The organism is Ohtaekwangia sp. (genome assembly GCF_036568665.1).
Classification (GTDB): Bacteria; Bacteroidota; Bacteroidia; order Cytophagales; family Cyclobacteriaceae; genus Ohtaekwangia.
Window position 1 is genome coordinate 1 of record NZ_DATCSD010000389.1, and the last position, 57671, is coordinate 57671.

A 57671-nucleotide genomic window follows, 5' to 3' on the forward strand; every position below is an offset into this window, starting at 1 on the left:
TAAATCTGAAGGCAAATATAGCGCGGGGCTATCGCGCTCCGAATATAACCGAGATCGCTTCCAATGGTCTTGATCCGGGAGCGCACATTATATACCTCGGCAACCGGAATTTTGTTCCGGAATTCTCACTGCAGGAAGACATCGGTATAACGGCACATTATAGCAATGTATCCGGCTCATTGAGTCTCTTCAATAACAATGTTGAAAACTACATTTACCTCTCATTATTGGTTGATGCCAACAACAACCCTGTAAAAGATGCGCAGGGAAATAAAACATACCAGTACGAGCAGGCATCGGCACAGCTATATGGAACAGAAGCAACGTTCACTCTTCATCCGGAAAAACTCAAGGGCTTTCGGTTCGATAACAGCTTTGCATTGATCTATGGTTTTAATCGTAAGTCGCAATTCAAAAATGAAAAACTGAATGGAGAATATCTTCCCTTGATACCTCCGATAAAATTTGTGAGCAGTGTATCGCAGAAGGTAGCGTTGCGATCTAAAGTAATAACGAGTGTTACAGCAAAAGCCGAAGCAGAATTTAACGCGGCACAAAACCGATACCTCGCTATTAACAACACGGAGACACAAACACCGGGCTATACTTTACTCAATGTTGGCATCTCGGCCGACATTGCGTATGCCGAAAGTAAAGTTGCACAGGTACAAGTGCAGGTCAACAACCTGCTGGACGAAGTATATCAATCTAATTTAAGCAGGCTCAAGTACTTTGAGTATTATAGTCAATCGTCCAACGGTCGCTCCGGCATCTATAACATGGGGCGGAATATTTGCATCAAGCTTGTGCTGCCGCTTTAAGAAATATAGGAAAGGATTATAATGGGGGGATGAGTCGATAAGTGGTGAAATGTTTCATCACGGGGTCTTCCTTTCTGTTTTCTCCTTCGAAAAGCAGCCATACCGATGTGTATCCTTGTCGGTTGTGCTCATGGAAAGAGTCTTTTCGTGATAAAGTTTCTCAAAACATTACTAATTCGATTGAAACCATACAATCCTTTTTCTTTTTGTCAGTCATATTACTAACTTTTCACCCCAAGCTTTACTGCTAACTTTTTTTGACTGCATGAAAAATCGCGCCTTGAAATACACGATCGCCTTTGGAGCTGTCGGACTGATCATTGCCATTCTTATCTCGTATGTTGAGCGTAGCACAGTCAGCACATATCAAAACAATCTTCCCTATATATCCCTGGGCGATAATATCAAGAACCGGGTAACACAGGCACACTTGTGGTTTGAAGAGCTGATGGCGGGTGATGCTACCCTTAATTATGAGCGTGATATTCAGCCGCTCTTTGTTACATCCAAAGAGATTCTGCAAACAGCGTACGAAGGCAAGGATAATGAGCTGGGTAAATTTAAACGTGATATTGACGAAGAGACGCGTGCCATTCTGAAAGAGTCTGTGATCAGCCTGGATAAACTGGTGGAAACTGCCCAGGAGCGCTGGAAGCTGAAACAACAGGAAAGAACCATCGAACCGGTGCGCGATAGTACCGGTGCTATCATTTCTTCTGTAGCCAGTGTGGGTGAAGAAGCAGGTGGCGCACTCGACCAGAAGTTTGATGCTAACTATGATGAATTTCAGAAGAAGATGGATCAGCTGATCAGTCATGTTGATGTGATTGTAAAAGCAGACTCTTCTTATATAAACTTTCTTTCATGGCTTTCCATACTCTTGTTGATTGCCGCTTTTGCTCTTTTATGTATACTGCTCTATCGCCTGCAAAGCAGCAGCGACAGCATGGTGCAGGAAAACAATGTGAGGCTGGAAGCACAGAACAAAGATGTGAGTTCGCTCACTGGCTTTGTGGAAGCTATATCTGCGGGGAACTATGACGTGGAGTTACAGGCTTTGGCTGATGCTGACCTGGGCACAACGCTCATGACTATGCGCAACAAGCTGCGTAACAATGCCGAAGACGACCGCAGACGCAACTGGTCTACTACCGGTTTGGCGCAGATAGGAGAGATACTCCGTACATCTACCTCTTCTACAGAAGAGCTCTTTGATAATATTATCAAGTTTGTGGTAAAATATACCAGAAGCAACCAGGGAGGTTTATTTGTATTGAATGAAGAGAACGAAGGCGAAAAGGATAAACAACTGGAACTGGTAGCATGCTATGCTTTTGAGCGCAAAAAATTTCTGAAAAAGAAAGTAGCAGCAGGCGAAGGATTGGTGGGCCAATGCTATATGGAAGGTGAGCGCATTTACCTGCTCGAAGTACCACAAGAATATGTATCGATCACATCCGGTTTAGGAGGTTCTAATCCCAACGCATTGTTGCTGGTGCCGCTCAAGGTAAATGAGCAGATATATGGTGTTATAGAATTGGCAACGTTCGGTAAATACCAGGAGTATGAAGTAGACCTGGTGGAGAAACTGGCGGAAAGTATAGCGTCTACTATATCTACGGTACGCGCCAATGAAAGTACCCGCATATTGCTGGAGCGCACACAACAGCAGGCCGAAGAGATGCGCGCGCAGGAAGAAGAGATGCGCCAGAACATGGAAGAACTGGAGGCTACACAGGAAGAGATGCGCAGAAAAGAAAAGCATATACAGAATATGCTCGATGGTGAGAAGCATCGTAACGATATCAGCCAGCGCAACCGTAAAGTATTAATGGAGCTTACCAAGAACCGCGATGTACAGTCCGGTAACTGGAATGCTGCACTGGAGAAAATTACTTCCACTATCTGTAATCAGCTTCACGTATCGCGATGCAGCGTGTGGTCGATCAACAGCCTGCGTAATAAACTTACCAACGAGAAACTATATAAGCAGCGCGATAAGGTTTTTGAATCGGGTATGGAACTGGTAGCGAAAGATTACCCGGGATATTTCGAAGCACTTACCGGTGAAGATATAATTGTAGCGAACGATGCTCTGACACATGCAGCAACACGCGAATTTACCGATACCTATTTCAACGCACTGGATATACGCTCACTGCTGGATGTACCCTTCTTTAATGAAGGCCGCATTGCCGGGGTGATATGCTGCGAACATCAGCATGAACAAAAGGCGTGGACGGAAGAAGATATAGAGTTCCTGAAGTCGTGTGCCGACCTCGTAACGGTGGCATACAATACCATGAAGATCAATACGATGATCGATAACCTGAACGATGCTCAGGAAACCCTGCAGACGATCATTGATAATATACCGCGCGCTGTATTCTGGAAAGATAAAGATCTGCGCTTCCAGGGATGTAATCGTATATTTGCTAATGTGGCCGGCCTCAAGTCGCACAAAGACCTGGTAGGTCATACCGACTTCGATATGCCATGGAAAGAACATGCCGAAGCATACCGTGCCGATGACCTGGCTGTAATGAATAGCCGCAAGGCGCGCCTCGACCTGGAAGAGAAGAATGTAAACAGCAATGGTGATGTATCGTGGGTGCTCACGAGTAAGGTGCCGGTAATGAACCAGCACGGAGAAGTAGTAGCTGTGTTGGGTATGTTTGAGGATATTACCGAGCGAAAACTGAAAGAAGCCGATATAGAAAGCAAGCTGAAGGAGCTCGAGCAGCTTAGAAAGATGCTCGAAAGCCGTACAAATTGATCATTTTTTATAGAAAGTATTACATCTGGCGGCACTGGAGTATTCAGGTAAAACAATTTTTAGCCTGACTTTTACTATTTTTACTGATTATTACTCAACTACCCGTATTATGAACCATCGCTTTCTCATGATTATGGCTGCGTGCATGACGCTTAGCGTCTCGCTTTTTGCGCAGGGCGAACGTAAGGATAAAACGGCCGTTACGTATGAAGAAATATATGACGAGCCGTATTCTGTCAACAAGTTATTTGTTGGACTCATGCCTTTGTATGGCGAATTATTTGCCACCAACGTAAACGCGGGGTTTGGTGCCGAAGCCGTTTATTACCACAAAGATAAAATGGACTTCCGGGTACATTTCCGGAAAACCTATAGCCAGCAGTTCTTTGATTTTGCCCGCGATCTTTCTACCAAGCAAAGCAGTGTAGATAACCGTGCAGAAGTATATAATTACTACGAATTTGGAGCAACCTACCACATCAAGGATTTTGAAGAGAGCTCCAAAACGAAAATGTTCCTCTATAAGAAAAGCTATAAAGGCGATAAGTGGGCAGCCCGTGTGCCGCTCAGTGCCGATGTACCCTGCAAGGTGCGCAAGATATATGGCATCCGTCTCGGAGGTATCATTTGGGATAGCTCTACCGACCTGGCCCGCGCACTCAGCGCTCAAAAACTGAATAACAACGTACTGGTTACTGCGGAAGGTAAACCTCTGCCATTGCAAGAGTATAACACCGCTGGTAAACAGGTAAACGTGCACCCATTTACCAATATATCATCCAAAGGGTTATATCTCGGGGGTTCTATGAGCTGGATTAAGAATGTAGCTGTTAACTTCGATAAGTTTGAAGAAGGCGTAGATGATCTGATGTTCACTGCGTATGCCGATATACTCTTTGCTCCTTCGCTTACACTCGATGATATAGTATATACTGATAAGTACGATGCTTCAACTCCTCAATATATAGGTACTCCTATAGCCGGTTCAACCGCTACCTATTCGGCAGATCCGTTAAAGACCAAGAAGATCGGTTTCCGTTTGGGTATTGACGGGCATTTTAACCGTCAGTTTGGTTGGTCGTATGGGGCAGAGGTTGGGTATCGCCCAAGCTTGCAGTCGAGAACATTCTATGCGCTGCTCAAGATCAGCTTCCCGGTATTCGGCACGAACCTGGATTACAAGGTAGAATCGTTCGGAAAATAATTAACGTGTTTAGGTTTGCAGGTGTGCACGTGTTTATGTGCGCCTGTCTTTTCTTTCAGACTAAATCTCATGTAGTCTTAGGGCTTTCTTTTGATTATTGTGGCGGGGTGCGTTACTTCGTCTCATGGCTGATTTGTTGATCCGGAATATAAAAGGATTAGTACAGGTACGTGAGGCAGGTATATATCGCGTGGCAGGCAAAGCTATGAGCGAACTGCCGGTGATAGAGCATGCCTATCTATATCTGAAGGATGGTTTGATACATGCCTACGGAAGCATGAACGAAGACCCCGGTATACATGCAGCCGAAGAGATTGACGCTACCGGCAGGTTTGTATTTCCTTCCTTTGTAGACTCTCATACGCATCTTGTTTTTGCAGCCAGTCGCGAAGAGGAATTTGTGATGAAGATCAAGGGCGCTTCGTATGCCGAGATCGCAGCAAAGGGCGGAGGTATAGTAAACTCTGCACGCAAACTTCAGCAAACTTCAGACGATGAATTATTCGAGCGGGCCATGCTTCGGGCGCACGAGATTATAGCAACCGGAACTGGAGCCGTAGAGATCAAGAGTGGCTACGGACTGACTACACGCGATGAGCTGCGCATGCTTCGTATAGCCAAACGCATTGGTCGCGAAACGCCACTTACGGTGAAAACTACATTTTTAGGTGCCCATGCTGTTCCGGCTGGTATAGCTCAACCCGATTATGTAAAGCTGGTGATCGATGAAATGATACCGGCCATAGCAGCCGAAAACCTGGCGGACTATATCGATGTATTTTGTGAGCAGGGATTCTTTACTGTGGATGAAACTGAAAGCATTGTAGAGGCCGGCAAGCGTTATGGTATGCGGCCGCGCATCCATGCGAATCAATTGCATCGCTCGGGTGGCGTGCAGGTAGGGGTGAAGACCGGAGCACTAAGTGTTGATCACCTTGAAAATATAGGAGACGAAGAAATTGAAGCGCTGAAGAAAAGCACCGTAATGCCAACGGCCCTGCCAGGCGCAGCGTTCTTTTTAGGTTTACCTTTTCCTCCCGCACGTCAGCTTGTGGAAGCTGGATTACCATTGGCTATAGCGTCTGACTATAATCCGGGTTCTGCCCCGAGTGGCAACATGCCTTTGATGGTGGCGCTCGCCTGTATAAAAATGAAAATGACTCCCGAGGAGGCTATCAATGCCGCTACGATCAATACCGCGGCAGCGCTTGAACTGGAGCATACACATGGCAGTATAACCCTAGGCAAAGTTGCCAATGTATATATCACGGCCCCCATGTCAAATATAGCCTATATGCCATACGCGTTTGGAAGCCGGGTGGTAGACCGCGTAATCCTCCACGGCAAAAGTATATAATACAGATCAGTGATGTATATCGGTCATGTCTATGGAATGCTCAAACCGGTAGTACAGGCGATTCCAGTTATATAGTCCCGCTGCTGCGAGCAATACTGCCAACACCCATAGTGGCACTGCAAACAGGATCAGCACAATCAGCGTCATCATTAGTATGAATATGCGTCTGTCCCATCGTTTCTGCATCCAGTTATGGATATAGAGGGTACTATATATAAACAGTATCATAGCAAAAAATAACAGTATACTTTGCAATAGTATAGGCAGCGAAAGATTTTTCGGGAAATAGGTAATGAGTAAACCAATTTCCAAAATTACCGATGGCAGCAGCGTTCCGGAAGTATAGAGCACCCGTTGTGAGAACCGCAGCGGTAATTGTCGCAGCACAGCAAAATGATAGTTTTCAAATTCGTGCAACGTTCCCAGCAAGGCCAGGTGTGCAGTGGCAATAATAACAACACCCATACCGAGCAGTCGGTGGTCATACGGCTCATCGGTATAGAGATAGCATACTGCCAGTAATATAGCAGTACTGAATACTTTTGTACCGATCAGTAGCCAGGCTTGCCTGCGAAGAATCCACTCGGTAAAGAAGATCGCATACGGCTTGTGAAATGTTTTGTCGAACCAGCGCTTTATACCACTTACCTTCTTTTCAAGATCGGGGTGATGAAGCGAATAATATAGTTGCCAGGCTGCGAACAGCATCAGCAGCAATAAAGTAACAATTACTATAGCGGCAGACTCTGGTCGGTTATTCTTCAATGCGATCAGTACCAGCAATACACCATACCCGGTAGCTGGCATCAACTGGTTGTTGAGCGTAGCGATCAGTGTGCTATACTGATCTTTTGCAGGCAAAAGTCTGAATACAAACAGAAATTCATTTTCGCCTCGCCTTAATACTTCCTTGTTAAAATTGATCACTTTAAAAGTATAGATTGCCCAGACTGTTGCCGGTATCAATATCATCAGCGGACTGCTAATGAAAGATTCGGCCAATGCTATATGATCTTGCCCACGCATAAAGCCGCCCGCTATTCCTACTACGAGTAAAAAGAAGCTCGCATTCTGTCGGTAAAATTCACGAACAAAAACAGCGGAGAAGATACGCGTTTCAGTTTTCATATCAGCTTCAGGCTTTTGTTTTCAATGCTATAGGTGGCCTTAACAGGAAGTATATCGGGCTCTAATAACTGATGAGAAGAGATCAGAAACGTTACCTGCTCTTCGGTGATGCGTTGCTGTATATAGGTGAGTAATATTTTTCGGGCCGCTTCATCGAGCGTGATAAGCGGTTCATCTAAAATGATAAGTTGTGGTTTGCCGAGGAACGCCAGTGCTACCGATACTTTCTTCAACATGCCGCTGGAGTGCGTCTCGAAAGGTTGCTCTGCATACGAAGCTATATCAAATGCATGGATGAGATGTTGCTGTTGATCAACTGAAGCGCCTTTTGCTTTACCTATAAATCGAAAGAGATCTTTGGGAGTAAGGAAGCCTGGGTAAAGCGGCTCTGCTTCGCTATAGCTCACGCGCTTACGGTATAGCACGGCATGTTGTGTAAGCTCTGTGCCATCATCAAAACGGATGGAACCTTCGCAGGGGTGAAGACCTGCCAATGCTTTGAAGAAAGTAGTTTTGCCCGAGCCATTTTGTCCTTTGATCCAGTATGCACCCGCTTCAAAGCGGGCTTCCGGAAGTGCCAGAATAAGCCTGTCACCGTATTTCTTGGAAAAGTTCTCGATGATCAACATTAAAATCCTGTTAGAGATAAAAATATTTTGGGTGTTGGTATAAACTTTTGGGGTGTTGGTAGCATCTAATCAATAACAATCTGGCTTTTACGCCAACTTTGGTTTAATATTTGTCGTACATATAGAAAATATAATTACACAACATGCGTTTTGCGAGATTAGTATTTGTGATGATGATCGCTGCGGCAGCCACCGGCACGGTGCTGGCCCAGGAACGCGAACAGTCGTCAGTTCAGGCCGAACACGTAGATATAGCTAAAACTGTTCAGATATTCCCCAATCCTGCTGTAGAGTTTGTGCATGTGCGCATCGAGCAGTTCAAAGCCCAGGATATCCGCCTTTCCCTGCATAACATTATCGGTAATGAAATGAGTATGGAAACCGAGATCGTGGATGAGCACGAACTGCGCGTACGCGTAAAGGACCTGGCTTCTGGATACTACCTCCTGGCTATGCGCGACAAGGACTCAAAGTTTAGCAGCACATTCAAGTTTGTAAAGAAATAACAGCCGTCTATCGACCGTATATACTTTCCTTTCTTCTTATTGACTTTTCTTCAGCAGTTCGCGTAGCTTGCTTCCAAAGTTTTTGATTTCCTCTTCGGTAGTATCAAACGAACACATCAGGCGAACTTCATACGTACGCTCATTCCAGATGTAAAAGTAATTTTGCTCCTGCAAAGCCGGAATGATAGCGGGCGGCAGAATAGCAAATATACCGTTGGCGTATACTGGCTGCGTTATTTCAATGCCGGAAGTTCTCAGCTCCTGCTCCAGTAATTTTGCCATGTTATTACAATGCCCGGCATTGCGCTTCCACAGATCGTTGGAGAGTAATGCCTCAAACTGGGCACTGATAAAGCGCATCTTCGAGTGAAGCTGCATACCTTGTTTACGTATATACTTGAAGTATTTGGCCGGTGCCGGGTTAAAGAAGATCACCGCCTCACCGAACATCATACCATTCTTGGTGCCACCAAAGGAGAGTACATCTACACCAGCATCGCGGGTAAACGAAGCGAAGTCTTTCCCCAGGCTTACGGCAGCATTGGCAATTCTGGAACCATCCATGTGAAAGTATAGATTGTTCTTTTTGGCAACCGCTGCAATCGCCTTTACTTCTTCAATAGTATATACCGTTCCGTATTCGGTAGATTGTGAGATCGAGATAACGCCCGCCTGTGGATGATGCTGATCATCTACCCGTTGTATCTTATTCTCAATTTCGTGCGGGTATATCTTGCCATCTTTCGTGGGGATTGTTACCAGCTTGCAGCCCAGAAATTTTTCAGGCGCTGTAGATTCATCTACATTGATGTGCGCCAGATCTGAACAGATAATGGAATTGAACGAACGCGTAAGCGAACTCAACCCCAATACATTAGCACCCGTGCCGTTGTAAGCGAAATATACTTCTATATCATTTCCAAAATACGTTTTGAATTTCGCGATGGCGCGTTCGGTATATTCATCTGCACCGTAAGAACCTGCATGACCCGTGTTTGCGCGTAATAATGCTTCCATTACTTCAGGGTGTACGCCCGAGTAATTATCGCTGGCAAAAGTCTTCTTCATTCGTGTTTGTCTTTCGATTTATGATTGAGCTTGTCGAGTATATCATCCATCAGGTCAACCTGCAGTTGTTGGATCTCCAGCAGTCGCTGATTTTGTTGTAGCAGCAAGTGATCGATCTTTTCGTGAAGCAACCTGATCTCGAGTTCTGCTTTCAGATTTACTTTATAGTCGTGCTCCGAGCGCATGCGGTCTTTCGCTTCCTGCCGGTTCTGACTCATCATAATGATAGGCGCTTGTATAGCGGCCAGGCAGGAGAGTATAAGATTGAGGAGGATAAACGGGTATGGATCGAATGGTCGTGTTACGAGTATAAATATATTGACGATCATCCAGAGAATCAGGAACGAGAAGAAGGCTATAATAAAAGTCCAGCTTCCGCCAAAAGTAGCGATCCGGTCGGCCAGGCGATCACCAAAACTGAGTTTACTATCAATAGTAGGCTCAATGTTGCTTACCAGCAGTTCATTCTCATTGACGCTGCGCAAAACATCTTTCTCGAGTTTGGATAATTCTTTACCCTCCGAACGGAGAAGATGCTCCATAAACTTCTTCCGGTACTTCATCAATTCCTCCAGCGATATATAGGAGTCGGTAGTAAAACTTCGGTGGTCAGACTGGATCATCCGTAATATACCGGGACGAATCTGGTGACCCTTTACAACCTGTGAGGGAGGAAGTTCTTTATTGGAGATATGACACTTTACCTTTTGCATAGCACTGCGAAATTTAGGAGTAATTTCTGAGGAAAGCCTGTAGGCCAGAGGTAAAGGAAGCGCCATTCATGGAATTTATACCGATGAATAGCGCAGTATATTTTAGAACTCTGCATTGCCCGGAAAGCGCGGGTATGCTATAACATCGCGTATGTTGGTCATGCCGGTAACAAACAGAATGAGGCGTTCAAAGCCCAGACCGAAACCAGCGTGAGGAGCCGAACCGAACTTGCGCAGATCGAGATACCACCACAAATCTTTTTCAGGCAGGTGTAATTCGTTTACACGTTTCAGCAGGCGCTCATAACGTTCTTCACGTTGTGAACCACCAATGATCTCGCCAATGCCCGGGAAGAGTACATCCATAGCGGCAACGGTTTTATCGTCATCGTTCTGGCGCATATAAAATGCCTTGATGTCTTTCGGATAGTTATACAGGATCACCGGCTTCTTGAAATGCTTCTCTACCAGGAAGCGCTCATGCTCGGATTGCAGATCCACCCCCCATTCCTCCACGAGGTATTGGAATTTCTTTTTCTTGTTCGGGTTGGAGTTCTTGAGTATATCAATCGCCTCCGTATAGGACAACCGTTGGAAGTCGTTATCAGCAACAAACTTCAGGCGATCGATAAGCCCCAACTCGCTGCGTTGCTCCTGTGGTTTGGTCTGCTCTTCTTCCTGCGCGCGCTTGTTGAGAAACTCCAGGTCTTCTGCACAGTTCTCCAACGCATAGCGCACCAGGTATTGCAGAAACTCCTGCGCCAGTTGCATGTTGTCGTTAATATCATAGAACGCCATCTCGGGTTCTATCATCCAGAACTCCGCCAGGTGCCGTGTAGTGTTAGAGTTCTCTGCGCGGAACGTAGGACCGAAAGTATAAATATCGCCCAGTGCCAACGCATAGGTTTCGCCTTCCAATTGCCCGGATACCGTAAGGTTCGTTTCACGTCCGAAGAAATCTTCCTTGAAATTTATAGTACCATCTTCATTGCGTGGCGGGTTGTTTGCATCCAGTGTAGTAACGCGAAACATAGCACCGGCACCTTCGGCATCCGAGCCGGTAATGATCGGTGTATGGATATAAAAGAAGCCGCGATCGTTAAAGAATTTATGTACAGCAAACGCCATGGCGTGACGCACGCGCATTACAGCACTAAATGTATTGGTGCGCGAACGCAGGTGAGCAATCTCGCGAAGAAATTCAAGTGAATGTTTCTTGGGCTGAAGTGGAAATTTTTCTGCATCGCTATCGCCTAATATCTCCAGTAGTTTTACTTTTACTTCTACCGCCTGACCTTTCGCGGGTGAAGGAATCAATTCGCCTGTAATAGATAAACATGCACCGGTAGTGATGCGCTTCAACGTTTCATCATCAATGGAATTTAACTCCACTACCGCCTGCAGATTATTGATCGTAGAACCATCGTTGATAGATATAAACTGATTGTTACGAAAGGTTCTTACCCAACCTTTTACAGTAACTGTTTGACCTTCAGGTTTTGTGAGGAGGAGTTCTTTGATCTTGATGCGTTTCATGGAAATGTTAATTTACCGTTATACGTTAATGGGTTATATGCTATTCGTCAGGAGTGTTTCGCTTCAGGCGAATCACGGTTAACGAGTAACAGATAACGATTAACGGTTAACAGGGGACGCAAAAAACGAAAAAACTTGGGAGTTTTGAAAGAAGTATATAAGCCGATACGGTGCCAATAAGACTATAAAATGAATATTAAGGCTGTGGATTGGCCGCGTTGGGAGGACAGGTAATATCTGTGGACTGGACTATTTTTTTAAATTTGCATAGTCTTTGATCTACCGATCTAAACAAGGATTTTTTAATGCAGAAACTCGGATTAAGTCAGTCGTTACAACAAAAGCTATCGCCTCAGCAGATACAGTTCATCAAGCTGCTGCAGGTACCTACAGCCGAGCTTGAGACCAGGATCGAGGAGGAACTGGAAATAAATCCTGCTTTGGAAGAAGGTGAAGGCGAGGCCGAGGGTGAAGAACCCGAGAAAGCCGAAGACAACTTTGAAGAGCAGGAGTACCAGGAAACTTCCGGAAGCGAGGATGAGGTAGACATCAAAGATTACCTGCGCGATGATGATTATAGCGGCTATAAAATGCAGGGCGATGGCGATGAAGATGATGACCGCGATATGCCGCTACCCATGTCCACCTCATTGCACGAGCAATTGATGGATCAACTGGATTTTCTCGGACTGGATGAAAAGAACTATACCATTGGTAAACAACTGGTGGGAAGTATAGAGGGTGACGGGTATATACGCAGAGACCTGGAAGCTATTGTAAACGACCTGGCGTTTTCCCAAGGTATAGAAGCAACGGTAGAAGAAGTTGAAGCCGTACTCAAGAAGATACAGACCTTCGATCCGCCCGGTATAGCCGCGCGAAATTTACAGGAGTGCTTATTGCTGCAGCTTGAACGCATGGACAATGGCCATGATATAGATGTAGCGGTTGCCAAGAAAATAATTACCGAGTGCTACGATGAGTTTACCAAGAAGCACTACCAGAAGATACAGAAGAAACTGGAAACGGAAGACGAAGAGTTTGTTCGTGATGCCGTAGATCTGATCGTGAAGCTGAACCCCAAACCCGGAGGCAGCAGCGCACCATCCATGGTAAAGAACCAGTATATCATTCCTGATTTTATACTTACCAACAATAACGGCAAGCTCGAACTTGCGCTTAACTCGCGCAATGCTCCCGAGTTGCGCATCAGTCGCTCGTATACCGAAATGTTCAAGGCATACGACAAGAGCGATAAGAAAGATAAAAAGCTGAAAGAAGCGGTATCGTTCGTGAAGCAGAAGCTCGATGCTGCAAAATGGTTTATCGATGCCATCAAGCAACGCCAGCAGACCTTGCTGAAAACGATGCGTGCCATTGTAGATTTTCAGTACGACTTTTTCCTGGAAGGTGATGAAACGAAACTGAAGCCGATGATATTGAAAGATATAGCCACCATGATTGGTATGGATATATCTACCGTATCGCGTGTGGCCAGCAGTAAGGCGGTGCAGACCGATTTCGGAATTTACCCGCTCAAGTATTTCTTCTCCGAAGGTATATCTACCGATTCAGGAGAAGAAGTGAGTAGCCGTGAAGTAAAACAGATCATCAAAGATATTATCGAGGCGGAAGACAAGAACAAGCCGCTCTCTGACGATAAGCTCGAAAAGATACTGAATGATAAAGGGTATAATATTGCCCGCAGAACGGTTGCCAAATACAGAGAGCAACTGAATATACCCGTTGCACGGCTTCGTAAAGAACTATAGCCGATGTTGGGATCATCTTTTCATTCAACCCTAAATCCTGTAGCCGCGTGAATTTTCTGGCGAAAGTAATCTCCTATGTGTTCCATCCCTTGCTGATGGTAACCTATATGTTCTCTTTGTTTGCCCTGTACTTTCCGCTTGGGCTTGACCCGCTCAAGATCGATGCCCAGTGGACGTTTATACTGATCATTTTTGGCTTCACGTTTTTGCTGCCTGCTGTTAATATAGGGTTGCTCAAATTGTTTGGCTCCATCAAAAGCGTTACACTTGTTAACCGCAGAGAGCGCATCATTCCGTTTATTTTTATTGCTATACTATATCTCGTTATCACCTACTTGTTCTATTCTAAAACAGGGGTGAGCTTTAACGATAATCTCTTCAAGTTTCTGCTTATTGCCGATGCTCTGGTGGTGATCTCTGCTATTGCTACCATGTTCTATAAAGTAAGTATACATAGCCTCGCAGCCTGGGGATTTATAGGCATCATTGTGCCACTGAACGGTCTCTCGGAAAATGGTGCGTTGTTCTATCCTTCGCTGGCAGCGATTGTTATCACCGGACTGGTTATGTCATCGCGATTGCAGTTGCAGGTACACTCCGCACGCGAAGTAATGATCGGGGGAATCCTCGGCCTTGCCACCAGCTTTGCGGGCATGGTGGTTTTGTTTTAAAGTGCTTATCTTCAGCTTTTCAAAAAAACAAAATTCAATACCTGAAAAGGTATACGTTATACTTTTTATCCGCAGCTTATGAGCTATACCTGTATCACCTATACAGTGAGTGATGGCGTTGCCACCATAACACTGAATCGCCCAGTAGTATATAATGCACTCAATGATGAGATCACCTACGAGCTACAGGATGCACTGAAAGCCGTAGCGAAAGATGATGCCGTTCGCGTAGTGGTGTTAACCGGAGCCGGTAAAGCTTTTTGTTCAGGACAGGATTTGAAAGCCGCTGCCGGCACAGAGAAGCGCTCCTTTATAGACTCGCTGCACAAGCGCTATAATCCGATTATCCGCGCGATGCGTAATTTACCCAAGCCCATTGTAGGCCGACTCAACGGAGTGGCTGCTGGCGCAGGATGTTCGCTGGCACTGGCGTGCGATATACTTGTAGCTTCGGAAGAAGCAACGCTTATAGAAGTGTTTGTAAATATAGGGTTGGTGCCCGACTCGGGCTCATCGTATTTTCTTCCGCGCCTGGTAGGCATGGCCAAAGCATTTGAACTTTGCAGCATGGGCAGCAAGGTAAAAGCGAGTGAAGCTCTTCAGCTCGGACTGGTAAATAAAGTAGCACCGGCTGACCAACTTGATGCTGCTGTAAAAATCTATACTGATTATTTTGCCATGGCACCCACTAAATCTATTGGACTGATAAAAAAGATGCTGCAGAAAGCATCAACGGCATCCCTGGACGAAATGTTGGAGTATGAAGCCTATTGCCAGGAGATTGCCGGCAATACAGAAGACTATCGCGAAGGTGTAAATGCCTTCCTGGAAAAAAGAAAGCCCTCTTTCAAGGGCAAATAACTTGAAATTTATTTTCTCCCACAGATCTCGCAGCGTTATGCAGATGTATAGATTTTGATTCTGTATATCTGTAAAATCTGTGGGAGCTATTGTATTTAGAAACTGGCCAGTGATATACCGATCGTCATCGTATTGAAGTCGGTAACTTTGCTGTCTTGCGTAGGACCTTTGCCGGTCTTGAACAGGTTGGTCATGTTATAATATCCGAACACACTAAAATTACCAACGCCAACTTTAACATAAGCACCGTAGCGGAACTTGGTTAAGTTGAAGTCTTGCTTGTCCTTCAGTTTTTTTACTTCACCGTTTTCAGAATATTTGATTTTTGTGAAAGAATCAAAAAGATAGCCTACGCGACCACCCACAGATGCTTTGAAACTGCGGGCCGGGTCTTCCGGATTACTGCGGAAACAAATTTCCACAGGCACTTCAAAGTAGTTGGTGATGAGCTGCGACTTCTTGGTTCCATCACGACCCGCCTGCGCTGGCGATACCATCAGCAGCGTGCTACCATTATAGTCGAGAGTATATTTGTTGGTGAATTTATAGCGCTCCAGGCTAAAGCCCACACCTGGCACAAAGCTGAAGTTTGATTTCAGAATGCGCATTTCATATTGATAGTATACGTTCAAGGTACGCGATCCCCAGAAACCAGTCTTAAAGTTGCTGGGAGCTCCTGAAGCACGATTCACACCCAGTTCCAGTACAAAAGTACCTGGTATATCGGGTCTGCCAGTTCTTTTGGTAGTGGTAGTAGTTGTTGCTTCCTGTCCGAAGGCAGGGATCATCAAAACTGATAAAAATAATAGAGCCGCGAATTTTCTCATGTTAGCCTGTCTGTCAGTAAAATAAAGGTTCAAAAATAGCTTTTTTGTTGGCAGAGCCAAACGTTGTGTTTTGTCAAGTGAATTAATTCTTTACATTTGCAGTCCCAAATTTAACCGCACTCGTAGCTCAATTGAATAGAGCATCTGACTACGGATCAGAAGGTTCGGGGTTTGAATCCCTGCGAGTGCACTTGTAAAGCCGAAGAGTAATCTTTGGCTTTTTTATTTTACAGTATTTCAACTCCTATAGCTCAATTTATAGAGCACCCCGACCGAGTCGGGGAGGTTCGGGGTTTGAATCCCTGCGAGTGCACTATCGAAAGCCGAAGATTAATCTTTGGCTTTTTTATTTTACACTACTTCAATTCCTATAGCTCAATTTTATAGAGCACCCCGACCGAGTCGGGGAGGTTCGGGTTTAGAATCCCTGCGAGTGCACTTTAAGGATCAATCCCAAGAAAATTGTGGTGTTGATCCTTTTATGTACAGATGTTTCAGGTACCTGTAAAAGTTTTATCGTGATCTGTTCATTTTTTCTTTTAATATCAAAACGCAATTCTTTGTTTGGGCTGCAGGATTTCAAAAACTCATTGTTCAGAATGCCTTAGCCCGATAGACTAACGCTCTGTGTGACGATTCAGTACATGGGCCGCGGAAAAGGTCTTTGCTAACCTCGCACCTGGCAAAGCCCCAGGGTCGTTGGTTTGTATCTTGTGTGTTATTGATTCATGCCAAAAGTGCACAGCGTAAGAGCAATACAAATCCATCTATAGTTTTCATAACACTACAAATTTCATCAGCATCCAGTAGCCAATGCGTTGAACATGCCACATCTTAATGTAGCACCCATGTTGATGTGGGGATGAATGAATATATGTCCGGGCCTTCGTAACTTTTTTCCAAAGTTACCCTGTGTGTATATAAACATCATTTAATCTTCAAACTTTACCTATGAAAAAGATCATCCTAAGCCTTTTCTTATTACTAATGGCCGCTGTTGCCTCAGCGCAGTTTTATGTGCGCGCCAATGTCGGCTATAATATACCTGTGAACAACGATCTCATCGGTCAGAACTATAGCTACGCAAACGCTGATGCCGGATACGTAGAAAAATTCAAAAGTGTCTACGGAAGTTACGGTGCAGGCACGTCCATCCGTGCAGCCGTAGGCGGATCATTATCCAACGGAATTTTTGGTTACGATGTAGAGGTTGGTTATCTCTTCGGTAAGCAATATACCTATACCAACAGTTATCAGTATTCTGAAAGCGAAGGCAGTGTAAAAACAACCAGGTCTGCCAAGTCTTTTCAGATCAGTCCGTCATTTACATTTACCACAGGCGATGGAAAGTTTCAACCATTCGCCCGCGTTGGCCCCGTACTAGCTGTCAGCTCCATACAGCAGAAACAGAATACAGATAGTGATTACGGAACACAGAAATACTCAGAAGTGCTTCAATACAAATATTCAGGAGGAATAAGTGTTGGGTTCAAAGGCGCGATTGGCGTGTCATACAGTATAGCACCCAAAATGCAGTTGTATGCCGAGGTTGATTTCGTGAGTTTGTCGTATTCGCCCAGTAAACGGAAGACAACGAAGTACGATGTTAACGGGCAGGACAGTTTGGGTAACATACCTGACGACCAAAAGGAGATCGACCTGAAAAAGGAATTTGAAACCGTGAGTGAAGAGGGTGAGCCTCCGATGCGCGAGTCGTATTCCATGGGATCGGCAGGTCTGCAGTTCGGTGTGAAGTTTACACTGAAGTAGATCGTGTCGTAAGCTTGCAGTGCAAGAGATATATACCTACATCTTCAAATCTGTCTGAAGATGTAGGCTATAATAATACGATGACCAGTATGCACTACATACTGGTCATTGCATTAAACAAAGTCTGAAGAGATTCAGCATTCTGAAAATCAACTTCATTCTGTAACAGATATTGATTAAGCGCTTCCTTCTTATCCGGATAAGCTTTCAATAAACTCTTCTTATCCGCTTTAACAAAAGAACCTTTTGCATTTCTGAAATAGTAATGCGTCTTCTTTCTATAGATGATATCAACCTTCTCTACCATTTTCAAGGCTAGTCCTGAGGCAGTTCCGGCTCCCGTTGTTATCTGGCTGTTATACGAACCGTTAGACGTTGTGCTGGAAGTACCCGAGTTAGGCTGGCGTCTTCTGTCGGCTACATCAATGCTCTCCATTTTGCCAAACATAACATTGGCATTCTCTGCCATACGCTGCACATAGCCGATATCTGCCTGGTAATAGAATACATCATTTCCAATAGCAACATTCTTTATAGTCTCGGTATCGCTTAAGGCAAGCGTATCTTTTCCTTGTATAAAATCTATTTCTCGGGTAAACCGGTTAAAGTTCATCATACCACTGCCAACGTGGTTATTTTTAAAATATACTTTCCCCGAAGTAAAAGTTGGGAATAAATAGATGTCAGCATAGGAGAAGGTGTCTTTCGGGCGAGTTCCTTCTTTCACCACATATTTTTGATCGTCCTGTGCTGTTGCTATACCACTGAAGAGAACAGCGCAAATAAAAAGGATGTAAAGTTTCATAACTCAATGTACACGAAAGCCCTTTTCAGGGCAACTACTATTTTGTGTAGGTTGAATTTGTTTACACGGTTGCGCAGGATGGGTTTTAAAAGACCTCGTTCAGCTGATATCATTGGTAAAGACTGGTTCGTATGTGTTTTGCCTGCATTTTTATACGAAGTACCATGTTGCGATGACTCTACCTTCTTTTTATCAGTATATATTATTATAGAGAGTGTGTCCGGATTGAACGAAAGGATGTGACACTACACGTTATTTTCGTGCGGTTAAACGTTTATTCTGCTTTATTGTGTTTCTGATACGCAATGGAAGTACGTTGGCGTATTTTGTATTAGTATTTTTAGAAGTAATGTGTATCTTGTACACATTGATGCACCCCAAACCATCACTACTTTAAAAAAATACAATCACGCATGAAAGTGTACAGCGCATTGACCAAAGCCCTTTACGGTCTTGTTACTACAGTACTTGTACTGGTGTTTACGTTTAGCCGGCCCGTTGTGGAGCCGCCCCGTATTTTGGTATTTACAAAAACCGATGGATTTCGCCATACCTCCATCGAAGCAGGTAAAGCTGCTTTTGAAAAGATGGCAACTGAAAAAGGATTTGCAGCAGACTTTACAGAAGATGCTGCTCTCTTTAAAACCGAAAATCTGAAGAAGTATAATGCCGTTGTTTTTCTGAATACAACAGGCGATGTTCTCAACCCGGAACAGCAATCTGAATTTGAAAGATATATACAGGCAGGTGGAGGATATCTCGGCATTCACGCAGCTACCGACTGCGAATACGACTGGCCCTGGTATGGTCAACTCGCGGGTGCCTATTTTCTTGATCACCCGAATCCCAACAATATACAGAAGGGTAAATTTTATGTAGTGGAGAAAGATCATTGGGCTACGAAAGGAATGCCCGATACGTTTGAGCGCACCGATGAGTTCTATAGCTTCAAACGCATCGATCCCAGCATTCATGTATTGGTAAAGATTGATGAGAAGTCATACCAGGGAGGAAAGAATGGAGCGGATCATCCCATGAGCTGGTATCATGACTTTGATGGAGGCCGTGCTTTCTATACTGCTATGGGGCATACGGATGAGACTTTTTCGGAACCACTCTTCCTCAACCATATATGGGCTGGCTTGCAGTACGCCATGGGCGGTGATGCACCGGCTCCGTTAGATTTCACCAAATCAAAACCCGAAGAGAATCGCTTTTCAAAAGTAATTCTGGAAGAAAAGCTGAATGAACCGATGGAGCTGAGTGTACTGAATGATGGACGTATACTCTTTATAGAGCGTCACGGTGCTGTGCGGCTCTATAATCTGAAAACAAAGAAGCTCAAGACGATTGCCACTATCCCTGTAAGCACCAAGTATAAAGATAAAGAAGGAAAAATATCAGAAGCGGAAGATGGTTTACTCGGGCTGAACAAAGATCCCAACTTTGCCACCAATCACTGGATATACCTTTTCTACTCGGAACCGACAAAATCACAAAATATACTTACACGCTATACCCTTGTAGGCGATGTACTGGATCAAGCGTCCAAGAAAGTATTGCTGGCGGTTCCTACACAACGCGAGCAATGCTGCCACACCGGTGGTTCTATAGCGTGGGATAAAGATGGAAATTTATACCTATCAACAGGCGATAATACGAGTCCGCGTGAAGTAGCGTATGCACCAATCGATGAGCGGCCTGGTAAAGCTCCATGGGATGCACAGAAGTCATCATCCAATACCAATGATCTTCGCGGGAAGATTATCCGCATCAAACCAAAAGCCGATGGCACCTATACTATACCGGAAGGAAATCTTTTTCCGAAGGGCACTGCCCTTACCCGTCCTGAAATATATACCATGGGGCATCGAAATCCTTTCCGTATTTCAGTAGATCAGCGAACCGGCTTTGTATACTGGGGCGAAGTGGGGCCGGATGCGAGCACACCGGATTCATTGCGTGGTCCGGAAGGACAAGATGAAGTAGGCCAGGCACGCAAGGCTGGTAATTTTGGCTGGCCCTATTTTGTGGGCGATAATAAAGCCTATAATAAATTTGATTTTGCTACCAATCAATCCGGAGAGAAATATGATGCGGCAAAGCCTGTCAATAATTCTCCCAACAATACAGGGCTTAAAGAACTTCCTCCTGCACAGAAAGCTTTCATCTGGTATCCGTATGGCGAGTCGAAAGAGTTTCCATTGGTAGGCTCGGGTGGAAGAAATGCCATGGCTGGTCCTGTGTTTTATAGCGATGATTTCAAAACAGCAGCACGGCCGTTCCCTAAATATTATAACGGTAAACTTTTTACATACGACTGGATGCGCGGCTGGATCATGGCTGTAACGCTGGATAAAGACGGGAACTATATTTCGATGGAACACTTTATGCCAAGCTATAGATTTAGCAACCCGATGGATATGGAGTTTGCTGCCAATGGCGATCTATATATGTTGGAGTATGGCTCAGGCTGGTTTACCGGTAATGATGATGCGCGACTTATTCGCATCGAGTATAATGGAGGTAATCGTAAGCCGGTGATAGAATTAGCAGCCGATAAATTGGGAGGCTCCGTTCCATTCACGGTTACACTGTCATCCAAAGGAACAAAAGATGTAGATGGCGATCCGCTGAAATATACCTGGAAAATCACTTCCAAAACCGGCTTCGCTAAAACAATTAACGAACCGGAAGCGCAGATCACATTGTCCAAACCGGATATATATAAAGCTACACTGGTAGTGGCAGATGATAAGGGAGGTATATCTTCGCGGTCACTGGAACTCACCGCAGGTAACGAACCTCCTGTACTCACATTCGATATCGGCAAGAATAACAAATCGTTCTACTTCCCGGGCAAAACGTATAGCTATGCCGTTGCAGTAACCGATAAGGAAGATGGTTCGCTTGCTAATGGAAAGATCAAACCGGAGCAGGTAGTGGTAAATATCGATTACCTCGCAGAAGGTTTTGATAAAGCCGAGATCGCACAAGGACATCGCACGGCAGAAGCTGCGGTAAACGTATCGAAGGGGTTGAAGCTGATTGAAGGCAGCGATTGTAAGGCCTGCCACGGTATCGATAAAAAATCCATTGGCCCGGCCTATCGTGAAGTGGCGCTGAAGTATAAAGGTAAAGCTGGTGCTGTAGAGAATCTTACCAAGAAAGTTATTTCCGGTGGCAGCGGAGTTTGGGGCGATGTGCCAATGGCAGCACACCCGCAGTTAACAGCAGCCGATGCTTCGGAAATGGTAAAGTATATTATGAGCCTGGGCGATGAAAAACCAAAAGTAAGGTCGCTGCCGGTAAAAGGAACCTATACCACCAAAACACCTGCTGGCGACAAAGGCACCGGAGTATATATATTCCGCGCCTCATACAGAGATCGCGGATCGAATGGTTTACCATCTATAGGTTCGGAAGAAACATTTACATTGCGCAATCCTGCTATCAACACAACCAAGTTCGATGTATTCGATAATGTAACCAAGATGTCGTATGGAGGCAACAGCTTTGTTATACCGAGCAAATCCGGAAGCTCCATAGGATTGAAACAGGTTGATGTTACCGGCATTGCGCAACTTGAGCTGATGGCCATGGCCCCAAAGGCACAACTCAATGCAGAAGGCGGTATTATAGAATTGCACATTGATTCACCTAAAGGTAAACTGATTGGCAAAACAGAATTTATAGGCGATACTCCCGGTGGAGGCTTTGCCGGTAAACCAGTGTCGCTGCCGGTAGAACCAACGGAGGGGGTACACGATCTATACCTCGTATTCCAGAACCCGCAAGCCAAGGCTGCGCAATCGCTTATGATTGTGATAAGTGCTACGTTCAAGGCATCATCCGATGGTGAGGGAACTGCCGCGCTCAATTACTCGGCCAGCGATCTCAATATATATACCGGTAAGTATAAAATGACGGGCTTACCTTTTCCATTCGTGGAGGTAAGTGTAAAGGAAGGTAAACTGATGATGGATGCCGGTGGCCAGGTAGGTGAGATCAAACCGACTGATACAGCCGACAAGTTCGATGCAGACGGGAGAGCTACAATACTGTTTATCCGCAATGGCGATAAGAAAGTCACTACGTTAAAAATGGATGCTATGGGCTTCAGCTTTGATGGCGTTAAAGAATAATTCAGGAACATTAATCGATCACAAAATATAGTATATGATAAACCGAAGAGATTTTTTACGCAACTCGGGCGCCATGGCGCTGGGTGCTATAGCACTGTCAGGAACCGCGAAAGCATTTTTACTGAAAGATAAATTGCCGCCTGCAGGCGTACAGCTTTTTACATTCTTCCCCAAGATGGATAGCGATGTAAAAGGTACGTTGCAAAAGATAGCATCCGTTGGCTATAAAGAAGTAGAGTCAGCATTCAGTATGAAAGGTGGCTACTATGGGATGAAGTCAACCGAGTTTGCATCGCTGGTAAAAGATATAGGGCTCGGGTGGAAATCACACCACGTGTTAGGAACACCCTATATAAATCCGGCTACCGGTAAACCAATGACCGACCAGCAGGGAAACGCCATGCGTACACTGCGCGATAATTACCAGGAGCTGATTGATGAAGTAGCAGCTGCCGGAGTGCCCTATATAGTTTGTGCTATGACTGCCTTTGGTAATACTGAAGAATTGAAGACATCCATTGATACACTGAATAAATCAGCGGAAGCTGCGAAGAAGGCCGGTATAACATTGGCCTATCACAACCACGATAAAGAATTTACGTCACTGGATGGTAAAGTTGTTTACGATACATTCCTCAGTGAAATTACTCCCGACATGAAAATGGAACTCGATCTGTGCTGGGTCACCAAAGCAGGTGTAGATCCGGTAGAGATGTTCAAGAAAAATCCGGGCCGTTATCCGCTGTGGCACGTAAAAGATATCGATAAAGATTTTACCGGCCCTCAACCGGTTGGTACAGGCGTGGTAAATTTCAAACGCATCTTCGAGAATGCAAAAACAGCCGGCTTGCAACATTACTTTGTAGAACACGACATGCCTGCCGATGCCGTGCAGAGCATTACCACAAGCTATAACAATTTGAAGAAGATCCTTGGTTGATAGAGTGGCTGCTGGCTACTGGACACTGGCCGCTGGAAGGTAGTATAGCGGCCAGTGTTTTTATACTTCCGTTCTGATAAATTATCTAATCAATAATTTCGGTAGTAGGCTTTATGTCTTGAGGATTACGCTCGTTAAATCTTCTTATATATTTTTCAAAGGTTTCGATTTTTGATGATTCATTCTCAAACTCTGCTAACAATGCAGTGTCTTTTGATAGTATTAGTCGCATCATCTTTTTATCCAATGTATACGATTTCCCATTGTTGACATTAACAACGAACTCGAAATTCCTTGGAATGTCAACATACCCACCTCCAGGTATTGATTTTACTAAAACGCTATGGTATTCATAAAAACAATATCGTCCTATAAATTTAAGCTTATAAAAATTGGGACTTTGTGCAATTTCATGATGATCTTGAAAGTAGTAAATTGTGTCATTAAGGCAAGCGCCCCAAACTGGTTCTTTGATAGATTCGTACGTACCAGATTGGTTGTCCAGTAAACTAATTTTTTTTCGCGTGATCTTGAATTTACCAGTAAGAGATGGACTGTTAGTTCTAAATTCCTGGTACGTTCTATAAATACCATTTGCTTTTTGAACTGCTGTCAAAATATCTTGCTCGTTGTTCTGTGCAGCAACACGAGAAGCAAACACAAATAATGCTATAAATGTCCTAAGCACTTGCTAATATTTTTATAAATTCTTCCTTGTTATCAAAATGAAGATTGTTCTTTTCTGAATAATCGATCATATTCGAAATCTCTGATTCGTTGAAGTATTTTCTCAGAATATCATCATCAAGGATTTTTTGTTTTGTCTTCTTCCGATCATATAAAGTCCGGTCTACTATTTTTCGCATCAGCTTCAGATAAGGTTCTATCTCACCTTTAGACCCTAGGAAATATATGGTTTCTGTCTGAGTAATTTTTGTAACGGTACCTCCAGTTCCTCCAACAACAGTGGTTATTCCATTCGATGAAAAAGATGCTGGGGAAGTCGTCCACTGTTCTATTTCCACAGGATCAATTTTCGAAATGACAGCGAATGTTTTAAAGTCACGAAGCACTTCGAAGAAGAAAGGTCTCTTTACATTGTCTTTGTCTTCAAATTCCAGAGAATAAAAGACACGTTGCCGCTTCAACTTCTCGTCATAAAATTCAAATGCAGCTACGCTTCTGGGAACATAGGAACGTGAAGTATTTCCGCTTTCAAAAGAAACAATCCCATTCTTGTCATTGAACCGAACAAGACCCTTGAGTTCCTGACCGTCATTTAATAGTATGCTTCCTTCCCCCCATTCAATAAGATCTGGATTTAGTTCTTCAAATTTTTTTTCCTGCCCAAAAAGTTGAATTGCATTTAGCAATATCAAAATGTACAAGCACCATGCTCGTTTCATAGTTTTAAAAATGACGTGATTCTGAAGATTTATTATTTCTTGATATCTATAGACTTGAGCATTATCTTTTTAGATGCTCCAGTACGCGCTAATTTAATCTTTTTGTCTGGAGAGAAATCAAAAAATGATTGAAACACTTTCCATCGATATTCAACCATGAATAGTTACACGTTAACTGTTAACGATTAACCTATAAAGGATAACAGTTAACGACTAACGATTCATATCCTCCATTGAAGGATGCTCGCCTTCGTTCAGGGCATCTGTGATTTTCTTGACGACATCATCCAGTTCATTTCCTGATCTGCGGAGCAGATCGATGATCTGTGCTTCCTTTACAGTCTTGTCGTGTTCAATCAGATTGATTAATCCCAGTATACGGGAGAGTGGTCCGCGGAGCAGGTGTGAATTTATAAATGCATACTCCGACAGGCGCTGGTTCTGCATTTTCAGTTGAGCTGTGCGTTCCTTTACCCGTTCTTCGAGTACATCATTCATCTGGGCAATCTTCCGGTTCTGATCCTTGATATGCTTTTCATATTCAAGACGCTGCGATGTGCGGAACGCGAGTGTAATAATATCCGCTACCGAGCTAGCAAAAATCTTGTCTTCAGCCGTCCATGTTCGGGTGGTGTGAAGTTGCTCGCAACAAAGCAGTCCTTTTAATTGTCCATCGAGCGAAAAGCTTACATCCAGCAGCGAGTATATATTTCCCGGTATAAAATAGGTGTCGGTAAATTCGCGTGTCATCGGGTGAATGCGTGCATCGTCAGCCACGATCATTCTTTCTTTTTTGATCGCCTCAAAATACACCGGAGCCTGCCCGAGCGATAGCTGCATGGTATCCCTATAGCAATCTTCATCCAGACTATAACATGCGAGTGATTCAATACAATGCTTATCTTCCTGGTATAACCAGATGCTCACCTGGCTCACCTGTAATTTTTTCGCAGTGATAGTGGCTATATCACGGGCTGCGTGAGCAAGATTGCCTACATGTATACTTCGGTTTTTCGAAAAATCTACCAATGTAGTCATGTGCTTTTCAAGTGTGGCGTTCTTCGATTGGAGCAATTCGTTTATCTTCTTTACATCATGATTACGTTCTTCCAGTAAGTGATTAACACGGAGTATCTTTAATCTATAACGCATCTGCATATATAGCATGATCGCAGCCACTATAAGAACACCGGCCAGTATAAAGATGATTACCGTTTTGCGCTGCTCCTTCATCCGCAGTAGTTCGTTCTCCTGTTCGATACGGGCAATTTCCATTTTAAATTTTAGCTGCTCTTCATGTTGTACACTTTCCAGCGATCGCACTGAATCCTTCATCAGCATATATTGGGTATAGCTGTCAAACTCCTCGGTGCCTCCATTGCCTTGCTGACGGAATGTTTGCCATAAGAAGAAGTACGCTTCCATTTTTGTATTGAGATCACTGCGAAGGGTGGAAGCTCCCAGTGTTGACCGGAAATATTCTTTCGCCTGCTCTATATTTCCCTTCTTCAATTGTATTTGCCCCATGGTGAGATAGGCACCGGGCAGTAAACGCAGATTTTGAGAGTGTGTAATTTGCTGAAGACCTTCACGCGCCAGTACTTCGGCTTTTTCAAGATCGCCTTCATTCAGCAAGCATTCTGCTGTAAGTGTTTTTATCTCGCCTATATGCAACGCATCCCCTATAGCACGACAGAGTGAATCTCCCTTTTGAAAATAGTATAGCGCCTTTTGGGTTTGCCGGCTGTCCATATATAGCTTTCCAAGCTGAACCATCGCAGAGGTGATCTCCCGTGCATCGCCCTTACGCAGCCGGATACGGTAGGCTTCCAGGTAATTTTGCTCTGCCTGTGGTATATCTTTCATGATCTTATGATAGCCCGCCAGACTTTGGTAGGAATAGGCAAGCCCGGAAAGATCGTGCAGCCGCTGAAATATATCTCTGGCTTGGGTAAGATAGGCATACGACCTGGGCATTACACCCTGTTCCATAAACAAACGCCCCAGGTTATTATAAGCATGCGCAAGCTGAAGGGAGTCCTGGTTGTTGCCGGCTATAGCTATAGCACGGGTATAATAATCGTAAGCATCCAGGTGATCGCCTCGGTGATAGTATGATAGCCCTATAAAGTTGAGTGGCTTCGCCAGGTCAGCGCGATCAAGAGCCTTTCCTAAAGTATAGGCCTTTTGTCCGAAGTATATTCCGCTGTCGGGATATACCGCGCGGTATTCCCACGCCAGGTTGGTGAGTAATACATATTGTTCTTCATCAGAAGCAGAGGCAAGTGCCTGCTTTAATTTTTTGGTGTTGCTATCCTGACCGTGACAAAACAGAAAGGAACATACAAAGAGAAACAGAAATGACAGGTTGGGTTTCACGGAGGGTATACGCAATAGGGGTTTTAAGGTACTAATTTTTTGGCAATATCAACGCGCAATTTATCGCATCATATCATATTGACCATCGAATGCTATAGTCAAGATATAAAGTATAATAATTTAATAATATACTCCCACGGGTAGGGTAGTTGCACGGTAATTATACACCTGTCGCAATCGGCATCCTAAAAAGTCCCGGTCAGCCACCCTGGCAAAGGCAAGACGCCTGTAGTTTTGAAATATAATACCAGTATATATAAACCCGATAAAATATGAGAAAGCTGATACTACAAATACAGATGTCGGTAGATGGATTTATAGCCGATGCGTTGGGAAAATCCGGATGGATGATATGGAACTGGGGAAGCGACTGGAAATGGGATGCTGCCCTGCAGCAATATCATCACGATATCTCGTCTTCAGTCGATTGTGTTTTACTAAGCCGGAAAATGGCCGAAGAAGGTTTTATACATCACTGGGCTTCGGTGGCGTTACAACAGAACAATCCGCAATCAGGATTTGCGGCCGCTATAGCCAAGACCCGCAAAGTTATCTTTACCCGAACGCTGGAACAATCTGTGTGGCCGAATGCTACCCTGGCCAAAGGCGATCTGGCAAAAGAAGTATACCAGCTAAAGACTGCGCCCGGAAAAAATATCATCGCCTATGGCGGAGCTTCGTTTGCTGCATCCTTGGTGCAGGCCGACCTGGTGGATGAATTTCATTTGATTATCAACCCGGCATTATTGGGCAGCGGGCTATCAGTATTCCATAGCATCCGGGATATTTATAGCCTTTCGTTGATCAATTCAGTCGCTTATCCCTGCGGAGTTGTTGTAACAACCTATAGTCGCAAGCGATAACGTTTATACGATACCAGCATATTTTTAGTGCCGACAGAAAATTATATTAAAATTATTTCGTTTATTTACTTAACAAAATAGAAGCAAATGGCAAAAGAATTTCTGGGCGAGTTTGAAGAGCTTGTGCTTACCATGGTGGCTGCCTTGCAGGAAGATGCCTATGGCGCTGCCATTACCGAAGAGATCGAGCAGCGTGTTGGTCGCGAAGTTACCCTGAGCGCAGTGCATGTAACGCTATACCGGCTGGAAGACAAAGGGTATATAAAATCAAAAGTTGGGGGAGCAACCAAGGAGCGGGGCGGAAGGCGCAAGCGCATATATACCATTACCAGCGCAGGGCTGGCGTTACTGAAAGCAATGAAGGAAGCGAGAATTGATCTGTGGAAGATGGTGCCACAATTAAAATTCTCCTGAGATGAAGAATGAAATGACATCTTTACCCCGGTGGGCCGAACGTTTCCTTCGGACCATCTGTCCGGAAGAGCTGTATGAAGTGATAGAAGGCGATATCATTCAAAAGTATAACCGTGATGTTAAGCGCGATGGCGAGCGAAAGGCTGCAGGAAAATTATACTTTAACGTGATCCGGTTTCTCCGGCCCGGTATAATTCTGCGAAGGAAATTTTCTGTGGAAGTAAATGCACTCTATATGATCCGGAATTATTTTACCATCGCGTATAGACATCTGTTGAGAAGCCGGGTGTTCTCACTGATCAATATAGCAGGACTTTCAGTAGGCATCATGGCGTTCTTTCTCATTATACAATATGTAAGCTTTGAGTTGAGCTATGATCGTTTTTATGCAAACACCGATGAAATATACCGGGTAGCCTATCAGCAATACGAGCATGGCGAACTGAAAAATACATCAGCCCGGAGTTACCCGGGCTTGAGAAGCTTGCTGAAAGATAATTTCCCGGAGATAAAAGCGTATACCAGCTTTGGAAAGATACCGGCCAATACGGGTTTCCTGTTCAAGAGCGAAGGCAAGATATTCAACGAGGCCGGTGGTTTTATCAATGCAGATACAGCATTCTTCCACGTATTCTCTTCTTTATTGATTCGCGGTAATCCGGATAAAGTTCTTCTTGATAAAAACAATATTATTTTATCGGAGTCCATGGCAACAAAGATCTTTGGCAGCAAAGATCCGATCGGGCAGCGCATCGAGCGCATTGATGATCACGATGAAGGCGATGACTATATAGTGGCCGGTATATTTAGCGATTTGCCTGCCAATGCCCACCTGCATGCTAACTTTGTTTCGTTCATCGAAAATGATTGGCCCGATCTTCCGTATTGGGAAAATCCGATGATATATACCTATATCACCGTAAAGCAACCTGCTGACCCTGTAGCTATTGCCACGCGTTTAAACCATGCTATACAGAAAATCGAAAAGGAAAATCCCCAAATAAAAGGATCGCATTTCTTTTTGCAGCCAGTAGCAGCTATACACCTTCAATCACAACTCAACGATGAGTTTGAATCGAACGGTAGTCAGACACGGGTATATATGTTGCTGGCTATTGGTATGGTGATATTGGTGATTGCCTGGATCAATTATATAAATATTGAGACTGCCCGGTTTACTACGCGTGCCCGCGAGATTGGTGTTCGCAGAGTGATTGGCTCCGGCAAGCGTGATCTGTTAATGCAATTCTTTGTTCAGTTTATGTGTGTAACGGTGCTGGCATTTGCTGTAGCAGTGGCGGGGCTCTGGCTCGTACTGCCGCATTTTCATTATCTCACCGGTATACCGATTGCCAGGTTTCAATTGTTTACACCCGCTATATGGTTTGGGGCAATCATAATCTTTTTTATAGGATCGTGCTTTACCAGTCTTTACCCATCGCTCTTCCTCATCCGGTTAAATCCTGTAAGCGCACTGAAGAGTAATATAGGGCGAGCAGGTAAAAGTAAAATGACGCGGCAATACCTGGTGATCGCGCAGTTTACAGTGTCGCTGGTGTTGATCGCGTTTCTGTTGGTGATTGATGACCAGTTAGAATATATGCGCATCAGCAACCGGAAAATAGATCTCGACCAGGTAATCACGGTACGCAACCCAATGGCTTATTCAGGACAAGAGATCGTTAATAAACATGGCGACTATAAAACACTTGAAAATATACTCCTGCAAAATCCGGCAATAACGATGATGTCAACTTCGTCTGCTGTGCCGGGAGCAGAGATCGGATTCACCTATGTAAACGAAATCAAGCGAAACATCGGTGATCCGTATGATCCGACCCGCTATAAAACATTGTTTGTAGGTACAAACTATATACCCTTATATGGCTTGAAGGTATTGGCCGGAAGAAATTTTGAGCCGCTTAACGTAAGCGAGCGATGGATTGCCCCGTGGGAAGATAAAAACTGGACAACTATTATGTTGAATGAAAGTGCCGTGAAATCGTTGGGCTTTGCCTCGCCACAGGAAGCCGTAGGGCAGGAGGTATATTTCAACCGGTTTGACGAAACGGAGAAGTTCCGGATCATTGGTGTAGTAGAAGATTATCATCACGAAGCCATCAAGAAAGAAGTATACCCTACCATATTCTCGTCAAACTACGATGCGTTCCAGCAAGTATACTATTCCATCCGGTTGAGACCCGGAACTGATTTGCAGGATGCTATAGCTTATATAGAAAAGAGTTGGAAAACTATTTTTCCGGACAGACCTTTCGAGTATTTCTTCCTGGAAGAATATTATGATCAGCAGTTCAAATCAGAATTATACTTCAGTCGCATCTTCAGTATATTTTCCGGGGTGGCCCTTTTTATTGCGTGTCTCGGTATACTGGGTATAAGTCTATTTGAGGCCCATATACGGAGCCGTGAGATCAGCATACGAAAAGTGTTTGGCGCTACTATGGTCAACCTGCTGTCGCTATTGTCGCGAGGATATGTATATATGGTGATCATAGCGTTCTTTGTGGCAATGCCTGTTACATATTTCCTGGCATCGCACTGGCTGGCAGAATACCCGGTACATATTGCGTTGCATGCTGGTATATTTATCATTCCGGCAGCGATACTGTTTGCTATGATGATCGCTGCAATCAGCTTTCAGATGATAAAATCTGTAAGAGCAAATCCGGCTGATACATTAAAGTATGAGTAAGTATATAGTTTCATGAAACACGATAAACATTCCCTGCCAAAGTGGGCCGAACGATTTCTCAGGGCTGTCTGTCCGGAAGAATTGTATGAGGAGATCGAAGGCGATCTGATTCAGCAACTCAGCCGGAATGCCGATCGTTTCGGACTGCCTCACGCCAGGAGAAAATTATGCTGGAGTGTAATTCGCTTTTTCCGGCCGGGAGTATTGCTGCGAAATAAAGTATCGTTGCACACGATGAATTTACAAGGTCTATGGATGGATCTTGTCTTTGCCTGCAGACGACTTCGCTATAATAAGCTATATGCTTTCCTGAATATACTCGGGCTATCGATGAGTATAGCGGTGGCCGTGTTTATATTTCAATACGCAGCGTTTCAGCTTCGCTACGATCGTTTCCATCCGCAAGCGGAAAATATATACCGCATCTATACCCGAACTCAATCGCGCGATCAAGCTGTTTTTGAGTCAGCCCTGACGAATGGAACGATTGGCCCTCAGTTAAAGCGCGACCTGGCAACTGTGCGCGAATCATGCCAGCTTCTTCCGGTGCGTCATTGGTTTGATTGTTCGTTGAAGTATACCGGCCCGCAGGGAACTGTTATCAATAACGAACGAAAGCTATATTATACCAGTCCGGATTTTTTTAACGTGTTTTCTTATCCGTTAATGGAAGGCGATACACGAACGGCTTTGCAACGGCCATTCTCCATTGTATTGAGTGAGCGGGCTGCCAGCCGATATTTTCATCATGAAAATCCTATGGGCAAGATATTGCACCTGAAAGGCAGCTGCGATGAACACGACTACGAAGTAACAGGCATCATGCCCAATCTCCCGGAAGAATCACATCTCGATGCGGAGATACTGGTGTCGCAAAACTCATTGGAGAATAACCCGTACTATAAGGCGTTCGACTGCTATACCTATCTATTGCTGGATGACCATACAAATATACCCGAGCTGAAATCAATGTTGCCGGTTAAGAAAGATGCTTTGCAAACATCCTATACCGATGTGCAGCCGATAACATCTATATACCTTCATGCTTCGCTTCATGATGAGATCAAGTCCTCAGGCGATGTAACCGGTATATATATCATGCTCACGGTGGCGTGTATTATACTGACAATTGCCTGGATCAATTATATCAATCTCTCCATGGCCATTGCGTTGGCACGGGCAAAGGAGGTCGGTATCCGTAAAGTAAACGGGGCTTCACGGTTTGCCGTTGCCCGGCAATTTTTTGTAGAAGCTTTTGTGGTAAATCTCATCAGTGCGGCCATTGCCGGTATAGTGGTGTTCACGGCATCTCCGGTATATCATGAAATTACCGGTTATACATTTTCGTTCTCAGAGTTATTTAGCCTGAGCCGGTATAGTGCTATGCCTTATCTACTGGCGATTTTTGCAACAGGTATAGTTCTATCGGCCCTCTATCCTGCACGACTTATTGCCTCCTTTAATGTTGTTCGCGTGCTGAAAGGGAAGTATACTACAACCCGGCGCGGGCTTACGTTGCGTAAGGTATTGATGCTTTTCCAGTTTAGCTGTTCGGTGGTTCTCATTATGGCAGCGTTTGTTATTCATGAACAGTTTGTTTACCTGAAAGATCAGAACCTCGGTATAGACATTCAGAAAACGTTGATTGTGAAAGCACCTGCTCATAATGATATCTCCTATAAATCGCAGCTCGCAGTATTCGGAAATTATTTGCGCGACCTCTCCGTTGTTGAATCGGTGACTACATCAACGGCTATACCCGGTGAAAAAGTTGAATGGATCAGCCCGGTACGAAAATCGAAGGAAGAAGTTGGACTAAATTTTTCGATTCATGTTGTTGATACGAGCTTTATCGATTCATACAAACTCCACCTGTTGGCAGGACGAAATTTTGTTATGAATGATTTTCCGGGAGAGAAATTCGGACAGAAAACAGAACCGGTTATACTCAACGAGCGGGCTGTTGCATCACTTGGTTTTACAACGCCCGGGCTGGCTGTTGGTAAAATAATTTACTGGGATGATAATGCCTGTGTGATCGTGGGCGTTATCGATGATTTTCACCAGCAATCATTCAAAAGCACAATACAGCCCGTATTGTTTACCGCGAACCTCGGTCCGATGATGTCGCTGAAGTTTGCAGCCGGTATAGATTCGAAAAGAATGATCGCTTCGGTTGAACAGATACGGAAAGCCTGGAAGAAATTCTTTCCGGAGAATCCATTTGACTATTTCTTCCTTGAAAATTTCTACGACCTGCAGTATAAAGATGATATACAGCTACGCTGGATATTAGATATGCTATGTATACTGGCTATTGTTACTTCGTGCCTTGGGCTTACCGGCCTCTCCGTTTATATAGGTCGCCAGCGATTAAAAGAAGTCGGTATTCGTAAAGTACTTGGTGCAAATATATATAGTATCGTGTTACTATTGTCGCGCCAGTTTCTGCAATTGATTATCGTGGCTATTATGGTCGCCTGTCCGATAGCCTATACACTCTCCAACGAGTGGCTGAATCGCTTTGCAAGCCGTATACCTTTGCATATTGGTGTCTTTGCTATCCCGGTTATTATTGTCTTGCTGATGACCTGGCTTGCCGTGGCTTCGCAGATGGTGTATGTTGCACGGTCAAACCCGGTCGATACATTGAAACAAGAGTAATGAACATTGCTCGCCTTCTTCGCTAATTATCTTTCAGAATAACAGAATAGGTGGTATGTTGCATCATTGATACTGGTATATGATGCGTGCAGTTGTTCTGATCATTTTTCTGATGGGGCAGGTTTGGATAAGCTCGGCACAAAGCTGGTTCTTTCGCGCAACCGACAAACATCGGAGTGATTCCTTGCCGCAGTATACATTTTTGCAGGTTCGTTATCAGGTCGAGCGCCTGAACGATACGCGAACTCCCGGTATAAAGTATATACAGGAAAACCCCGTGCAATCGGCCGATGTTCGTTATGGTTTCTTCGGGTATGGAAGAAAAAAGTGGCAACAGCTTCATCATTACCCAACGTATGGGCTAGGCATCAGCAAGTTCTGGTTTAGCCCGCGTAAAAATATACTGGGTAATCCGTTTACCACATACCTGTTCTTCAACGAGCCATTGATACAAGTAAAGCGCGCATCGCTTCATTACGATTTTACCATCGGCTTATCGTATAACTGGAATGGATACGACACGTATACTAACCCGGAGCAAAAAGCCATCGGGTCTTCAGTAAATGTTATGGTAGGCATCGCGTTACAATATGAGTTTCGCGTTTCCGACCGATTGGATATGATGATAGGTCCCTCGGTCAATCATTTCTCCAATGGACGTACGCGTTCGCCTAATCGCGGCCTTAACCTCTACGGCTTGCAGGCATCAGCCCGGTATAAATTCAAACCGCGTCACTTGAAAGAAGGTGCTATAGGTAAACCGTTCGGCAGAATCAACTATACATTCGAGCCTTATCAACCCATGTTCGAGTTTTACACGGTGGGTAGTGCCGGTATTGTAACAACGTTTAAAGATATAGACAACCCTGGTATATATTACTGGGCCGCTTCCTTAAGTATAGATGCTGCACGGCATTATGGATACACTGGTAAATATGGCCTCGGACTGGACTGGTTCTACGATGGCTCTTTAAAGGAACAATTTGAAGAGCAGTATATCAACAAAGTGCCGTCACGACTTCTCTTCTGGCCGGGTGTTCACCTCTCGCACGAGTATATGGTGCATCGCTGGACGTTTATCACACAAGCCGGTATAAATCTCAAGAAGACGGGTGATAAAGGTATATGGTATGGGCGTATCGCCCTGCGATACGATGTAAGCAAGAGTATATTTATAAGAACGGGCCTCCGGGTATATGATACCTTCATTTCTGATTTTATAGAGTGCGGACTTGGCTACTCTATATATGTTTGTAAGAAACAATCGTAGTTCAATCTAGGTCGTTTGCCGGGTATGGAGATTGTGCGGAATCGGTCATGTCCGTACACTATACGTACAGTGGTATAGATAAATTTCTTTAAAAACACCGTGTTTCCGGTTGGCAAGACATTTGTTCTACAAAAGTTGAACAATAGTATTATGGCGTCACGCATATACCTCGGAGAACTCGAGGAACTTGTTTTATTAATGGTAGCACTGCTCAATAAAGATGCTTACGGAGTATCAATCACTGAAGAGCTGAAGAAGCAGGCGAGTCGTGAGCTCAGCATCAGTGCCGTGCATGCTGTGTTGCATCGTTTGGAAGAGAAAGGCTTTGTGAAATCGCGCATGGGCGGATCATCAGAAGAGCGTGGTGGCAGACGAAAAAGACTGTTCAGCATTACGGCTTACGGACGCCAGTCATTGGAAGAACTGCGCGACACGCGAAACACAATCTGGGATATGATCACGAAAATCTCTCCTGCATGAGTACTATACCAAAACCTCCTGCCTGGATTGATTCGCTTATCGGGCGCCTGGCACCTACACATCTGGCTGAAGAAATACAAGGCGATCTGTACGAGCTATACCGGAATGATCTCGCGATGAAAAGTATAGCAATGGCACGCTTCCGGTATATATGGAACGGCCTCGGCTTTTTAATCAGACGCTTTTTCTGGAAACGAAATTCAATTTCACATAACAACCTGACTATGCTTTATAATTATTTCAAGATGGCTCAACGCAGCCTGCTGGCATATAAGAGCAATACATTTATCAATATCATTGGTCTTACAATAGGCATCGCTTCGGCACTTACTATCCTCACCTTTATTCGCTATGAGCTGAGCTTCGATAGTTTCCATACCAACCGCGATAATATATACCGTGTGGTACGCGTAAGTGGTAAAGATATGTCGGAGTTCCGCACCGGTATATCATACCCTGTACCGTGGGCTATGCGCGATGAGATAACGTCTTTCAAGAATATAACAGCGATGGAATATTTTGGCGAGGCTCTTGTGGAAGTGCCAGATGCCCATGGAAATATAGTGACACGCTATAAAGAAATGAATGGCCTTGCGTTGGTTGAGCCTTCATTCTTTCAGGTGTTTGATTTTGGCGATAAACCATTAAAGTGGCTTCAGGGAAATCCGGATAAAGCATTGATTGAACCTCTGTCTGTGGTGCTGACTGAATCACTGGCAAAAAAATATTTTGGCGAAGGAAATATAGTGGGACGCACACTGCGATTTGAAAAAGAAGCTGATTGTAAAGTTACCGGTGTGATCTCTGATCTTCCTCCCAATACAGATTTTCCGTTTACGATGCTCATTGCTTACTCAACCGTAAAGCTGATCCATAAACAAGCCATGGATGATTGGTCCAGTGTTGATGACAATCACTATACCTATGTTGAATTACCCGATAACATGTCGAAGGAAGAAGCCGAAGCAGAGATTGCAAAAGTACATGCGCGGCATACACCGAAAGAGTTACATGAATCACGTCACTACTTATTACAGCGTCTCGCAGATGTTCACTTCGAAGCGCAGTTTGGTAATTACAACGGCAGGACTATCAGTAAGCCTATGATCCTGGCTATGGCATTGGTAGCATTGTTCCTGTTGCTTACTTCGTGTATCAACTATGTAAATCTGGCTACAGCACAATCGGCAATGCGTGCAAAAGAAATCGGCTTGCGCAAAGTATTGGGCAGTAATCGCGGCAGCCTCGTATCACAACTGCTTACCGAAACATTTGTAGTGGTGCTTGTTGCCAGTATAGTAGCATTGGCTTTATCGGAAGTGTTGCTGTGGAATTTACAATCATTGCTGAACCTGCATTTGCAGCAGTATAATTTTATGGATCCCTTTATACTCGCAACATTAGGAATAATCATTATATCAGTAACACTCTTTGCCGGCTTATATCCTTCGGTAATTGTTTCGAGATTCAATGCAGTCAATTCCCTCAAGAGTAAATTTGCCACGGAGACGGTAGGTGGTTTCAGCTTTAGAAAAGTTTTGGTGGTGGTGCAGTTTACGGCTACACAGGTATTGGTGGTAAGTGCATTTATCATTGTAAGCCAGATGAATTTCTTCCAGAACCGCGATATGGGTTTTAACCAGGATGCCATTGTAACCTTTCCGATACCGGATCGTGATTCCGTTACACGTCAGACTATCGAAGATCGCCTTCGTGCACAGTCATTTGTATCAAATGTCTCTTTCAGCTATACTTTACCTTCAGGAGTAAATCGAAGAAATTCAGCTCGTGATATATGGCGCGAAGGTTCGAATAACGAGAATATCATCTACGAATACCAGGCCGCTGATTCCTCTTACCTGAATGTGTTTGGCATCAAGCTTCTTGCCGGAAGAAACCTGACTCCGCTGGATGCCAGCCGAAGTATACTGGTAACACAACGGCTGGCGCAGCACCTCGGGTTTGCAACTCCGGTGAAAGCTATAGGAGAAGAAGTAAAAATGTCGGGCGATAAAGTAACAATCGCAGGAGTGATTAATGATTTTTATAATCATTCGCTCAAAGAAGATAAAGGTGAGGTGGCGATCGTACAGAATCCACGTGCCTATGGAAACTATAGTGTAAAACTTCAAACCAGTCAGGATCGTGAATCATTGCAACAGGCAATGGCAAAGCTGGAACAGATATGGAAGGAAGCTTTTCCGGAGCATATATATGAGTATAGATTTTTCGATGAGAATGTGAAAGCTTTCTATGAACAGGAAGAAAAATATGCACAATTATTCCAGTTGTTTGCCATCACATTTCTGTTGATCGGCTGCCTCGGGCTGTACGGGCTTATTGCCTTCGTGGTAAATCGCAAGAGTAAAGAAGTTGCCATCCGAAAAGTATTGGGAGCTTCCATACAGAATATACTGGTTATGTTCTCGAAGGAATATGTACAGTTAATAGCACTGTCGTTTATACTGGCGGTGCCTGCGGCATACTATACTGTTAACAGTTGGCTGAATAATTTCAGAAACCATGTAGCCTTGTCGTGGTGGATGTTCCTGTTGCCGGGCATGTTAGTGCTGGTGATTGCCGTGATGGTGGTGATCCTGAAATCGATGAAAGTGGTAAATGCCAACCCGGTAGATAAACTTAAATACGAATAACGCTTTGGGTAGAGTGTAAGGTTCTTTATATCCAGTTGTGGATATAGAGAACCTTTTTTTATTGGACGGTATAGTGGTGTGTTGCTTGATCGAAGCAAAGACCAGTAAACTTTTTGTGATGATGTAACCATCTTGGGGATATATTCAATTTTTACATAAAAATTGTTTTCATACGTTTGAACTGCTGATAAATTGTAGAAAGCATAGTTTCGGTTTGTTCTGTATGAATTTTTTTGAGTTGAATGGAATTAAACATACCGTTGCTTTGGTTATCAATGATTGATAGACGTTTACTATGCAAACCACCTTAATGAAAATACATGATGAAGATTCTTTACCCTCTTCCATAACGGCTGCGTTAACCTTTAAACCATTTCTGCGCTATCTGAAGGAACGTCTGAAGACCGAGCGCACGGTTAAATCTGAATACTATCGTTTTGTTATAGAGCGTTTTGAAAAAGAATCTGCCTGGAATGCTCCCATCGCTCCTGAAGATATAGCGCGCTTTCGCGAGTTACTGGAGATTGTATACTTTGTACTGACACCGCTTGCTGCGGATGAAAAAGAATTTTTCTGGGGATTAAGCACGCCCATACCCGGTGCGTTGATCTTCAGTACCAGTCGTTTCTCACAATTTCTTGCTGATAAAAATACGCGACAACAACCGGGTGAAAAAACACAACCCGGTGCGTGTGGCCAACACGAAGTACAGTTCTTATATCGCCTGATACTGGAAAGGTTCTACGGTATATCTGCCAGCCAACGCAATGATATGATCTTTGAGCATAAAGATGCCGATGCCAACCTGGTGAAGTTTTACCAGGTGCATGTCGATGCTCAATTTATAGATATACGGGTAAAAGGAGAATTGCCCGAGTTGAAGTTTGACTCCATGTCGTCTTACCTGCACGATGGTGGCGGCACGGAAGCCATGGTATGTATGCTGAAAGAAGTACTCCCGCTGGAGAATTTCCATGTAGAAGGTTTCTCGATCATTACCCTACAAGACATTACCGGGCAATATGCGCTTGATAAAATTCGTGATGCTATTGCGAATGAAACGTATAGTGCCGAGAAATATAGCCTTATAGCCAGAACACTCCAGACAATGACGGGTAATGAACACGTTGAGTTCAGACTCGTGCCCATGATTGGTGTGAATGGTAGAGCCGTGTTTGCCAATAAGGAAGATCGTATTCAAAGTGTGCTGATGAAGGCGGCTCGCGAGTCGGGAATGAAAGAAGAGGTGTTTAGTTCGTTGGTGAGTAACTACGAGAAGAACCCGCGGGTGATCATCCTGAACAAGATAGCATCTGATGTAACATCGACTGAACGTATACTGCCTATTCTTAAAACTACCGATATAGAATCGTATGCCTTGTTGCCGGTATATTATCACAATGAGTTGACTGGTGTACTGGAAGTATTTTCACGGAGAGATGTATTGTTTGATGAGAAGCTATTCTCAAAACTCCAGGAAGCTATACCATTGGTAGCACAGCTTTTGAAATATAGTCGCGATGCGTTTAATACCACCATCGAAAATATTGTTCGCGATAAATTTACGCCTTTACAGCCGGCTGTGCAGTGGAAGTTCAACGAAGCTGCCTGGAGACATCTACAGCATCACTATAATGATTTGAAAACAGCCGAGATCGAAACGATCCGGTTCGACAATGTATACCCGCTATATGGTGCTGTGGATATTCGTAACTCTACGATTGAGCGAAACCGCGCTATACAGGAAGATATCAAATTTCAACTAGCGCTTCTCACAGAGACACTGCGTAAACTGAAAGAAAGTGGAGACCTTCATGCCACCAAATCGTTGATGTTTGGATGCAGTCGCTGGTCCGACCACATCAACGGGTATATGACTACCAAAGATGAAATTGCATTGAACAATTTTCTGGAGCAGGAAGTAAATCCATATCTCCGCCAGGTACATCGCGATGTGCCCTCAGCTCAACCGTTGATTGATGCATACTTTGATGCTTTGAAAGAGCACGATGGTGCGGCTTTTCGTAACAGACGCGAATTAGAGTCATCGTTACAGTATATCAATACCAGCCTCAACCAGTATTTTGAGAATGCACAGAAGGAGTTGCAGGAAATATACCCTTTCTATTTTGAGAAGTTCCGCACGGATGGAATCGAGTATGATATATATATCGGTCAATCGATCACGAATGATAAAGTTTTTGAGGATGCATACCTGAAGCACCTGCGCAAATGGCAGGTACAGTCAATGGCCGAAGTAGCACGTTTGTCACAACAACTTCTGCCAGCGATGGAGAGACCCTTGCACACTACGCAGCTGATATTTATGCATGCACACAAGATCGACATCAGCTTCCGCAATGATGAGAGACGTTTTGATGTAGAAGGTGCTTATAATATTCGGTACGAGGTGATCAAGAAACGCATCGATAAAGTGTTAATCAAAGACACACAAGAACGCCTCACACAACCCGGCAAGATCGCCCTGGTATATCTGAATGCTCTCGAAGCACAGGAGTATATTGAATATATAGGCGAGCTTCAACAACAAGGACTGCTGGACGACAACCTGGAATTTTTAGAACTGGAAGAGTTGCAGGGTGTAAGCCGGTTGAAGGCACTGCGAGTTGGTGTACGGTATAATTGAGGTATATCTTTGAAATAGCATCAATAACTTGTGGGATAAAGTTGTTCGTTAACCGTTATTCGTAAAAAGTTAGGGTAAGTATTTTCTTCGGCATTTGTTGATCGATGTTCTTTGTTCGTTAATCGTAAAAAGTGCAGGACAGATAATGATGTATTTCCTCTTCAACATTCGTTGATCAATATTCCTTGTTCGCTATTCAATTTTTTAAATAGTTATTCGTTAATGGTATTACAGATAACGATTAACAGATAACGGTTAACCGATCACGACCCCGCTTTGATAAGAGGTCTATATCTATTAACTTCAGCTATATGCTGCAGGGTAAACAAGTGCGTAAAGTTGCTGTAGTCGGGTATAACAGGATACCGTTTGCCCGCCAGAACACAGTATATGCAGAAGCCAGTAATAAAGACATGATGGTGGCTGCGCTTACCGGGCTGATTGAACGTTACAACCTGCAGGGACTGTTGCTTGGAGAAGTAGCGGGTGGTGCAGTGATCAAACATAGTGCTGAGATAAACCTGATGCGCGAATGTGTGATGAGTACATCGCTCGATCGTGCAACACCGGCATGCGATATTCAACAGGCCTGCGATACGGGTATAGAGAGTGCTATATATATAGCCAACAAAATTGCATTGGGGCAGATAGAAGCAGGTATAGCGGGCGGAGTTGATTCTGCCAGCAATGTTCCGTTGGTATTGGGCGAAAACCTCAGAAAAATCCTTTTACATGCCAGGCACGCCAAGCGCTTAGGGGAGAAGTTGCAGCACTTTGCCCATATACGTTTTAAAGATATATACCCCGTAGCACCGTTGAATATAGAACCCCGCACAGGTTTATCGATGGGCGGCCATACCGAGATCACGGCAAAATATTATAGTATATCGCGCGAAGAGCAAGATCAATTTGCTTTGGAGAGTCATCAAAAAATGACAAAGGCCTATACCGAAGGATTCTTTAATGATATGACCACGGCCTTTGCCGGTTTAACACATGATAACAACATGCGTGCTGATACAAGCCTGGAGAAGCTGGCTAAACTTAAACCGGCCTTTGATAAAGCACATGGTACTTTAACAGCCGGCAACTCATCAGCACTAACGGATGGGGCTTCATGTATACTATTAGCCAGCGAAGACTGGGCACGTTTATACGGTTTGCCGATTCTTGCCTATATAACATTTGCTGAACTCGCAGCAATTGAATATATTGATAACAAACAAAACCTGTTGTTGTCCCCCATATACGCCTCAACCCGAATGCTTCGAAGGGCCGGTTTGCGTTTACAGGATTTTGATTTTTATGAGATACACGAGGCCTTTGCTGCACAAGTGCTGGCCACGCTCAAAATTTGGGAGAGTAAAGAACTCACCCGTCAGTTCGGCTTTGATGAACCACTTGGAGCTATAGATCGTTCGAAGCTAAATGTGAATGGAAGCAGCCTGGCAGCAGGTCATCCATTTGCCGCCACCGGAGGACGAGTGATTGCTACAATGGCTAAATTATTGCATGAACGAGGGACTGGCAGAGGATTTATATCGGTATGCGCAGCCGGTGGGCAGGGTATAACGATGATAATAGAAAAACCGGCATAGGGGTAAAGCACACCTTATATGTCATAGCACGAAAGCTAAAGAGCCACTTATAAAATTATGTTTGAACGTCTAAAATATTGGGTTAATTTTTTGACGGGCACGGCAAGGTCGGGGATAACGATTATGCATACGTTGGAAATACATCCATTCGTACAATTTTACTTGTGTGAAATGGATACAGATGGCTTGTATTATACCGGTTTCACCACAGATTTCAGGGTTTTTGTTGAAGTGGAGTGGAACTTCCGGGCCATTCCAAGCGTTTGCATAAACATGTTAAAAAATTTTTACCCTTGCATTAAACCAACGTAAATAAACTTCTACTACTTTTAGACCCAAAAACGAAATCGTTCGAAAAATATTCTACAATAAATTTTCACGGAGGCACGACTACAAACGGAAGCGTTCGTAACAGATTCGTATAACATCGTCAAACCATGAGTAAACCACTACAGAAAAAAGTCGCTAACTACACCACAGCGAGAGAGGCAAGGGTAAAAGGTATATATCCCTACTTCAGACCAATCGAATCTGCACAAAGTACCGAGGTAATTATCGAAGGAAAACGCGTGCTGATGTTTGGTTCTAACTCTTACCTCGGTCTGACGAATCACCCCTATATTAAGGAAGCAGCCCAAAAAGCCATTGAAGAATACGGAACCGGATGTGCCGGCTCTCGCTTTCTGAATGGTACACTCGATATTCACATTGAACTGGAACGCAGAATTGCAGCCTTTACCGGTAAAGAAGATGCTCTTATTTTCAGCACTGGTTTTCAGGTTAACCTGGGCGTAATGTCGTCTCTTACAGGACGTAATGATTACCTCATACTTGATGAATACGATCACGCTTCCATCATTGACGGAACACGTCTTTCATTCTCACGCGTAGTAAAGTATGCGCACAACGATATGCAGGATCTCCAGAAGAAACTCAGTATTCTTCCGGAAGAATCCATCAAGATCATTGTCGTAGATGGTATCTTCAGCATGGAAGGTGATATTGCCAGACTTGCTGAGATCGTGGCACTTGCTGATCAGTTCGGAGCTACTGTTGTAGTAGACGATGCGCATAGCCTGGGCGTTATCGGCCAAAAAGGAGCCGGTACAGCTTCTCACTTCGACCTTACTGAAAAAGTAGATATTATCACGGGTACCTTCAGCAAATCGCTGGCTTCCCTCGGAGGCTTTGTGGCAGCTGATTCCGATACGATCGAATACCTGAAACATCATGCACGTTCGCTGATATTCAGCGCGAGTATGACCCCTTCTTCTGCCGCCAGCGTTATTGCTGCGCTTGACCTGATCGAAACAGAACCTCATCACATGGACAATCTCTGGAAGAATACAGATTATGCCATGCACCTGCTTCGCGAAGAAGGATTGGATATCGGTCCAACAGAAAGTCCTATCATCCCGATCTATGTGCGGGATAACAATAAAACATTCCTGGTAACAAGCATGCTTCAGCAGGAAGGAGTATTTGTAAATCCGGTAGTATCTCCGGCAGTGCCACCGGATTCATCCCTGCTTCGTTTTTCGCTTATGGCAACTCACACATTCGGTCAGATCGAAGAAGCTATTGAGAAAATCTCAAAAGTTTTCAAGCGTGTGGGTATTGTCAATATAAAAGAGCCGATTAAATGAAACGTGTTGTTGCCGCCAGCAGTAAAAAAGATATAAAGGCTTTTATTGATTTTCAGCACGACCTTTATGCGAGCGATCCGAATTACGTGCCTGAACTTTTCATTGCGCAGCGCGACCTGCTAACACCAGGCAAGCATCCGTTTCATGAGCATTCAGAAGTGCAATTGTTTCTGGCCTACGATGGTCCGAAAATAGTAGGACGAATCGCTGCCATTCTGAATAAAAATCATAACACGTTCAATAACGTTAATGATGGCTTCTTTGGATTCTTTGATTGCATTAATGATGGCGAAGTAGCTTCTCAATTATTCAAGGAAGCAACGGCATGGCTAAAGCAAAAAGGAGCAGTGTCTGTTATAGGGCCTGTTAATTTTTCTACCAACGAAACATGCGGTATGCTGGTATCGGGCTTCGATTCTCCGCCAGCAGCGATGATGACCTATAATAAAGAGTATTATAGCACACTGCTCGATCAACTTGACTTTCGCAAGAAGGTAGATATACTGGCCTATCTCTTTGGTAAATCCGGATATAATGATCGCGTGGTAGGATTGCAGCAGGCACTCACCGAGCGTTTGAAGAACCGCGGCATTACGATCAGACCGGTTAATAAAAAGAACTTTAACGAAGAGGCATCTAAAATTCGCGAGGTATATAATTCCGCATGGGATAAAAACCTTGGCTTTGTGCCGATGACGAAAAGTGAATTTGATTACCTGGCCAAAGACATGAAGATGATTCTCGATACCGACTTCTGTCTGGTAGCAGAGAAGGATGGGAAATTTATAGGTTTTGCGTTGGCCATTCCGGATATCAATCAGGTATTGATCAAGATCAAACGCGGAAGACTTTTGCCATTCGGCTTGTTCAAGTTGCTGTTTGGTTTGAAGAAGATCAACGGTATACGCATTATCACACTTGGTGTTATTGAAGAATACCGCAAGGCGGGTATAGAAGCCTGCTTCTATGCTTCAATTATCAATGCTTATCGCAAGAAGAATTTTGAGTACGCTGAAGCGTCATGGATATTGGAAGAGAATGATCTGATGAATAAAGCTCTTCAGCAGATCAATGGCGTACCTTATAAACGCTACAGGATTTTTGAAAAGGCTATATGAGCGGACGTGTACTGATAACAGGAGCCAGTGGCTTCGTAGGTTTCCACCTCATCGAAGCGGCTCTGCAGAAAGGCCTTGAGGTATTTGCTGCAGTTCGCTCCTCGAGTAAGATCGATCATCTGAAAACACTTCCAATACAGTTCACCACACTCGACTTCACGAATATACCCTTGCTGAAGGCTGAGTTACAGGAAAAGAAGTATGACTATATCATTCACGCGGCCGGTGCTATAAAAGCTCCGAATTTTGCAGAGTATGTAAAAGTAAATGCAGAATACGCGCGCAACCTGGCGCTCGCGGCTGGTGAAGCAGATATAGCACTGAAGAAATTTGTATTCATGAGCAGTCTGGCTGCCTGGGGCCCTTCGCGTACAGGCTTGCCGGTTACAGAGAAAGATGAAGCAACACCACTCACCAGTTATGGCAAGAGCAAACTGGTGGCAGAATCCTACCTCGCTGCATTGAAAGATCTTCCGCTGATAACGTTGCGGCCAACGGCTGTATACGGACCTCGTGAGCGGGATATATTCATCATGATCAATTCCATCAACAAAGGTTTCGAACCTTATATCGGGCGTATACCCCAGACGTTGAGCTTCATTTATGTGAAAGACCTCGCGGCTGTTACGGTACAGGCTTTGACAAGTTCAGTAAGCAATAGATCATACTTCGTAGCAGATGGCTACGGCTACGATCGCTATGCCTTGGCCACGATTGTAAAAAAGATACTTCACAAGAATACACTTCGTGTTCATTTGCCGCTGCCGGTAGTAAAGGCATTAGCGCTTGTGCAGGAAGGTATAGGAGCTGTGCGTGGTAACTCACCTATACTCAGTCGCGAGAAGTTGAGTGAGTTAACAGCAGCAGACTGGTCATGCAATATTGAGCAGCTCAAAAACGACATAGGATTTAGCCCCCGCTATACATTGGAAGATGGCATGGCGGAAACACTACAGTGGTATAAAGAAAATAAGTGGCTGTAGAGGCAGCCAAACAACTAAAGCGATAATAGAAAATTTATAGAAGACGATTATGAAAAAGCAAATTGAAGATGCCAATGGCAAATTAGGTGTGCTCATTCCAGGTCTTGGAGCAGTAGCCACTACGATGATAGCAGGTGTGGAAGCTGTGAAAAAAGGTCTCGCACAACCTGTAGGCTCGCTCACGCAAACCGGTAACATTCGTTTGGGAAAAAGAACGGAGAATCGTTATCCGAAGATCAAGGATTTCGTGCCGCTGGCAGAACTCAATGATATAGTTTTCGGAGGTTGGGATGTTTACGAAGACAACGTATACGAAGCTGCTGTAAATGCAAAAGTACTGGAGCTTGGTCTTCTGCAATCTATCAAGCCAGAGCTGGAGCGTATCAAGCCGATGAAAGCTGTCTTCGATAAAACCTATATCAGAAACCTCGATGGAACAAACATTAAAGAAGCTGCTACGAAATATGATCTGGCACTTGCTGTAATGAAAGACATCGATGATTTCAAAGCAAAAAATAACTGCGATCGTCTGGTAATGGTATGGTGCGGATCAACTGAGAAGTATATCGAAGAAGCTCCTGTACACCAATCTATATATTCATTTGAGGATGGATTGCGTAACAACGATCCGTTGATCTCGCCAAGTATGATCTATGCGTATGCTGCGATCAAGAAAGGTGTTCCTTATGCAAACGGTGCGCCTAATCTTACTTGCGATATACCTGCATTGGTTGAACTCGCGAAAGAAAACAATGTACCCGTAGGAGGTAAAGATTTCAAAACAGGTCAAACCCTGATGAAGACTATCCTTGCTCCTGGTTTGCATGCACGTTCACTGGGTATACGCGGATGGTTCTCTACCAATATACTGGGTAACCGCGATGGTCTTGTATTGGATGATCCGGATAACTTCAAAACAAAAGAAGTTTCTAAACTGGGTGTGCTGGAAGATATACTTCGCCCGGAGCAAAGCCCTGAGCTATACGGAGATATATACCACAAGATCCGTATCAACTACTACCCTCCGCACGGTGATAACAAAGAAAGCTGGGACAACATCGACATCTTCGGATGGTTGGGTTACCCGATGCAGATCAAGATCAACTTCCTGTGCCGCGACTCTATATTGGCTGCACCAATCGTACTTGACCTAGCATTGTTCATGGACCTCGCGAAACGTGCAGATATGAGTGGTATACAAGAGTGGTTGTCATTCTACTTCAAGTCGCCACAAACAGCACCAGACCTTCGTCCGGAGCACGATATATTTAAACAACTCATCAAGCTGCAGAACACGCTGCGTCACATGATGGGTGAAGACTTGATCACGCACCTTGGGCTTGACTATTACCAGGAACTGGTAGAAGCTCTGTGAGTCGTGTCCACAAAATTATCGCTTCCTGTGGTGGAATCGGTTACCTGAAAGGTGGAGGCACCGTAGCAGCAGCAGTCTGCTGCGGTGCTTTAATACTGATGTCTGCGGGAATTGATAATGGCGTGATGCTGTTAATATCCTTGATCATTATAGATATAGGCGTGTGGTCAGCCAACGGTGTAGAGGGCGAGTGGGGAAAAGACAGCAGCCGTGTTGTGATCGATGAAGTAGCCGGTATGGTAATAACGCTTTTGTTTATACCGCTTACATGGATCACTATCGCGGCAGGGTTTGTGCTCTTTCGGGCATTCGATATACTCAAGCCGTTCTATATCCGGAAACTGGAAGCAGTGCCCGGAGGGTGGGGAGTTATGCTGGACGATATAGCGGCCGGCATCTATGCAAACATCGTTATGCAAATCTTCGTACGATACATGCTATAGCAGGTATGCAAACTTTTATAAAAGCGCAAGGCGCATCTTTCTTTGCCTGGCTGGTAGATACCGCAGTAATGATTCTCTTTGTAGAGATCGTAAGGCTGCCCTATACCGTATCCAGTGTAAGTGGAAATATAGCCGGTGCAGTAACACATTTTGCAATCGGACGAGGATGGGTATTTAATTCAGATAAAGCAATTGTATACCAGATCATCCGCTATGGATTGGTTTGGATCGGGTATGTATTTCTGACAACCTTTTTGGTTTTTGTTTTTACGGATCACCTGAAAGTAAATTATCTCGTTTCAAAAGTAACGGCCTCCGTATTGACCAGCGTTGTGTATACATATCCCATGCAGAAATATTTTGTATTCAAATGAGCTTAGTTCAGGACACGATAAAATTGTTGATAGAAAGACGGAGATGGTTGATCCTGTGCTTGCTTTTACCTTGCGCAACGGTATCTCTATATGCGCAAACGCAAACGACCGTAACCGGTACTATTACCGATAAAGATACTAAAGATCCCATTCCATTTGTGAACGTGATCTTTGCCGGTACTTCCGTTGGTACAGTATCGGATGTGAACGGGACTTACAAGATACACACAACGGAAGCCTACACGCAGGTTCAATTCTCGTTCATCGGTTATAAAACCATTACGCGTAACATAAAGAATGGTGAAGCCAATGTGTTGAACGTACGCCTCGAACCTGAAGCTACTGTATTAAAAGAAATTGAAGTAACAGGCGATAACAGAAAAGAACGTTATCGTAACAAGAATAACCCGGCCGTTGACCTTGTGCGCGAAATGATCGAACACAAAGAGCAGAACCGGATGAGCAGCTATAACTACCTGGAATACGAAGAGTATGAAAAGCTGCAGATGTCGCTCAGCAACGTTTCTGATAAATTCAAACAACGTAAACTCTTCAAGAAGTATAAATGGCTCTTCGATAATGTTGATTCTACTTCTATTGAAGGAAAAATACTACTGCCTATATATCTGCAGGAGACACTGTCGGATAAGTACTATAGAAAATCTCCCGAGAAGAAACGTACTGTAAAGAAAGCGCATCAGAAAGTAAGCTTCGATGATTATGTTGATAATCAGGGATTGAGCACGTATCTGAACTACCTGTATAACGACATAGATATTTATAATAATAACATTACCATTCTTACCAACCAGTTCCTCAGCCCGATTGCGGACTTGTCGCCTACTTTCTATAAATTTTATATAACCGATACCATTAAAGATGTAACTCCGAAATTGGCCGAGCTGGTGTTTGTACCGCGCGATGCAGGAGGATTCCTCTTTCAGGGAAAGATCTATGTTACACTCGATAGTAACTATGCTGTGCAGAAGGTTGATATGACAGTGAATAAAAACATTAACCTCAACTGGGTACGCGAGCTATATATACAACAGGATTTTGAAAAAGGCGATGACAACAAATATCACGTAGTGAAAAGTCGCATGCGTGCTGACTTTGGTATATCGAAAGATCGGGGAGGTATATATGGCGAGCGAACGGTATCGTATAAGAATTTTACCATCAACCATCCGCGCTCCGATAGCTTTTATGAGGCAGAAGAAGGCGCAGCAGCGGCACTCTCGCCCGATACGAATGCCAATGAACAATACTGGTCGCAGCATCGCCATGATTCATTGTCGCATGCCGAATCCAAAGTATACCAGAATATAGATAGCTTACAGAAAATGCCCTCGTTCAGGCGCACTATGGATATAGCCACGTTGTTACTCGCGGGCTATAAGAACTTCCGCTGGTGGGAACTCGGGCCGGTAAATACATTCTATAGTTTTAACCCGGTAGAAGGATTCAGGCTTCGTGTAGGCGGGCGAACTACTACGAAGTTAAGTGAGCGACTATATTTCGAAACGTATGGAGCTTATGGCTTTAAAGACAAGCGTTGGAAGTATTACCTCGGTGCCACGTATTCCTTTACCGGTAAATCGATCTGGCAGTTCCCGGTAAAATCGCTGCGGGTAAGTTTTCAACACGACATGAAGATTCCCGGACAGGAACTTCAGTTTATACAGGAGGACAACTTCTTACTTTCCTTCAAGCGTGGTGTAAACGACAAGTGGTTATACAACGACATCTGGAATGTTGAATACCTCAATGAGTTCGACAGTCATTTCTCTTACCGGCTTGGATTCAAGAACTGGAAGCAGGCACCAGCCGGTGGCTTGCAGTATAATGTGCAGGAGAGCGAAACAACACGAACCATACCGGAAGTAACAACGACTGAATTTTCATTGGAACTTCGCTGGGCTCCAAACGAACAATTCTATCAGGGTAAACTATACCGTATACCTATTCCAAACCGCTATCCTATATTTACCCTCCGTATGATCGGTGGCGTAAAAGGATTGTTCGGCAGCCAGTATAACTACCAGAACGTGGCACTCAATATTTACAAGCGCGTATATCTTTCGCAGTTTGGCTATACCGACATTGTTACAGAAGGTGGGTATATATTTGGAAAAGTACCATTCCCGCTGTTGGCTATTCACCGTGCCAACCAAACATACTCATATCAGCTGCAGTCATATAACTTAATGAACTTCCTCGAGTTTGTGAGTGATAAATATGTGAGCGTAAGCTTCGATCACTACTTCAATGGATTTATTTTCAACAAGATTCCGTTGTTCAAGAAATTGAAATGGCGCGAGGTTATGACCTTCAAGATATTGTATGGAAGCATACGCAACGAAAACAATCCGCAGTATAACAATGCCCAGTTCCTGTTCCCGGTAAACAGCGAGGGAGTAACCACAACATACTCGCTGCAGAAGGAACCTTATATGGAAGCCAGTGTCGGCATAGCCAACATCTTCAAGTTGCTGCGCTTCGATCTGGTAAAAAGATTATCGTATTACGATCACCCCGAAGTGGCCAAGTGGGGAATCAGAGGAAGATTCAAATTTGACTTTTAATATAGCGTACGTATGAGTGAGGTAGCACACAAGTCTTTAAATAATACAGGTATGGAAAGACAACCGATCCGAATTGTTCTTCAGCAGCTTATCTATAAAGTCATAAATCCTATTGTAAAGTTTTTGATACGCATAGGGTTCACGCCCAATGCGGTTACTACTACAGGTTTGCTATTGAATGTAGGCGTAGCTGTTATTTTTATTTTAGGAGCAGAGGAGGGGAACCGTGGCGACCTTTCGTATGTTGGCTGGGCAGGAGGCCTCATTTTGTTTGCAGGTCTTTTTGATATGCTGGATGGCCAGGTAGCACGATTGGGAAACATGAGCTCTACTTTCGGAGCGTTGTACGATTCGGTACTGGATCGCTACAGCGAACTCATTATGTTCCTCGGTATATGTTATTATCTTATCGGGCATCATTATTTTCTCAGTTCCTTGTTCGCCTTCATCGCGCTTATAGGTTCTATGATGGTGAGCTATGTGCGTGCACGTGCAGAGGGTCTTGGTATAGAATGTAAAGGTGGATTGATGCAACGTCCTGAACGTGTAGTAACAGTAGGTGTAACAGCGATTGCTTGTGGTATAACAGCAAGCCTTATCGGTGGTGACTATAAATTATTTATACCGGGTATTCCGTTCCATGTATTTGAAACGATATCCATTTTCACTTTTCCATTAACGATAATGGCTGTCCTTACGAACATCACCGCCATCAACAGGTTGCGTGAATCGAAGAAGGCACTGGAAATAAAAGAAATGAAATAATAGCGATGATCAGTTTTCTTATCAGTCTGTTCTTTGTTGGTGCATTAACATCCGATCCGGTTGTTACGGAAGAGTCCTGCGTTTGCAAGAATCAGGAAACATTTCCGGTGCCTCCGTCAGATCAGAAGACGTTATTCTATATTCAGCGTACACCCAATACCAACACCATTATGTATGCGCTCAATATAGAAAGTGATGGTAAACTGAATGAAGATGAACCGGTGCATCCATATTGGATACGTTACCAGGAAGAAGGACAACGCGAAGAGCTATCGTATATACAGCGTAACTATGCTTACGGACTGAAGACGGAGGATATGGGCAACGGTAAATTTGAATTGCGTTTTGTGTCGTATAAAAAAATGCCGTTCTATTTAGTAAAGTCTTCACGCGATAACCAGTATCATATTCATGCTACAATCAATAAAAAGAAGATAGAAGTATCGCGCGTATTTTTGCAGATCGAAGGAGGTACCTTCTGGTTGCCGAATGTAGTGTGTGCTGAAGTAAAAGGAGTAGACCCTGATACCGGCAGCGAGATAGTTGAACGATTTAAACCATAAGTGCAATGAAGAAAACTTTTGTTTCCAATTCGCAGGAGTCAACCCGGATGTTCAAGAGTGATTTCCTCGAAGCCTTTTCGAAAGTACATTTCACTGTACCTCTCTATATATTCATACCCGTTATAGTATATTTCTCCTGGAGAGCATTTGCCGTAGCGAATAATACCATACTGGTTTTTATAGCAAGTTTTGCAGCGGGACTTTTCTTCTGGACGCTTACTGAATATGCGCTTCACCGTTTTGTATTTCACTTTGTACCAAAATCAAAATGGGGATTGCGTCTTCATTTTATATTCCACGGTGTTCACCATGATTATCCCAACGATCGTTTACGTCTCGTAATGCCTCCATCGGTAAGTATACCTTTGGCTACCGCATTTTACTTTTTATTTTTGTGGTTGATCCCTGTCGGATATGTATATGGTTTCTTTGCCGCCTTCATTACCGGGTATTTGATATATGATATATCGCATTATGCCATGCATCATTTTACGTTCAGAAATCCGATCATGAAAAAGATCAAGCAACACCACATGCAGCATCATTATGCTGAGCCCGATAGAGGATATGGTGTAAGCTCGGCATTATGGGATAAGATATTCCGATCCGATTTTGAGAAATAATACCAAAGACCTGAATCCACCTCCCTTGAACGTTACACTTCGGCATGTTTTAATAGCATGCACTGTTTCCCTAGCATACTTGCTCTTATCATGGTTACTGATCGGTTTTAAGACAGATCAGTTGTTTCTCGCTTGTTTGTTTAGTGTTCTATACCTCGCTACATCTACCTCGAGGCGTTTCATTCTCGGCTTCTCGATCTTCATTGTATACTGGATCATTTATGACTATATGAAAGCATTTCCGAATTATGCTTTCAACCTTGTTCACATCAAGGATCTGTACGATGCAGAGAAGAGTATATTTGGTATTGTACAGGGTAGTACACTGCTTACTCCCAATGAGTTTTGGCAACAACACAGTTTTACTATACTGGATGTATTAACCGGTATATTTTACTTATGTTGGATACCCGTACCACTCTTGTTTGCCGGCTATCTTTTCTATCGCGATAAAGGACAGTTTCTGGAATTTGCCCTTACATTTTTATTGGTGAACCTGCTGGGCTTTGTTGTATACTATTTATATCCTGCCGCACCTCCCTGGTATGTGCAGAATTTTGGTTTTGATTTCAACCCGGCTACACCCGGTAATACGGCAGGTCTTATTCGTTTCGACCAGTTCTTTAACGTACATATATTCTCTTCGCTCTATGCAAAAGGCTCGAATGTATTTGCGGCCATGCCTTCCCTGCATTCTGCCTATCCGTTAATTGTTACCTATGTGGGTATCAAGTACAGAGCAGGATGGCTCAATGCAATTTTTGTGGTGATCACAGTGGGGATATGGTTTGCAGCAGTATATACTTCGCATCACTATGTGCTGGATGTATTAGCAGGTATATTGACAGCCTCTATTGGTATAGCCGGTTTTCAATGGTTGCAAAAGAGTAACAGATTCAGCCGATGGATGAATCGTTACCGTGATGCCATCACGCAACAGTAATTACGTCTATGTATTTCAGATACGGATAGCCGATTCTGCCTCCAGCAATGTAAACGTATCGTAAATAATACGCTTGGCCGATTCGATGGAGATCTCCAATGTGTGTGCTATAGCTTCGTAATTTTTCCCTTTTATTAATAGTGATGTTGCTATCGCCTGCTGCTCGTTGAAAAGGTGGCTGTAAGCCATATATACTTCATGCAGGTCTTCTGCAATAGCAGCACTGATCACCAAACCACCATGAAATATACTTTCCAGGGTTATGTCGCAATCTTCCAAAAAGGCCTCATGCAAAATATAGCCTCCGGCACTTAGTCGTAATGCTGTAAGCAGATCTCCCGGTTTATTCTGATCGTGAAGGATAACGATATTGGTAAAAGGAATTTTACTCTTCAGAATAGTGAACTTCCGGAATGTTTCATAATCATGTAAAGGAACATCTGCAATAAATAATGTTGCCTGATCACGCGCTATTCTTGGCAAAGCTTCTGCTATAGAACGATAATAGTTTGCCACTACCCACTCCGTTGTATTCTCGATCGCTTCAATAATGCGTTTTAACAGGAGTGGGTTACTTTCCAGCACAACAACTCGCTTCTTCATGTCGCTGTTTCCTTTTTGTCGGGCTATAGAGATATCGGTGTGATTATAGTCGTACATAGAGCGATATATTTCCAACGGCTTGTCCTGGAAGAGTCCTGGCAAAAGAAGACAGTATCTTATAGGTGAATGAAGCGCCAATACCCTGGTAGGCAATCACGCCACCCATATCCAGACACGTCATGTGATGGTGCGGCTCCAGGCTCGGATCTGAATTTTTCTTTTCCGGATTGCGATCGCCCTTAAATATACCTCCGTGAAATATATTGCCTTCGATCATAGTGTTGTGTGCCATGGCTCCGATGGACGGCTGCACGAATATATAGGCTTTCAGTTTTTCACCTCCCGGCATAGCCGTAAACTGATCCATGTAGCCGGTAAAGTAGCCAGGCATTTTCCCTACACGAATAGTAGTATGTGCTGCAATGCCATTCATCATGGTTCCGACAAACATATCACCACCGTAAATGATTTCGAAGTGGCGTTTCTCGATCAGCGATTTTTCATACTTCAAATTCACATTCAGCAACAAGGCGGAAGATAGCTGGTGATCCCAGCCCATAGGTTTCGGACTGTTGGTGAGTTTATGTACATACGTCTGCGTCTGTCGGGCAAAAGCATAACGCCCCATAATGCCGGCAATCCATTCGGTTTGGATCAGGTATTTCTTTACAGGATTAGACGAGTGTAATGCATGAGATATATAGAGCGATCCAGAATAGCGATAATCGTGTGGATCAGGTTCTGTGGCCGAAAGATTAGAAGGTGTTATCATCGATTGCATAAATCCCCAGCTATAGGTATTTACACTACTGTCGCCTGCTTTCAGCAACAGGCTGTTCAGGATGGTCTGCGGTTTTTTATGGCGTTGATAGTATAGATCGAATCGACTTCCATTAGTATAGCCCCTGTCGGAATTGTGCAGGGTAAAAAGATCGTTTTCTTCGTAGAGGCGGAGTAACTTAGGAGGTTGCGTTTGCGCGAGGACGACTGTAGAGGTCATCATCACAAGTAATATAGCGGCACGCATGGATGAGAGATGTAAAGAGTGTAAGCAAATAGTGTTGGTTAATGATGTATTGTATATATGTGGGGTGCGAATTGAACAGACAGTGTTCAAACCATGGACCAGCCTCCGGCATTGTATATATTGCCGCTGGTCCTGCAAAATCAAAGGGGCACGTAGTTATACGGTTATAGTCGTCCGGCCTTCCGGCTTATTGTAGCAAGCGTAGTATATTTCTCTTTCATTGATGATAATCTTTTCGTTTTTTCCTTCAAACACTTTGTTGGAAGTATATGAAGATATCACCGGCTGCAGCGAAATAACCCCTCTGAACACTTCTGCTGCAACCGATATATCTCTTTCCAACTTCACCTAAGTTTTTGAAAGAACATCTATATAATTTTCATCCTTCGTAAGAAGGAACGGCAACTGATACAAGGCTACCCCTAGACCTATATATGTACCAGTGCCGTATCCTAACCACCAAGGTTGAAGAAAAGTGTCAGGCTTCAGATATATTTTTTTAGTTCATCTGAACCGTAACTTTTTCATGAACACATTTCAATAAGCTTTTGTGTCTAAAACCTGCGTAGGGGTGCTGTGTGCAGGCTCAAGGCAGTATCCTATAGTATAGTTACTGAGCAAAGAGTAACTATACTGTTGTATATAGTGTAGTTAAATGCTCTTCATTGTATGTGCAGGGGGCACATGTACTATATTTGGATTATTAGACTTATATCGTATTTTAGTCGATAATAGTTTCAAAAAAAGATTATTTTTTAAAGCCGTTGGCTAACAACCCGAGAATAATCTCCAGCCTGTCGCCAATTTTCTTTATGCGGTTGTCTTCTATCAGTCCCATTTCAATGCCCCGGAAAGCATAGAGCATTACATACGCCAGGTCATCCAGGTCGCGCTCATCAATAGGTTTAAATTCCTTATTCGCGATGCCCAGTTGCAAAATGTTTTTGAGTACCTGTTGTTCTCTCGCCTCAAAGGTCTTCTTGATCTTTTTAATGAGGTTGGGATTATTGGAGATCTCTCCGAAGATGACACTATATAAAGCGGCTTTCTGCATGAGCAGTTTAATGCGATTCACCGTAAAGGTTTTCAATTTCTCTTCAGCAGTGGGCGCCTTTTCAATGGCGGTATCTGTCAGCCCCAGCACCTCTTCCATGTCTTCTTTCATCACGGCATCAAAAATCTCGTCTTTGCTGGCGTAATAATAATAGAGTGTGCTTTTTCCTTTGCCTGCAGCCTTGGCAATATCTTCCATGGTGGTCTTCAAAAAGCCATAGCGTTGAAAAAGTGTCCGTGCGGCTTTGAGAACCTCCGCCCGTATCGCTTCATCCTTTGTCATGGTCACAACTGCTGAAATTTTTTCGACTGTTAAAATTTTAGACTCTATCCGTTTTTCAGTCCAAAAATAATCGAAAACTTCTAATTGTATTAAGAATACTCTAAATTCTTCCGGCAAAGGTCATAAATTCTACATCATTGTGTAGGGGGCACACGATAAACGGAGAGTAGCGAAAGAAGGGAAAAGAGTTCGGTATGAATCTTCGGTATACTCCGAAGTAATATCAGGGTATCTGCTCAACCAGTAAAATCAATTTTTATCCGTTGAAACAACTGCCCTCTGGTAAATATTCAGAAAGTGCCGGTAAACAGTTAATGGAAAAAGGCCGCCACATTTCCTCATGGGGAACATGGCGGCCGGAGAATCAAATTAACCTAGTATACAGTTGTCAGAGCTGTTTTATCAGCTGTGGTGAACGGACGGTCTGCTCCGCTGGAACATGCCAACATATAGGAGTTAGCAGATGGACCAGTAGGCGTACCGGATATATGTATTGCTCCTACACCAGCAGAACCTTCGCTGCCACCGGTGCCGCAGCTATAACGGCGGCTCATATAGTCTGTATGACGCAGACCGATAGCGTGACCGATCTCGTGAGCGATTACCGTAGTAGCATCAGCACGTTGTGATGAGTTGTTATAGTAATACGTATTGAGCTGGATCGGGCTTG

General features: G+C 44.0%; 45 protein-coding genes and 1 tRNA gene (1 of these 46 running past the window's edge). 32 read left to right on the forward strand and 14 right to left on the reverse strand.

Features of this window, described 5'->3' with window-relative positions; all coding sequences use genetic code 11:
* The 4 genes from VIN08_RS22665 to hutI form a co-directional block, all read left to right on the forward strand.
* On the forward strand, positions 1-821 hold an 821-nt coding region (locus tag VIN08_RS22665), incomplete at its 5' end, for a TonB-dependent receptor (protein WP_331970197.1).
* Between the two features lie 265 nt (positions 822-1086).
* Positions 1087-3597: a GAF domain-containing protein gene (locus VIN08_RS22670; protein ID WP_331970200.1), complete on the forward strand. Its 2511-nt coding sequence runs from the start codon at positions 1087-1089 to the stop codon at positions 3595-3597.
* A 109-nt stretch (positions 3598-3706) separates the two neighbouring features.
* A complete protein-coding gene (locus tag VIN08_RS22675) occupies positions 3707-4801 on the forward strand; it encodes a hypothetical protein (protein WP_331970203.1) in 1095 nt (364 codons plus the stop codon).
* Between the two features lie 124 nt (positions 4802-4925).
* Positions 4926-6158 (forward strand): imidazolonepropionase, encoded by a 1233-nt coding sequence (gene hutI, locus VIN08_RS22680; protein WP_331970206.1) that lies wholly within the window; start codon positions 4926-4928, stop codon positions 6156-6158.
* 6 nt (positions 6159-6164) lie between these two features.
* Here the strand turns inward: hutI and VIN08_RS22685 are convergent, their stop codons facing one another.
* Both VIN08_RS22685 and VIN08_RS22690 read right to left on the reverse strand, forming a co-directional pair.
* Positions 6165-7286, reverse strand: a complete 1122-nt coding sequence (locus tag VIN08_RS22685; RefSeq protein ID WP_331970209.1) for a hypothetical protein — start codon at positions 7284-7286, stop codon at positions 6165-6167.
* The gene (locus VIN08_RS22690) at positions 7283-7915 is read right to left on the reverse strand and encodes an ABC transporter ATP-binding protein (protein WP_331970212.1); all 633 of its coding nucleotides are present in this window, start codon (positions 7913-7915) and stop codon (positions 7283-7285) included. The genes VIN08_RS22685 and VIN08_RS22690 overlap by 4 nt, the downstream gene beginning before the upstream one ends.
* A 143-nt stretch (positions 7916-8058) precedes the next feature.
* Between VIN08_RS22690 and VIN08_RS22695 the strand changes: the two genes are divergently transcribed.
* Positions 8059-8421, forward strand: a complete 363-nt coding sequence (locus VIN08_RS22695) for a T9SS type A sorting domain-containing protein (protein WP_331970215.1) — start codon at positions 8059-8061, stop codon at positions 8419-8421.
* 36 nt (positions 8422-8457) lie between these two features.
* Here VIN08_RS22695 and VIN08_RS22700 read toward each other — a convergent pair whose 3' ends face one another.
* The 3 genes from VIN08_RS22700 to asnS form a co-directional block, all read right to left on the reverse strand.
* The gene (locus VIN08_RS22700; protein WP_331970218.1) at positions 8458-9489 is read right to left on the reverse strand and encodes a low specificity L-threonine aldolase; all 1032 of its coding nucleotides are present in this window, start codon (positions 9487-9489) and stop codon (positions 8458-8460) included.
* Positions 9486-10202: a DUF1003 domain-containing protein gene (locus VIN08_RS22705; protein WP_331970221.1), complete on the reverse strand. Its 717-nt coding sequence runs from the start codon at positions 10200-10202 to the stop codon at positions 9486-9488. Before VIN08_RS22705 ends, VIN08_RS22700 begins: the two co-directional genes overlap by 4 nt.
* Positions 10203-10304: 102 nt before the next feature.
* Positions 10305-11738 carry an asparagine--tRNA ligase gene (gene asnS, locus VIN08_RS22710; protein ID WP_331970223.1) on the reverse strand — a complete coding sequence of 478 codons (1434 nt, stop codon included), beginning with the start codon at positions 11736-11738 and terminating at the stop codon, positions 10305-10307.
* Between the two features lie 305 nt (positions 11739-12043).
* Between asnS and rpoN the strand changes: the two genes are divergently transcribed.
* The 3 genes from rpoN to VIN08_RS22725 all read left to right on the forward strand — a co-directional run bounded on the left by rpoN (position 12044) and on the right by VIN08_RS22725 (position 15042).
* A complete protein-coding gene (gene rpoN, locus VIN08_RS22715) occupies positions 12044-13510 on the forward strand; it encodes an RNA polymerase factor sigma-54 (RefSeq protein WP_331970226.1) in 1467 nt (488 codons plus the stop codon).
* Positions 13511-13557: 47 nt separating this feature from the next.
* On the forward strand, positions 13558-14181 hold the full coding sequence (locus VIN08_RS22720) for a hypothetical protein (RefSeq protein ID WP_331970228.1): 624 nt from the start codon (positions 13558-13560) through the stop codon (positions 14179-14181).
* 78 nt (positions 14182-14259) lie between these two features.
* Positions 14260-15042 (forward strand): enoyl-CoA hydratase-related protein, encoded by a 783-nt coding sequence (locus VIN08_RS22725; protein ID WP_331970231.1) that lies wholly within the window; start codon positions 14260-14262, stop codon positions 15040-15042.
* A gap of 95 nt (positions 15043-15137) precedes the next feature.
* Here VIN08_RS22725 and VIN08_RS22730 read toward each other — a convergent pair whose 3' ends face one another.
* On the reverse strand, positions 15138-15830 hold the full coding sequence (locus VIN08_RS22730) for an outer membrane beta-barrel protein (RefSeq protein WP_331970354.1): 693 nt from the start codon (positions 15828-15830) through the stop codon (positions 15138-15140).
* A gap of 155 nt (positions 15831-15985) precedes the next feature.
* Here VIN08_RS22730 and VIN08_RS22735 point away from each other — a divergent pair.
* Positions 15986-16059, forward strand: a tRNA-Arg gene (locus VIN08_RS22735).
* A 761-nt stretch (positions 16060-16820) separates the two neighbouring features.
* The gene (locus tag VIN08_RS22740) at positions 16821-17639 is read left to right on the forward strand and encodes a hypothetical protein (RefSeq protein ID WP_331970234.1); all 819 of its coding nucleotides are present in this window, start codon (positions 16821-16823) and stop codon (positions 17637-17639) included.
* 94 nt (positions 17640-17733) lie between these two features.
* Here VIN08_RS22740 and VIN08_RS22745 read toward each other — a convergent pair whose 3' ends face one another.
* A complete protein-coding gene (locus VIN08_RS22745) occupies positions 17734-18444 on the reverse strand; it encodes a hypothetical protein (protein WP_331970236.1) in 711 nt (236 codons plus the stop codon).
* A 413-nt stretch (positions 18445-18857) separates the two neighbouring features.
* Here VIN08_RS22745 and VIN08_RS22750 point away from each other — a divergent pair, with 413 nt between their 5' ends.
* Positions 18858-22589, forward strand: a complete 3732-nt coding sequence (locus VIN08_RS22750; protein WP_331970239.1) for a ThuA domain-containing protein — start codon at positions 18858-18860, stop codon at positions 22587-22589.
* Positions 22590-22623: 34 nt separating this feature from the next.
* Complete coding sequence (locus VIN08_RS22755) at positions 22624-23529, forward strand: sugar phosphate isomerase/epimerase (protein WP_331970241.1); 906 nt, start codon at positions 22624-22626, stop codon at positions 23527-23529.
* A gap of 85 nt (positions 23530-23614) precedes the next feature.
* On the opposite strand, the gene VIN08_RS22760 is transcribed toward VIN08_RS22755, so the two are convergent.
* The 3 genes from VIN08_RS22760 to VIN08_RS22770 form a co-directional block, all read right to left on the reverse strand.
* Positions 23615-24217, reverse strand: coding sequence for a hypothetical protein (locus VIN08_RS22760; protein WP_331970244.1), 603 nt, complete (start codon positions 24215-24217; stop codon positions 23615-23617).
* Positions 24210-24935, reverse strand: a complete 726-nt coding sequence (locus VIN08_RS22765; protein WP_331970246.1) for a hypothetical protein — start codon at positions 24933-24935, stop codon at positions 24210-24212. The genes VIN08_RS22760 and VIN08_RS22765 overlap by 8 nt, the downstream gene beginning before the upstream one ends.
* Before the next feature lie 213 nt (positions 24936-25148).
* Positions 25149-27314 (reverse strand): tetratricopeptide repeat protein, encoded by a 2166-nt coding sequence (locus VIN08_RS22770; protein WP_331970248.1) that lies wholly within the window; start codon positions 27312-27314, stop codon positions 25149-25151.
* 272 nt (positions 27315-27586) lie between these two features.
* Here VIN08_RS22770 and VIN08_RS22775 point away from each other — a divergent pair, with 272 nt between their 5' ends.
* From VIN08_RS22775 to VIN08_RS22870, 20 genes are all read left to right on the forward strand, one after another.
* Positions 27587-28177, forward strand: a complete 591-nt coding sequence (locus VIN08_RS22775) for a dihydrofolate reductase family protein (protein ID WP_331970251.1) — start codon at positions 27587-27589, stop codon at positions 28175-28177.
* Between the two features lie 87 nt (positions 28178-28264).
* Positions 28265-28591, forward strand: coding sequence for a PadR family transcriptional regulator (locus tag VIN08_RS22780; protein ID WP_331970252.1), 327 nt, complete (start codon positions 28265-28267; stop codon positions 28589-28591).
* 1 nt (position 28592) lies between these two features.
* The gene (locus tag VIN08_RS22785) at positions 28593-31304 is read left to right on the forward strand and encodes an ABC transporter permease (protein ID WP_331970254.1); all 2712 of its coding nucleotides are present in this window, start codon (positions 28593-28595) and stop codon (positions 31302-31304) included.
* 12 nt (positions 31305-31316) lie between these two features.
* A complete protein-coding gene (locus VIN08_RS22790; protein WP_331970257.1) occupies positions 31317-33968 on the forward strand; it encodes an ABC transporter permease in 2652 nt (883 codons plus the stop codon).
* Between the two features lie 79 nt (positions 33969-34047).
* Positions 34048-35238 carry an acyloxyacyl hydrolase gene (locus tag VIN08_RS22795; protein WP_331970260.1) on the forward strand — a complete coding sequence of 397 codons (1191 nt, stop codon included), beginning with the start codon at positions 34048-34050 and terminating at the stop codon, positions 35236-35238.
* Positions 35239-35388: 150 nt separating this feature from the next.
* Positions 35389-35718 (forward strand): PadR family transcriptional regulator, encoded by a 330-nt coding sequence (locus tag VIN08_RS22800; protein ID WP_331970263.1) that lies wholly within the window; start codon positions 35389-35391, stop codon positions 35716-35718.
* Positions 35715-38372: an ABC transporter permease gene (locus VIN08_RS22805; protein WP_331970266.1), complete on the forward strand. Its 2658-nt coding sequence runs from the start codon at positions 35715-35717 to the stop codon at positions 38370-38372. Before VIN08_RS22800 ends, VIN08_RS22805 begins: the two co-directional genes overlap by 4 nt.
* 295 nt (positions 38373-38667) lie before the next feature.
* Positions 38668-41019 carry a GAF domain-containing protein gene (locus VIN08_RS22810; protein WP_331970269.1) on the forward strand — a complete coding sequence of 784 codons (2352 nt, stop codon included), beginning with the start codon at positions 38668-38670 and terminating at the stop codon, positions 41017-41019.
* A gap of 311 nt (positions 41020-41330) precedes the next feature.
* Entirely contained in the window at positions 41331-42617 is a 1287-nt protein-coding gene (locus tag VIN08_RS22815) for an acetyl-CoA C-acetyltransferase (protein ID WP_331970272.1), read from the forward strand.
* A gap of 437 nt (positions 42618-43054) precedes the next feature.
* Positions 43055-44263 carry a serine palmitoyltransferase gene (gene spt / locus VIN08_RS22820; protein ID WP_331970275.1) on the forward strand — a complete coding sequence of 403 codons (1209 nt, stop codon included), beginning with the start codon at positions 43055-43057 and terminating at the stop codon, positions 44261-44263.
* Complete coding sequence (locus tag VIN08_RS22825; RefSeq protein WP_331970278.1) at positions 44260-45381, forward strand: hypothetical protein; 1122 nt, start codon at positions 44260-44262, stop codon at positions 45379-45381. The genes spt and VIN08_RS22825 overlap by 4 nt, the downstream gene beginning before the upstream one ends.
* Positions 45378-46364 (forward strand): NAD(P)-dependent oxidoreductase, encoded by a 987-nt coding sequence (locus tag VIN08_RS22830; protein ID WP_331970281.1) that lies wholly within the window; start codon positions 45378-45380, stop codon positions 46362-46364. The genes VIN08_RS22825 and VIN08_RS22830 overlap by 4 nt, the downstream gene beginning before the upstream one ends.
* Before the next feature lie 49 nt (positions 46365-46413).
* A complete protein-coding gene (locus VIN08_RS22835; protein ID WP_331970284.1) occupies positions 46414-47739 on the forward strand; it encodes an inositol-3-phosphate synthase in 1326 nt (441 codons plus the stop codon).
* Positions 47736-48182 carry a phosphatidylglycerophosphatase A gene (locus VIN08_RS22840; protein ID WP_331970286.1) on the forward strand — a complete coding sequence of 149 codons (447 nt, stop codon included), beginning with the start codon at positions 47736-47738 and terminating at the stop codon, positions 48180-48182. The genes VIN08_RS22835 and VIN08_RS22840 overlap by 4 nt, the downstream gene beginning before the upstream one ends.
* Positions 48183-48187: 5 nt before the next feature.
* Positions 48188-48556, forward strand: coding sequence for a GtrA family protein (locus VIN08_RS22845; RefSeq protein ID WP_331970289.1), 369 nt, complete (start codon positions 48188-48190; stop codon positions 48554-48556).
* Positions 48553-51141, forward strand: a complete 2589-nt coding sequence (locus VIN08_RS22850; RefSeq protein ID WP_331970292.1) for a DUF5686 and carboxypeptidase-like regulatory domain-containing protein — start codon at positions 48553-48555, stop codon at positions 51139-51141. The genes VIN08_RS22845 and VIN08_RS22850 overlap by 4 nt, the downstream gene beginning before the upstream one ends.
* 51 nt (positions 51142-51192) lie before the next feature.
* Positions 51193-51906: a CDP-alcohol phosphatidyltransferase family protein gene (locus VIN08_RS22855; RefSeq protein ID WP_331970295.1), complete on the forward strand. Its 714-nt coding sequence runs from the start codon at positions 51193-51195 to the stop codon at positions 51904-51906.
* 5 nt (positions 51907-51911) lie between these two features.
* Positions 51912-52469, forward strand: a complete 558-nt coding sequence (locus VIN08_RS22860) for a DUF4833 domain-containing protein (protein WP_331970298.1) — start codon at positions 51912-51914, stop codon at positions 52467-52469.
* Between the two features lie 5 nt (positions 52470-52474).
* Complete coding sequence (locus tag VIN08_RS22865) at positions 52475-53092, forward strand: sterol desaturase family protein (protein ID WP_331970301.1); 618 nt, start codon at positions 52475-52477, stop codon at positions 53090-53092.
* Between the two features lie 79 nt (positions 53093-53171).
* Positions 53172-54035 (forward strand): phosphatase PAP2 family protein, encoded by an 864-nt coding sequence (locus tag VIN08_RS22870; RefSeq protein ID WP_331970304.1) that lies wholly within the window; start codon positions 53172-53174, stop codon positions 54033-54035.
* Positions 54036-54050: 15 nt separating this feature from the next.
* Here the strand turns inward: VIN08_RS22870 and VIN08_RS22875 are convergent, their stop codons facing one another.
* The 4 genes from VIN08_RS22875 to VIN08_RS22890 form a co-directional block, all read right to left on the reverse strand.
* The gene (locus VIN08_RS22875; protein WP_331970306.1) at positions 54051-54695 is read right to left on the reverse strand and encodes a hypothetical protein; all 645 of its coding nucleotides are present in this window, start codon (positions 54693-54695) and stop codon (positions 54051-54053) included.
* The gene (locus VIN08_RS22880) at positions 54682-55665 is read right to left on the reverse strand and encodes a lipid A deacylase LpxR family protein (RefSeq protein ID WP_331970308.1); all 984 of its coding nucleotides are present in this window, start codon (positions 55663-55665) and stop codon (positions 54682-54684) included. Before VIN08_RS22880 ends, VIN08_RS22875 begins: the two co-directional genes overlap by 14 nt.
* A gap of 748 nt (positions 55666-56413) precedes the next feature.
* Positions 56414-57001 (reverse strand): TetR/AcrR family transcriptional regulator, encoded by a 588-nt coding sequence (locus VIN08_RS22885; protein WP_331970311.1) that lies wholly within the window; start codon positions 56999-57001, stop codon positions 56414-56416.
* 374 nt (positions 57002-57375) lie between these two features.
* Positions 57376-57671: the final stretch of a M57 family metalloprotease gene (locus tag VIN08_RS22890; protein ID WP_331970314.1), read on the reverse strand. It continues 502 nt past the right edge of the window; only the last 296 of its 798 coding nucleotides appear in the window; its start codon lies off the right edge, out of view — the gene reads right to left on this strand; its stop codon occupies positions 57376-57378.

Coding starts and splice junctions, on each gene's coding strand:
- VIN08_RS22670 (WP_331970200.1), top strand. CDS start 1,087: ATGAAAAATCGCGCCTTGAAATACACGATCGCCTTTGGAGCTGTCGGA.
- VIN08_RS22675 (WP_331970203.1), top strand. CDS start 3,707: ATGAACCATCGCTTTCTCATGATTATGGCTGCGTGCATGACGCTTAGC.
- hutI (WP_331970206.1), top strand. CDS start 4,926: ATGGCTGATTTGTTGATCCGGAATATAAAAGGATTAGTACAGGTACGT.
- VIN08_RS22685 (WP_331970209.1), bottom strand. CDS start 7,286: ATGAAAACTGAAACGCGTATCTTCTCCGCTGTTTTTGTTCGTGAATTT.
- VIN08_RS22690 (WP_331970212.1), bottom strand. CDS start 7,915: ATGTTGATCATCGAGAACTTTTCCAAGAAATACGGTGACAGGCTTATT.
- VIN08_RS22695 (WP_331970215.1), top strand. CDS start 8,059: ATGCGTTTTGCGAGATTAGTATTTGTGATGATGATCGCTGCGGCAGCC.
- VIN08_RS22700 (WP_331970218.1), bottom strand. CDS start 9,489: ATGAAGAAGACTTTTGCCAGCGATAATTACTCGGGCGTACACCCTGAA.
- VIN08_RS22705 (WP_331970221.1), bottom strand. CDS start 10,202: ATGCAAAAGGTAAAGTGTCATATCTCCAATAAAGAACTTCCTCCCTCA.
- asnS (WP_331970223.1), bottom strand. CDS start 11,738: ATGAAACGCATCAAGATCAAAGAACTCCTCCTCACAAAACCTGAAGGT.
- rpoN (WP_331970226.1), top strand. CDS start 12,044: ATGCAGAAACTCGGATTAAGTCAGTCGTTACAACAAAAGCTATCGCCT.
- VIN08_RS22725 (WP_331970231.1), top strand. CDS start 14,260: ATGAGCTATACCTGTATCACCTATACAGTGAGTGATGGCGTTGCCACC.
- VIN08_RS22730 (WP_331970354.1), bottom strand. CDS start 15,830: ATGATCCCTGCCTTCGGACAGGAAGCAACAACTACTACCACTACCAAA.
- VIN08_RS22740 (WP_331970234.1), top strand. CDS start 16,821: ATGAAAAAGATCATCCTAAGCCTTTTCTTATTACTAATGGCCGCTGTT.
- VIN08_RS22745 (WP_331970236.1), bottom strand. CDS start 18,444: ATGAAACTTTACATCCTTTTTATTTGCGCTGTTCTCTTCAGTGGTATA.
- VIN08_RS22750 (WP_331970239.1), top strand. CDS start 18,858: ATGAAAGTGTACAGCGCATTGACCAAAGCCCTTTACGGTCTTGTTACT.
- VIN08_RS22755 (WP_331970241.1), top strand. CDS start 22,624: ATGATAAACCGAAGAGATTTTTTACGCAACTCGGGCGCCATGGCGCTG.
- VIN08_RS22765 (WP_331970246.1), bottom strand. CDS start 24,935: ATGAAACGAGCATGGTGCTTGTACATTTTGATATTGCTAAATGCAATT.
- VIN08_RS22775 (WP_331970251.1), top strand. CDS start 27,587: ATGAGAAAGCTGATACTACAAATACAGATGTCGGTAGATGGATTTATA.
- VIN08_RS22780 (WP_331970252.1), top strand. CDS start 28,265: ATGGCAAAAGAATTTCTGGGCGAGTTTGAAGAGCTTGTGCTTACCATG.
- VIN08_RS22785 (WP_331970254.1), top strand. CDS start 28,593: ATGAAGAATGAAATGACATCTTTACCCCGGTGGGCCGAACGTTTCCTT.
- VIN08_RS22790 (WP_331970257.1), top strand. CDS start 31,317: ATGAAACACGATAAACATTCCCTGCCAAAGTGGGCCGAACGATTTCTC.
- VIN08_RS22795 (WP_331970260.1), top strand. CDS start 34,048: ATGATGCGTGCAGTTGTTCTGATCATTTTTCTGATGGGGCAGGTTTGG.
- VIN08_RS22800 (WP_331970263.1), top strand. CDS start 35,389: ATGGCGTCACGCATATACCTCGGAGAACTCGAGGAACTTGTTTTATTA.
- VIN08_RS22805 (WP_331970266.1), top strand. CDS start 35,715: ATGAGTACTATACCAAAACCTCCTGCCTGGATTGATTCGCTTATCGGG.
- VIN08_RS22810 (WP_331970269.1), top strand. CDS start 38,668: ATGCAAACCACCTTAATGAAAATACATGATGAAGATTCTTTACCCTCT.
- VIN08_RS22815 (WP_331970272.1), top strand. CDS start 41,331: ATGCTGCAGGGTAAACAAGTGCGTAAAGTTGCTGTAGTCGGGTATAAC.
- spt (WP_331970275.1), top strand. CDS start 43,055: ATGAGTAAACCACTACAGAAAAAAGTCGCTAACTACACCACAGCGAGA.
- VIN08_RS22825 (WP_331970278.1), top strand. CDS start 44,260: ATGAAACGTGTTGTTGCCGCCAGCAGTAAAAAAGATATAAAGGCTTTT.
- VIN08_RS22830 (WP_331970281.1), top strand. CDS start 45,378: ATGAGCGGACGTGTACTGATAACAGGAGCCAGTGGCTTCGTAGGTTTC.
- VIN08_RS22835 (WP_331970284.1), top strand. CDS start 46,414: ATGAAAAAGCAAATTGAAGATGCCAATGGCAAATTAGGTGTGCTCATT.
- VIN08_RS22845 (WP_331970289.1), top strand. CDS start 48,188: ATGCAAACTTTTATAAAAGCGCAAGGCGCATCTTTCTTTGCCTGGCTG.
- VIN08_RS22850 (WP_331970292.1), top strand. CDS start 48,553: ATGAGCTTAGTTCAGGACACGATAAAATTGTTGATAGAAAGACGGAGA.
- VIN08_RS22855 (WP_331970295.1), top strand. CDS start 51,193: ATGGAAAGACAACCGATCCGAATTGTTCTTCAGCAGCTTATCTATAAA.
- VIN08_RS22860 (WP_331970298.1), top strand. CDS start 51,912: ATGATCAGTTTTCTTATCAGTCTGTTCTTTGTTGGTGCATTAACATCC.
- VIN08_RS22865 (WP_331970301.1), top strand. CDS start 52,475: ATGAAGAAAACTTTTGTTTCCAATTCGCAGGAGTCAACCCGGATGTTC.
- VIN08_RS22875 (WP_331970306.1), bottom strand. CDS start 54,695: ATGTACGACTATAATCACACCGATATCTCTATAGCCCGACAAAAAGGA.
- VIN08_RS22880 (WP_331970308.1), bottom strand. CDS start 55,665: ATGCGTGCCGCTATATTACTTGTGATGATGACCTCTACAGTCGTCCTC.
- VIN08_RS22885 (WP_331970311.1), bottom strand. CDS start 57,001: ATGACAAAGGATGAAGCGATACGGGCGGAGGTTCTCAAAGCCGCACGG.